Below are 57,671 nucleotides of genomic sequence, written 5' to 3'. Positions count from 1 at the left end.
TTTTGGTGCATTTCCAGGAGCCGATGGAGGCGTAGAAGGAGGCGTCGGGCCCGAGCCAGAGGTCGTCGACTGTGACCCCTGTGGGGAAGGTGTGGTCGGCGGGCTGGGCGGCGGAAAGGTCTGTCGCGCGGGTGGTTCCGTCGAGATGTGCTATCGAGATCCTGGGTGAGGAGGCGCAGCCGCTTCCGTCGTGGGCGATCAGAAACTGTTCCTCGCCGTGTGTGCCTAGGTCGGAGGCGACATGGATTGCGCCGTTGACGAAGTCCCCGTTGACAAGGCTGTCGGAATTGCCGCTTGTGGAGATGATCCGCAGCGCGGTGTGGTTGGTGTTGTGGGTCATGTAGTCGTTTTGCAGCACGAGATCGGTCCTGCTTCCGAATATCGGCTGTTCATCGTCGGGGTTGGCGGGCAGGGATACGGGTCGGCCGTCGGTTGCAGGGCCTGGGTCGTACCGGAGGAATTGGCGCCCGGTGCCGGGGTCGCCGATGACGAGGAACGAGTGCTCGGCGAAAGCGGTCAGGTTGCCGCATTTAAGGCACGAGGTTTTGGTGACTTGGCCGGAGACGGTATTGACGAGGAGGAGTTTGTCGGCGTCGTCGCCGGCTTCGGGTAGTGCGGCGATGTACGCCCCGTCGTTGCTCCACGCGACGGTGCTGCTGAGAGACAGGATCACGGGCACTTTCGCGACGACAATGTTGCCGCGGACCACGGTGAGGTCGTCAATGGTGGTGTAGGCGTAGGCAACATCGCGGCTGGCCGGTGGTGTGAAAGGCGGCGCGGACGCTGGCCGGGGCACGACCAGGGCTACGACCGCGGCGACGGCCGTCACTGCGATGGCGGACAGGATGAGGAGCAGCGTGCGAATTCTCATGTGCCGTGCCTTATCTGTGCTCGGCGGCTGTCAATTCTCGGTTTTGGGGTCGGCGCGGGTCCATGTCTTTCGGTCGTTGGTTTGTGTGTAGAGCGCCTGGTAGGCCGAGAAGCGATGCGCCGAGTCCGGAGGTTGCGCTCGTGCGGTGATGGCGAACGGTTTGTCGCCGGCTCCGATGTCCTGGTAGACCGATCCGAGGCGGGTCGTCACGACGATCCGGACGCGGAAGGTGCAGCTGTAGATGTTGGTGACTGCGCCCAGAGTGAAGGTTTGGGTCTGGCCCGGTGTCAAGGGGATCGTCTTGGCGGTGAAGTAGTTGGGGCCGGCGAGGCGGTAGCCACCGTCCTGGGTCCAGACCATCTCCTGGGCCACAGGGGCGGGGTTGTCCAGGTTGAAACCCACTTTGATGTTCTCTTCAGGTCCGCCTTGGGTGTATTGCTGGAACATGGTTCCGGTGTAGGGGTCGCCGCATTGCTTGACCGCGGACATCCCTGTGATCGTGATCGGTTCGGTGGTGTTGGCGCGGACGGTCAATGTGGCTACGCCCTTCTCGAACGGCACGACCTCGTGCGCGGCGGACCAGTCGGCGAACGCATGCGAGTCCGACATAACGTGTGTGTTGAACGCGGCCAGTTCGGCGTCGGTCATGTCGAGTTTGTTCGCCATGACGAAATGAAAATCGCCGTCTTCGTTGCCCAGACGGGTTGCATTCAGGACTTGCAAGGGCGGCGTCGTGGTCGAGGCCGGTGTGACAACAGGGGGCGCCGTGGTGGTCATGCTTTCCACGATCGGCAGATCCTGTGAAGTCGAACGAGTATGGCCGCCGACGCTCTCGGCCACCAGCACGGCGGCTATCGCTACGACGATGACCGCCAGGATCGCGCCGATCGCCAGCCGGATGGGAATTGTTCGTGGGCCGGGCGGTCGATGGTCGCTCGAAGTGGCCTGGCTGAGCGTGTCGGGCGGCGCGGCGGCTGTGTCACTGTGTACCCGTGCGGCAGTTTCGAGCCAAGCGCTTCGATCTTCGTACGGCACGCCGCACAGCGCGAGGTAGAACTCGAGCCGGTCGTCCTTGGTGGCGCCGTTTTTGACATCGTTCTCGGACAGGACGATTCGGCGTCCCTGCTCCATGTCCGATATCAGGTTCCGTTTCAGAGGCGCAGCGGCGAGCCCGCTGGGTGGGTTCGTCAGTGGCCGCCTCTTATCGGCTTTGTCGGCGAGCTCGCGCAGCCCGATCTTGGCGTGCGTGCGTGTGGCGCGAAGCGCCGCGCCCAGTTGCGCGGGGGTCTGGATATCTGCTAGGTCGCCGCGGCTGACCGGCCCGTTGCCATCAAGTCCCACTGCGCCTCCAGCCTTTCCCGATATCAGCCCCCGGTTGGGTCAGCTTTTGTGTGGTTGTCGATTGTCCACCAAAAGTTCCGACCTGTCCGGCGTGTCCGACGGACAACCTCGGACAGCTTTGTCTGCCTGTGGAAATCGGTTGCAGTGTCCGGGTGCTGTCGGGCGGTGGATCGGCCACCAAACGTGCGGATCGCAGCGGCGATCGACGCCGCCGAGGTTGATGCATGGAGGCAAGATGCACAGCTGGATCAGGGCCCAGGCGGTCGAGTTCGGTGCTCGTATCGCGCGGCGTGGCAGGATCGTCCATGTCGGGCTCACGACAACCGCGGACCTGTTGGGTTTGGTGGCGTTGACGCTCGGCGTGTTCGGCTACCACGGGGTGGCGTTCGTCATCGAGCTCGTTTCGGAACTACTGCGTGTGGCGGCGGCTGAGGCGGTTCGCAACCACATCGCCAGGGGCAGCGTCGGTGCCGTTCGCGCAGGGCGCAAGGCGGGTGTATCAGTGCGCCAGGCGATTCGGACGGCCAGCCGCTGGCTCGGCGGCCACCTTCATCGATAGGCATTGCCAGACAGGGTGCCTCCGGCCACTCGGCCGGGGTACTCCCTTTTCTGTTCCCTTCGACGCCGTGTCCGAGGTCGATCCTGTGCGGCGCCGCCTTTTTCATACTGCGCCGCAACACCACCGAGGCTCCGAAGTCTTGACCTCGGCGGAATCGCTTACCTCGGTGGCCAGCGCGGATTTCGGTTCGCCGGCCGCGGCGCGGGCGCGGAGTTGCTGTGCTTGTTCGGTCGTGAGGGCGGGTTTGCGGCCGGTGTAGACGCCGCGGGACTTGGCGGCGGCGATCCCTTCGCGCTGGCGCTCGAGGATGAGTGCGCCTTCGAACTCGGCGAAGGCCCCATCACGCTCAGCAGCAGGTTCGCCATGGGCGAGTCCTCGCCGGTGAAAGTCAGTTCTCCTTGACGAATTCGACCCGCACCCCCTTGCCGGTGAGCAGGCGCACCAGCCGGCGAGGCGGGTTTTCGTCGAGCTGAACGAGATCTACCACGCCGAGCTGAGCAAGCTGCAGGACTGCATCAACGCCACCGATTACGAATTCAGCGAGGATTGCGTGCGTGAGCGTATCGAGGCCATCCACGCCCGCATCCCGGCCCACATCGACCCGGCCGCGGTCTTGGTCATGGACGCGCACCTCGCGCTGATGGTCGAGACCTGGGCGGCGATCATCGACTCCTGCCTGGACTCACCGAACGAGCCCTGACGGCCAGCCAGGTCCGCTACGGCGCCCGCACCCGGGTGCGGGCCAGCTCGACGCCTGAACACCCAGCGGGACAGGCGGTTTCGGCCCGCGACGGCGGTGGCTGCTGGGATACTGCGTGCATGGGGATCGAGGCTGTGCGGGGGACCGGCCGCAGGGGAAACAGACTGGCCGTGCATGATGTCGACGGGTCGGGCTGGTGAGCGGCCGCCGGGGTCGCGCCTGGGCGGGCCGCTACCGCAACCCACACTTCCACGGCTACCACAGCACCTCTCCCACACCGATCCTGGCCGTCCTCGGCGCACTCGTCGGCGGTGTGGTCCTGCTGCTGGTGGTGCTGACCCTCACCCACGCCCACACCACCCGCACCGGCGACCAACGGGGGTGATCGTGCGGTTTCGGTACGGTGGAATACGAGCACCTATTTCTGCGGTAGGGTCGCCGATTGCGACGTCCGGGACATGGAGGTTCAGCGATTCCGGATCTACGACACGAGCAGGTCGAGCCAGGCGATCTACGATCGAAGACCCTGTCGTTGCCAGATCACGGACGGTGGCTGCTTGAAAGTTCTTGGCCGGTAGGAGAACCGAACGTTCTGCCGGAGCGCTGCGGGGCCACCCGCCTGCACGTCATTTGGATTGGGCTGTGGGCATATTGTGTGGGCGGCTCAACCCGCCGCATAACTGCGAGAGGACATTCTCCAGCAGGTGGGTTGCCTCCGCCTGGAGGAGCATATCGATGACCGGCGGCGAGTATGGCGACGAACGCCAGCCACACGGTGACTCCGCAGCCTCCCGTGAAGGCCGTTCCCCACAGCATGATGAAGGGCCCGTAGTACGCCACGCGAGCGAAGTATCCGCAGGGGCCCACATCCTCCGCAATGATCGCGCATTCAGGGTGGCCGATGGCCGCGAAGGCGAGGGTCGCGAGCATCGGAATCGCAACCGCCACATCGAGTACGACAGCCAGGTTCACGATTGCCAGGCGTACGACGGGGTGGGCCAGGACTGCCATGCGATCAGCCCATGGGCGGCCGGAGGCATTTTCACGCGAACCCGCAGCCATTCGGATCCGGCCGGTTCCCCACGTCAATAAACCGAGTCGGTCAGCAGCGCGTCGCGGCATGCCGCTCGCCGACGGCCGGAGAGGGACGATTCAGAACCTGCTTGTGCACCGTTCCGGCGGCCTGCCCGCAGTGGTGGCCTCCGTCACCCGCCGCGGCATTATCGGTCATGCTGGCGCGGCATCGCAGCTTTGCGGAGTCCGAGGCGCCTGGCGATGGCTGATTGCCCTAGATCTCGATCTGCACGGGATGACTGTGGACCGCGGCAGCGATGTCGAGTATCTGAGCGATGAGTTGCACGGGGTGGTAATCCCTAGCGACCTGACACCCGGGGCCGCGCCGGTCTGGCTCGGGATCGGCTGGGCCCGGAATGTGCCCCGGGGACGGCCACGGCAAGCCAGCACATGCTCGCCCTGCGGGGGTCGCGTCCTCATGACGTCGCGAGACGCTTGTCTTCGACGTATTTCGGTGCCAGTACCTCCATTTGGTCGATGACCTGGCGAATGGCCGCGGGCTGCTTGTCCGGTGGGTATCCGTACTTGCGGAGTAGGCGTTTGATTGTCGATCGGAGTTTGGCGCGGACGTCGTCGCGGACGGTCCAGTCGGTCTTCACGTCGCGCTTCATCACGGCGACCAGTTCGCGAGCGATATCGCCGAGGATGTCGTCGCCCAGTTCGATCACTGCGGATTCGTTTTCGTGGACGGCGTCGTAGAAGGCCAGTTCGTCTTCGTTCAGGCGTGGGGTGAAGGTCGCGCCTCGGTCGCGTTCTTTCGCCGCTTCGCGGGCGAGTTCGATCAGCGCGGAGATGACCTGGGCGGAGGTGAGTTGCTGGTTGGTGTACTTGTTCATCAGTTCGCGCAGGCGTTCGGAGAACGCCTTCTGCCGGACGAGGTTGTTTCGGGTGCTGTAGTTGACCTCGGCGGTCAGGGCGTCGCGGAGTGCTTCGATGGCCAGGTGGGGGTGTTCGGCTTCGCGTGCCTGCTGTTCGAAGTCGACGGTGAGGTCGGTGAGTGACGGTTTGGGCATGCCCGCCGCGGCGTAGATGTCGATGATCTGGCCGGAGGCGGTGGAGTCGGCGAGGAGCTTGTCGAGGGCGCGTTTGATGTCGGCGGGTAGTGGTCGGCCTTCGGCTTTGCGTTGTTCGGCGTCGTATTTGGCCATCCAGACCCGGACCTGTTCGTAGAACTGGATTTTGGGTCGCAGGTCCGTCAGGGTTTCTGAGCCTCGGCTCACGGCCCAGGCGCGGCTGAGCTGGTTGGCGAGGTCGCGGAACCGGTCGGCGAGGGTCGGGTCACCGTCGGGGACTTGGTTGCCGGGTGTGGTGGGGGAGCGGAGGTACTCGAGCGTGCCGGTGACTACGCGCATGAATTGTCCCGGCTTCTCGACGAGTTTCGTCCACCACGGGTAGCCGGCGCACAGGGCATCGAGTTGGGCGACCAGTTGGCGGGTGAGTTCGACGACTTGTTCGGGTGTCGTCTGAACGGGCTGTTCGCGGCCGGCGGTGCGGGTGTACTCCTTGAGCGCGGCTTCCAGGTTGTCGGCGATCGGTGCGTAGGCGACGACCAGGCCGTCCTGCTTCCCGGCGAAGGTTCGATTCACTCGGGCCAGGGTCTGCATGAGCAGCGCGCCCTGGATCGGCCGGTCGAGGTAGAGGGTATGCAGGGGTGGGGCGTCGAAACCGGTGAGCAGCATGTTCTGCACGATCACCAGTTCGAGGGGGTCGTCCTCGTCTTTGAGCCGGTTGGTGATCGCCTTGTTCTGCGATTCGCGCCGCACGTGCCGCTGGATCGGTTGCGGGTCCTTGGCGCTGCCCGAGTAGACGACCTTGATCACGCCCTGGTCGAGAGCGTCGGATTCCCAGTCGGGTTCGAGCGCGACGATCTCGGCGTAGAGGTTCGCCGCGATCTCGCGGGTAGCGCACACGATCAGCGCTTTGCCGTTGCCGCCGATGTATTCGTTCATGATCGCGCGGCGGTTCTTCCAGTGCTCGACAAGGTCTTTGGCGACCTTCTTCAACCGCTCGGGTGCCCCGTAGAGGGCGTTGAGGACGGTCACCTCTTGCTCGATGCGTCGGCGTTCGATGTCGTCCAAGCCGACCACTGCGGCGTCGGCCGCACCGTCGATTTCGGCATCGGTGACCTCGGCGGCGACCTTGACCTCGGGCAGTCGCGGTTCGAAGATGACCCGCACGGTCGCGCCGTCGTCGACGGCGCGGACGAGGTCGTAGATGTCGATGTATTCGCCGAAGACGTGGCGGGTGTTGCGGTCCTCGAACGAGATCGGGGTGCCGGTGAACGCGATCAGGGTCGCGTTGGGCAGCGCCGACTTCAGGTGTGCGGCGTACCCGTCGAGGTCGTCGTAATGGCTGCGGTGAGCCTCGTCGACGATCACGATGACATTGCGCCGGTCCGACAGCAGCGGGTGGTCGAGCCCGGACTCCTTCTCCTGCTTGGTCAACCCGAACTTCTGCAATGTGGTGAACAGGATTCCGCCGGTCTGCCGGTCCGCCAGCGCGGTCCGCAGTTCCGCTCGGCTACTGATCTGCTTCGGTTCCTCTTGCAGCAGAGCCGATTTCGAGAAGGCCGCGAAGAGCTGTCCGTCGAGTTCGGTGCGGTCGGTGACCAGCACGATGGTCGGATTCTTCAACTGCGGCTTGGTGCCGACGAGATGGGTGTAGAGCTCCATCTCCATCGACTTGCCCGACCCCTGCGTGTGCCAGACGACGCCGGCCTTGCCGTTGCTGCGCATCGCCTCGATGGTGCAACCGACAGCCTTGGACACCGCGAAGTATTGATGCGGCTTGGCAATTCGCTTCTGCAAACCCTGCGGTGTCTTGTCGAAGGCAACGTAATCACGCTGCAACTGCAGGAACCGCTCGGTCTGCAGCACCCCGTCGACCAGGTACTCCAACTGGATACCCGCGTCCTCGTCCTCGATACGGGCGCCGAACGCCAGCGGTTCCCCGTTCTCGTCGACATTCCACGGCGAATAATGGTTCAACGGGGTGAACGGGGTGCCATAGCGGGCGGTGACACCGTCGCTGATCACGGTGAGCACGGTGAACCGGAATGCCATCGGGAACTCGTCGAGATAGGTCACGAGCTGGGCGTGCGCGGACGCCAGGTCCGCTGCCTGCGCTCCGGGGTTCTTGAGCTCGACGATCACCACCGGCAAACCGTTGAGGTAGAGCACCACATCGAAGCGCCGCCGGTGCTCACGCGACCGGATATCGACCTGCCGCACCGCGAGGAACTCGTTGTCCTCGACCTGGCCACCGATGAAGTGGATGGTCGGATTCTGTTCCACCCCACGATGATCGACATAGCTGAGCCCGGTGTACCCGTTGACCAGGATCTGATGCAGCCGGAAATTCTCCTCGATAGCCCCCTGCGACTTCGGCGCCAACACCTCAGCTCGCACCTGCTCGAGGAACTCCACCGGCACACCAGGATTCAGATGCCGCATCCGTTCCAGGAGGCGTCCGTGCAGCACCAGGTCCTGCCAGGACTCCCGACCGAGATCCTTCCCCGGGGCAATGTCGGTGCCAGTCAACGGCTCCCACCCGTGCAAATCCCCCAACCGCTCGACCATCATCTGCTCGAGTTGGTTCTCACTGACACCGACATTCTCGTTCATTGCGCTATCGCTTCCACTTTCTTTTCCGCATCCTTGACGCGAAGTTTTCCGGACATAAGGAGAGGGAGGAGTTCGTCGCGCGTATCGGCGAGGACTTCATTTTCTCGTGCAATAACGTGACCCAGGCGCTGTAGAGAGCGCAACTGTTCGATCACTGGCTCCTGTGAACCCGTGGCCGGTATTGGAACTTGTAGAGAACCGATGTCATGAAGATTGACGTACGGGGCCATGTCGCTCTTGTGCATCGCGATATCGGTCTGACGGATCCTGTCAGCGCTGCGAAACCACTCCGCAAGCCACGGCTGTAGCCAGCCATGATCTTCTGCAACTCGGAAGTAGCAGAGCTGGGGGCTGTACACGCTGAGGCTAATACCGTCCTGGACGGTAGCGACGCGTCCAACTGTCCCTTTGGTTGTCAGCACAATATCGCCGGGATGGCATGTCTTTGGCCCGACCTTGTCCGAATAGTCGCTACGGACGAAGTCGTCGCCACCAGGAATTAAACGGCCGTCACGGATGTCTCCGGCCCGAACAATCTGCATTCCCGGCTGACCGTGTTCGGCTCGTTTCGTGCGGTAGCCGTCGCCGTAGGTCAGCATTCCCTCAGTGGAAAGCGCGCGGATGCTGGACCGAACGGTGGTAGCCGGAGCTTCGACTGCCGATTGGAACAGAGCAGCAGCTAAGTCGGCGGCAATACTGGCGGTGTCGTTGTTAGCGGCGATCTTGTCATCAAGCGTCCCCAACACCTCCGCAATCGCCCGCTGCGTAGGTAGGGTTGGCAGTGTAAGTCGCAGCGAGCGAATGTCCCGGAGATTGATATACGGTGCCATGTCTGTGTTATTTGCCCGATGGAGAGCCTGGCGTCGAAACTCAGAGGATTGGAACCAGTAACTCAGATAACGAGCGTCAATCACGTCACCGTGCTTTACTCGAAAATAGCAGAGTTGTGGACTATAAACCATCTGCTCGAGGTCTGGCGGCACTATCGCAACTCGACCGACAGTCCCCTTTGTAGTTAAGAGAACATCGCCCGGACGGCTCAACTTTTCGCCGATTGCGTCGATATACTTTGATCCAACGAAATCATCACCCTCCGCGATGATTTGCCCACTCTTGATGTCTCCGACACGTAGTATTCGGTATCCCGGTTTGCCATGTTCGGATCTTTTCGTGCGATAACCGTCACCAACCCGGATCGCACCTTGGTCTTGGAGTTCCCCTATGGTCGTCGAGAGAGTCACCGAATCCTCGCCAACGTTGCGCGGACCTTCGATTCGAGCATGGATGATTCTTCGAATGCTTGCTCCAATTCTTGCGCGAGCCGTGCGACCTTTTCCTCGATTGGCTCCTCGTCGGCGTCCCTCTCGAGCGCTCCAACGTATCGCCCCGGAGTCAGGGCATATTCTGCCGCCTTGATTTCGTTTATCGTAGTCGACTTGCAGAACCCCGGCACATCGTCGTACCTCAGCCCCTCAGCCCTAGCCGACTGGGTTCCCCGCCAAGCGTGATACGTATCCGCGATCTTCGCGACGTCCTCGTCCGACAACGCCCGCTCGGCCCGGTCCACCATGTACCCGAGCTCCCGAGCATCGATGAACAACACTTGCCCGGTCCGATCGTTAGACCCACCACGCCCAGCCTTCTTGTCCTTGGTGAAGAACCACACGCACACCGGGATCCCGGTCGATCGGAACAGTTGGGTGGGCATGGCGACCATGCACGACACCAGGTCGGCTTCGACGATGCGTGCGCGAATGTCGCCTTCTCCGTTGGAGTTCGACGACATCGATCCGTTCGCCATGACCACGCCGGCGGACCCGTTCGGGGCGAGCTTGTAGAGCACGTGCTGGATCCAGGCGTAGTTGGCGTTGTTGGCCGGTGGGACGCCGAAGACCCAGCGGGGGTCTTCGATGTTGCGGGTCCAGTCCTTGATGTTGAAGGGTGGGTTGGTCATGACGTAGTCCATTGCTACGCCGGGGTGTTGGTCGCGGGCGAAGGTGTCGCCCCAGCGGGCGCCGAGGCCCTTGTTGTCCATGCCATGGATGGCGAGGTTCATTTTCGCCAGTCGCCAGGTTTCTTCGATGGCTTCCTGGCCGTAGACGGCGAGGTCTTGGGCGTCACCCTCGTGGTATTCGACGAATTTCTCCGATTGGACGAACATTCCGCCCGAGCCGCAGCAGGGGTCGTAGATGCGGCCGCTGCTCGGTTCGAGGACTTCGACGATGGTGCGGACCACGCTGGGTGGTGTGAAGAACTCGCCGCCGCGTTTGCCTTCGGCGCGTGCGAAGTTGCCGAGGAAGTACTCATACACTTCGCCCATCAGGTCGCGGGCTTTCTGGTTGCCGTGGCGGCTGAACTTGGCGCTGTTGAACAGGTCGACCAGTTCGCCGAGGCGGCGTTGGTCGATGTTGTCGCGGTTGTAGATGCGGGGGAGGGTGCCGAGCAGGGATTCGTTGGCTCCCATGATCGCGTCCATCGCCTCGTCGATGAGCAAGCCGATCGATTTCGGTGACTCGCCGGCTTCGTTGCGGCCCTTCGAGTACTTCGACAGGTAGTCCCAGTGGGCGTTGTCGGGGACCAGGAATACCCCGTAGCCCTGGTATTCGTCGGGGTCGTCGAGGTCCATTTCGAGTTGCACCGGATCGGCGTGGTCGCCGCCGAGTTCGGTGCGCAGCACTTCACGGCGTTCGTCGTAGGCGTCGGAGACGTATTTGAGGAAGACGAGGCCGAGGATCACGTCCTTGTACTGGGCCGCCGAGAGCGATCCGCGGAGTTTGTCGGCTGCTTTCCACAGCGTGTCCTTCAGTTCCTTCATGGTCGATGGTGCTTGCGCCACTTCGGTTTTCCTCGTCCTCGGGGGCACCGGGGACTCCTCTCCTCGTTGTCGGACTCTGTCTTTCATGCCGGGACCCCGGCCGCTGCCGCCGGGACGTCCAGGCTTACCGTGCCTGCGCTGATCCCGCTGATCAGGGCGCGGCACAGATCCTGCATCGCATCCTGCCGCGCGCGCAGGCGTCTGGTGTAATCGGCGGCCTCGGCGAGCACGGACTCCAGGTGTTGGGATTCGGTGTCGGGTAGGCGTGGCACGGTCCAGGCACGCCAGTCGGTGTGGTGGGCGGGTGCGTCGTTGATCAGGGCGGCCAAGGTGTGTGGCCCGATCCCGGCGCCCGGTGCCAGTCGCAGGATCCGTGACGGTGACAGCACCCGGGCGCCGCCGATCGGGTCGACGATGGCGCGTGGCGGGTGGTCGTGGAAGACGACATCGCCGGGTTCGGTGCGGTTCGCTCGCGGGTAGAGCCGTTGGGCGTCCAACGGGTCGAGCTGGAACGCCTCGGTGCCGTGCGCTGACAGCACGGGTACGGTGCCGTCCGGGTTGCCGTGTGCGGGGTTGATCCGATTGCCGGTGCGAAGGTGTATCAGGCCGAGTCGTGACAGTTCAGCAAGGGGGCGTTGGACGATCTCATGTGAGCTCGCCGCGGCCCCGGCCTGTACGTCGAAACCCGGGTCGGGTTCGGATGTGACCAAGGTGGCGGTGTACACACGGTTCAGGTCGTCGATCGTCTCCGGCGCGCGCAGCCGGACTGCCAATGCGCCCGGTGCTACCACGGCGTGTCCGGCTCGGATGTCGCTGAGTGGGACTTCCTTGCCGTACCGGTAGGCCCGGGCTTGCCGGTCGGTGCGGTTGCCGAATGCGGCGGCCAAGTCGGCGGCGAGCGCGTCGTGGTCGAGTTCGGTCGGCGCGATGGTGCTGAGGTCGGCGACGGTCGGCAGGCTGTTCTTGGCGCCGCCGTGGAACACCCAGGCACCCAGCGCCTGCCGGTGCGCTTCCTTCCATAGTCCGCGCGGCAGCTTGAACGCGGCGATCAGACCACCGGAACCCAGAGTCTGCGCGCGCTTGCCTTCCAGGGTGTCCTGCCGTTTCCCGACCCGCGGAATCGCGTCGCACAGGACCGCTGCCGAGCCGATGATCACCGCGATCTCGTCGGGCTCGAGGCCGAGAAGTGTGTAGTCGACGTCGTCGATGGCCTGCGCCGGCTCGACACCGACCACCGACAGCAGCCGGACGCGGGGACCGACCTCGATGGTGGGTTCCTGTTCGCGAATCACCATGCGGCGCCGCAAAGCACGTGCTTGATGACCTTCGCCGATCGCATGGATCTCGAGTGTGGGGTCCGCGTCGGACAGAGCCAGGACCACCGTCGGTGCGTCACCGCCGGAGACCAGATGCACACCGTCGGAACCGAGTTCGGTTCGACACGCGCCGACAATGGTGCCGAGCAGTGCGATCGCCTCCGAGGACAGATCGCGCAGCGCGAGTTCGCGTCCGGCACGGGAGGATTCGAGCTTGGCGAGGGCATCCGCCCCGCCGTAACTGGCGGCCATCAAGCCGTCGATGAACCCCCGTGCGGAGCCGGTGTCGGTGAGGGCAGCGATGTCGCCGGCGAACGATTCGTCGGTCGGGTCCAGTTCCTGTGCGAGGTAGATACATTCCTCGTCGGTCAGGTGGGCCAGGTCGCCCGCGAGGTGTCGCAGGCACAGCAACGTCACCAGGTCTTCGAGGCCCCATCCCTCGGGAGCACCGACGGTCGCGGCGTCCAAGCGGGCTTCGGCGTTGTTGCCTCGGCCGGTGCGTTCGAGATAGTCGACCACGTCGGACCGGCTGAAGCGAGCGATGCCACCTACTTCGGCGACCGGCTGGGGAAACGGGATGAGTTGCCCGCGAACCGACTCCCGGTTACGCCACATCGACACCACTGCCCGCTCGACTTTCGCCAGGTCGGCAATGTCTTGCAGCGTGAGCGTCGGTTCGTTCGGCTGCTCCATAGGTACCCCTCATCCTCCGCGTGGATCGGCACTGACTCTACGTCTCCACGGCGACATACTTCGATCGATAGCGCTGATAAACGGGCTTATCGGTGAAATGTATCGACTTATTTTGGCGGTGAGCACATGGTGATCTCGCACCGCACACCGAGCGAGGAGGTCACCATGAGCGGACATCGCACACACCGTCCCTGTCGGCAGTACCCGCCCCGGTTGGCGGCGGTGCGCCGCAAGCTCGACTTGCACACGGGCGCAGATCTGGCGCAGCTGCCGCCGCTGATCAGGGTCGCGCGATGTGTGTCGGGGAAGCTGACGTACTTCACCTTCGCCGACGCCGATCTCGCCCTCGCCGGAATCGACACGTCGAACCCGGGCCGGCGCGAACAGCGGGTGTATCCGTGCCCGCAGTGTCAGGGCTGGCACCTCACCAGCCAGGAACGCCGCGCCCGGGCTTCGGCAACGGAATAGCCAGCCTAGGAACAAGATCCGCTCTCGTCCGGTCCCGGAGCGAGAAGCCTGCTTATCACTCAGCGGTGCAACAACCGGTTGCCCCGCTACCTACTGTGCCCTTTTCGAGGAGAGCCATGAATCCCAACGCGCACTTCACCGACAACAACACCGCCGTGGCAGTCGAGCAGGTCGTCCTTCGTGATCGCGACGTCCTGCGCGAGGCCCAGCGCTGGACGAGCGGGCATCGCGGTCCGATCGTCGACGATCCCGAGACCCTCGCCACCGCCGACCTGTCCGCGTTCATCACCGAGGTCGTCAAATGCGGAGCCGTCGCCCTCGCAGCCACCGGCCAGGCCAGCGATGCCAAAGAGCTGGAACGGATGGTCGCCGAGGTCGGCGAGAAGGCCGCCGCGTCGGCGGCCCGGGCGGCGGAACTGACCGGCCAGGCCGCGAAGGACGCGTCGGCGGTGATGACCAAGACCGTCGACTCGGCGAAGAAGGCCCTGGCCGAGGCCGACGCGAACTACCGTAAGGAGATGGCGACCACCGTCAACGCGGCCACCGCCAACATCACCGACCAGATCAATCGGCTCTTCGGCGGTTCGGACCCCGAACTCGTCGCCCGGCTGAAGCCGGTGCTCGAGCAGTTCAGCGCCGAACTGTCGATGAAGGCCGCCGCAGGCACTCAGGAATTGATCGCGACGGCCACCAAACAGTTCGACCTCAACGACCCGGCCTCGCCGATCGCCAAGCACACGGCTGCGCTAGACGCTCGCCAGCTCCAGATGAGCGACATGCTGATGGCCAATCACGCCGACCTGGCCAAGCGGTTCGAGGAGATGACGGCCGCGCTGAAGGTACGGGAGGCCAAGGCTGCCCTCGTCTCGATGACCCCGCGTAAGGGCGAGTCGTTCGCCGCGGGAATTCACCGGTTCATGGAACCCATCGCGGCCGGCCTCGGCGACGAGTACTACGACACCGGCGCGATGGTCGGGACACTGCCACGCTGCAAGAAGGGCGATGGGCTGTTGACCACTGCCGACGGTGCGCGCGTGGTGATCGAGATGACCGACTCCCAGCGGCCGGGCTGGAGTGAGTACCTCGACGAAGCCGAACGCAACCGCCAGGCAGCCGCCTCTCTCGGCATCGTCCGTGCACCGGAACAGAACGGCGGCGAGACGTTGCGTGTGCTCGGCCCGCGCCGGGTGGTCCTGGCCTTCGATCCCGACACCGACGAGCCGGACTTGTTGCGCGCGTGCGTTTTGCTGATGCGCGCGGCCAGCGCCACGGTAGTCGCCCGCGGTGGCGGCGAGCAGTTGGCGACGGCCACCGAGAAGGTTCAGGGCGCGCTGACCAAGCTTGAAAAGCTCGCTACCGCAAAGAAATCGGCCGACGTGATCCGGCGTGAGGCCACCAAGATCGACAAGACTGTGACCGACTTCGCCACCGAGGTCGAATTGATACTCGCCGAGGCGGTCACCGCCCTCACCATCAGCGCCGAGCCGACGGCCCTGGCCGTCGTCGGCACCGACGTCGCCTGAGTTCACCCGACTCGCAGATCCGTTGTCAGGAGTAGTCATGACCGAGCCGTACGAGTCCGAAAAGCTGCCCGCCCATCGCGAACCACCGGCTGCACCCCGAACCGATGCCACAGGTGCCCCCGCCCAGCGCGACCGGCTTCGCGCCCTCGAAGCCACCCCAGCGCCCGACCCAGCCCTGCTCCCCGCATACGCGGGGATGAGCCCATCTACGACCCCCGCAGCAACATAGCGGCCGGGTGCTCCCCACGCATGCGGGGATAATTCCGTGACGACCGGCGGACCCTGCTGCTTCGATCGGCGACATGTGACCTAATCGAGCAGCAGGCCCGGGCGAGTTCGGCCAGCGCTGTGGTATCAAGCGGCCGTAACGTTGCACGCCAATCGCGGGCACATGCATGTAAGGCTGCGGTTCAGACGAGGGACCGGAGCAGGTGGTTGAATCCAGCGCGCCATCCACGCGTTACATGAGTGCTCAGTCCGTTTCAAGGGAGATCCAAGCCGTATGAGCTCGGTCGATCTCTGCGGAAAGAGTCGCAAGTTTGGGGAACTCGTCCTCCAGCATCTCCCAGTCGCAAGTCAATCCACAGTCGATGACTGTCGTCCACACCTGAACGAAGTGCTCAAGCGATTCGACTATGTGGTTCACATAAACGAAGGGATCACGGATCGGTTCCGTGGAGTCAGGTATACGTCGCACGAAGGAAGACCGCTCCGGTGCGGGACCGTAGTCCGGGTCGAGTACGCCCATGTTCCGGTGATGAAGGTCGCTGGTGTGTAGGACCAAACTGTCAAAGCTGGCACGATCGTTGGCATCAACGATCTTCTTGAACTCGTCGACTAGGTATCCCAGGTAGGACACCTCTAGGTTGCGGTGGCGAGGTCGTAACCGGTCAGCGAGCCAACGTATTCGATCGCCCATCTCCCGTAGTTGCGCAACCTCACGCTCCCACTCCGTGAGCAGCTCTCTCGATTCTTCTTCTCGGGCAGCATCTTCGAGCACGAGGCCCCCCTTCTCTATGAAATGGCCTTGGACACAAGATAGTCCCCATCGAATGAGCGCAGAAGTGTGCCAGGCCATCAGGCCGAATCGCCCGCAACGATCCGCTCACAGTTTCGATATCGAAAAACGTTGCTGCACAGAACTATTGATGCTGCTACAGTCCAACCAAGGCGCCCTGTTGGGGCGACTGTTCGACTGGTAGCGACGTCGGATGGTGGCGTCGAGGTCGGGGGTCTCATTCATTGATCAGATCCGCGAACTCGGCACGGATTTCGGGCTTGTTGCGGGTTTCGGCGATGAAGTGGAGAGGGCTTTTGAGCCCGAAATAGGTTTCGATGGTTTCGCGTGTGGGATCGGCGCCGTGGGCGCGCAGCACGCGGATGGTTTCTACGGGGTTGCCGCGTTTGGCGACGGCTGCCCAGTAGATCGCGGGCATTCCTTTGTCGGTCAGCGCGTCGATATCGGCGCCGACGGAGAGGAGGCGAGCCACGACGTTGGGGGCGCCAGCGTTGGCGGCGAAGTGCAGTGGGGTCCAGCCTTTGCTGTCGCCGAGGTTGACGTCTTCGGTGTCGAGGAGGCGTTCGATCTCGGGCAGGTTCGCGTCGCGGGCGGCATAATGCATTGGGGTGCGGCCGAATTCATCGAGTTGGGTCATCTATTTCTGCTCCCGTCGGTGGCTGCGGTTGCCGGTTTGGTCCTCGATGTGGAAGTAGTCGGGGTCCCCATTGTCCTTTTGACCAGATCGTGCTGTTCGAGTGCCTGCTGCGTTTCCGGGCTCTGGTGGGCTTCGATGTGGGATCGCGCGCCGGGCAGGGCGATGGTGGCCATCCGTAGTTCGGCCGCCATCAGCCGCCACGCGCCCGCGGCGCTGCGAAGCTTGTCGGGGTGCCCGTTCGGCCACACTGAAAACGCTCGAACGGATCCGCCGATGGTCGGACAGTCGACTGGTCGACCTCGGCGGTCGGCCCCTGTCAGACCGGTGTTGTGTGGTGGATCTCAGAGTGCGGGAAAGGGTTTGGATACGATGGCCGGGCGCCGTCGTTCGAGCGTTGCCCGGCGCGCAGCCTTCGTGGAATCCCTCGAGACGTTGAGCGATCATTGGGTGAGCGACGAACAGATGGGTTTGGACTTCGGCGATGTCGCGCTGACACCGATCGAGCGGCGTGTGCCACCCGGGCGGAGTGGCGGCAGTGGTTCCAGCAGATGCCGGCGCAACTGCAGAAATTCGGGTCTGTCACGATTCCCGGTTTGCCGCAGCCGGTCTGGTCGGCCGAACCTGCGGACGGTTCACGGATGTTCCTTCGGCGTGATCACGATTCAGGGCGGGGCGATTGCGATGACGATAACGGACAAGCATCCATCCAAGGTCGCGATGTCGCGGGCCCGCCATCCTGAAACGGCGCAAGTCCTTCTAGCCCAGCGAGATCACCGAACTTGGGCGATCGTGGCCAAAACCGTTGAACTGCTATACGAGAGAATGCACAGCACTGGTCCACCCGGTCGCCGAGGTTCCCGGACCGAAAACACGCACGGCCGCTCCTCGTACTTCGCTCGCAATCCGTCACGTGCGGGTCGGCCCAACGACCACAGTTACCCCTCCGGCTTCTGCAGCACCTGGTGGACTTCTCGCCAGTCGATTCCGGCTGGAGCTTTCGCCAAGATCGTGGCCAGCAGCCCCAGCCGTGCCGATCGGTCGGCGGGGTCGTCGGCCATGACCAGGACGTTGTCAAAGAACGTCGTGAGCGGTTCGATCAGGCTGTGGCCATGTCGGATCCACTCGGTCAGCGGCCTGCCGTCGGCGGCAGGTACTGATCCCGTTGTGGTCAGGAGTTGCCGTTCGGCGGGGCCGGTGAGCCTGTCGGGGTTGTAGGTGGCGGGCGCGGTGCGAGGCAGGATCCGCATGATCCGTTGCAGTCCTTCCACGAGATCGGCGAATCGATCGTCTGTGGTGGCTTTGCTGATCTGGTCAATCAAGATGTCCGCCCGATGCGGAGCCGTGGAGGAGGGGCGGACGGCGGCGATGAGTCGCGGAGCGACTGCTTCGTCGCGGAGCCGCTGCTCGTACCGGGTGGTAATGAGTTCCTCGGCGGTAGACAGCACCGAGGGGTCGACGGTGACGCCTTGGCCTCGGAGCTGGTCGGCAGCGGTGTTGAGGCCGACGGGGATAGTGATGTCGGCGAGTTCGGGCTGGTTGCGCAGGATGGCCAGGATTCCGGTTGCCGCTCGGCGCAGTCCGTAGGGGTCGGCGCTGCCGGTGAGTTTGGCGCCGACGGCCAGCATCGTGACCAGTAGGTCGAAGCGGTCCGCCAGTGCGAGCAGCGCACCGGGTGTGGTGGTGGGGAGGGCGTCTCCGGAGGAGCGGGGGAGTTCCATTTCCCACAGGGCCGTGGCCACGTGTGCGGGTTCGCCGGCTTTGGTTGCGTATTCGCGTGCCATGGTGCCTGCGAGGGAGGTCATTTCGATCACCATCTGGGTGGCGAGGTCGAATTTCGCGAGGGTGCCGGCGCGAGTCAGGGTGGCCGAGTCTGTGCCGGAGAGATTGATGCGGGTGGCGAGCCTGGTGGCGGCTGCGGCTATGCGGTCGGCGCGGTCGGCCATGGTGCCGGCTTTGTCGTGGAACATCAGTGACGCGAGCCGGGCCCGGAACTCATCGGGGGTGATGGCCAGGTCGGCGCTCCAGAAAAATGCGGCGTCCTCGAAGCGTGCGCGGAGCACCTTTTCGTTGCCGCTTCGGACGACGTCGGGGTTGCAGTCGCCGTTGGCCATCGTCACGAATACCGGCAGCAGGCCACCGGTGTCGGAGCGGACTGGGAGGTAACGCTGATGCTTGCGCATCACGGTGATCAGGATCTGTTCTGGCAGGTCAAGGTATTCCGGATCGAAATGACCGAGGACGCCGGTCGGGGATTCGACGAGATTGGAGATCTCATCGATCAGGTCGGCGTCACCGTCGAGATCGATCCGGCCGTTCTCAGCCTCGGCGAGAGAAGTGGCCGAAGATACGACACGGGCGCGGCGCTCATCCTGATCGACGACGATTCCCTCGGCCTCGAGCACTGAGCGATAACGGGCGGCGGTGGCGATGTCGAATGTCGGTGCGGCGCAGTGACGCTGGCCTCGGGTGCTACGCCCGGCTGCCACCGCGCCGGCAGTGACTGGGAGCACCTTGTCGCCGAGTAGCGCGACCAGCCAGCGGATCGGGCGTGAAAAACTCAATTCCGGGTCACTCCAGCGCATGTTCTTGTCCGCCCGCAACGACACCGTGAGTTGGGACAGGACGTCGGTGAGCACCACCGCCGCCGACCGGCCGACGCGAGTGGTCTCGACCGCGACGTGCTCGGCGCCGTCGACTTCTATGCGCCGCAGATCGTCAGCCGAGACATCCTGCGAGCGCAGGAAACCGGCGAGCGCCGGGGTGGGGTTGCCGTCGGCGTCGTAGGCGGAGGCAACCTTCGGGCCGCGGCGCAGGTTCACGCTGTCGGGCTCACGATCGGCGATGTCTTCGACTATCACGGCGATCCGGCGTGGGGTTGCCTGCACGGTGATCTCGCCGTAGGGCAGTGCGGTGGAATCCAGCCGTTCGGTGAGTGTGGCGCGCACGCTGGAGATGCTGGCGGTCACGACATGTGGGGGCAGTTCTTCGGTACCGATCTCGAACAGCAGCACCGATCCCAGGCTCGACGTGATCATGGCCGGGTCGATGGAAGGTGTGGCCAGCGGCGGCGGGGCCTGCACTCCGCGCGGGTGCCCGGCCTGCTCACGCAACTCCGTCCACAGAGTGGCGATTTCGCGGGATTGCTTGCGCATCACCGCAAACCACTTCGCCCGTTCGGCGGTGCTCACCGCACCACGCGAGTCGAGGATGTTGAACGCATGGCTGGATTTGAGGACATGCACGTGGGCGGGCACCGGCAGCCGGGCTGTGATCATCCGGTCGGCCTCGGCGGAGTATGCGTCGAGCAAGCCGCGGGTGGTGTCGATGTCAGCGTCGTCGAGGTAGTAGCGCGACATCTCGTATTCGGACTGGCCGAACACGTCGCCGTAGCTGACGCCGGGCGCGTAGATGATGTCCCTGAAATGCGTCACGCCCTGGATCGCCATCAGGATCCGCTCGAGGCCGTAGGTGATCTCGACCGGGATCGGGTCCAGGTTATGTCCCGCGACCTGCTGGAAGTAGGTGAACTGGGTGATCTCCATCCCGTCGAGCCAGACTTCCCAGCCCAGACCCCACGCCCCGATCGCCGGCTGGGCCCAGTTGTCCTCCACGAACCGCACATCGTGGGCGTCGAGATCGATGCCGAGCGCGGCCAGCGAACCCAAGTACAGCTCCTGTGGGTCGCCCGGTTCGGGCTTGAGGATCACCTGGAACTGGGTGTGAGTTTGCAGGCGGTTCGGGTTCTTGCCGTACCGGGAATCATCCGGGCGGACCGACGGCTCGACGTAGGCGACGTTCCAGGTTTCCGGCCCCAGCACGCTCAGTAGCGTCGCCGGGTTCATCGTGCCGGCGCCGACCTCGGTGTTGAACGGCTGACCCAGCAGGCAACCTCGCTGCGACCAATACGCTTGCAGACGAAGAATCGCTTCCTGCATCGATACGGGCGCCGAAAGGTTGTCGTTGCGGGCAGTTGCCGTGGTCATTCCGAGATCCTATCGGTGGTGAGGGCGGGCATTCCGAGCGCTACTCCGGTCGCCGGTGCGAAGAAGCTGGGCAGGTGGCAGCCGCCGCGGCAGGCGTCGGCGACGGCGCAACCAGCGCAGGAGGGCCTGGTGGCGACCGCTGCGTGCACGGCGTCGGTCAACGCGGGCCATACCCCGGCAAGGGGTTCGTTGTGTAGGGAGCCGAAGTAGACGTTGGAGTGCGGGCAGTTCCGCAATCGGCCGTCGTAGGAGACGCTGCCCCACACCATGCCCGACTCGCAATGCCCGGATATCTGCGACAGCCGCAATCCCAAGGTGGGGTCGTCGGACCGCAACGGAGTGTCGGTGTCACTGGTGCACACCTTCTGCGCGCACGGCCACGCGACGGTCATACCCGGGCATTCGGCGGCAAGGAGTTCGTCGATGCGGGTGATCAGCGGCATGGTGACTGACATGGGGATGCCGTAGCGGTCGTCGTGGCGGCCGGTCGGGACGTACCGCATCACACCGAACTCGCGCACCCCGAGCGCATACACATCACGGACGACGTCCAACGCACCGTCGATGTTGCCTTTGACCAGTGTCATTTCCGCGACCACCGTGATACCGGCATCGATCAGCAGCCGCATCGCGTCGATCGCGCGGTCGTACGCGCGGGGATGACCGGTCAGTTCATTGTGGGTGTCGCGGTCGCCGTGGATCGAGACGAGCACACACCGCACGTTCGCTGCTGCCAGGCGCTTCGCCCGTTCTGCGGTAAGGAAGTGACCGTTGGTGAACACCACCTGATACAGGCCGCGGCGTCCACCGTGTTCGAAGATCTCCATGGCATCGGGGTGCAGTAGTGTCTCCCCGCCGCTGTAGCGGATAACGAAACAGCCCCGGTCGGCGCATTCGTCGAGGATCGAGCATGCCAGGTCGGTCGGAATGTGCTTTTCTGGCAATGCTTTTACCGCGCGCCGGACCTCGGCGTCGCTCATGTCCGGGTCGATCTTCCATACGTTGTAGCAGAAGCCGCACGCCCAGTTGCATACAGCGGTGAGCTCGATTTCGAGTCGCAACGGGAAGTCGAGCTTCGCCCCGAACCGCTTGTCGATGCCCAGCAGCGATCGGTGACGGTCGACCTGATCGGGTGTGGGCGGGGAGGTCAGGGCGGTGACCAGGTCGGCTGCGTCGGCCGCGACGCGTGAGGGGGCGGCGTTGTAGCGCTGCGCGATATCGCCGATGACGGTGTCGTCATCGGCGCCGGAGAACATCATCGACACCATCGACTCCGCAACCGCGTTGCCAAGTCGATGGAAAGTGCCGGTGCGTGGGTCGAACAGTAGGCCGAGGTCGGCACGGTATCTCAGCTGCTCGGTCAAAGCACGGGACAGGGTGGCGGGCATCGCGATACTCCTTGAATGGGGGCGGTCAGACGGGTGAGAGGCGCGCGAACAATGTGGCGACGTCGTCGGCAACGCGCTCCGGCGACACCTTGTAGGTGTGGGCGAGCGACTGCGTGATCTGATCCAGGTCGAGACCCTGGTAGGCAAGTCGTACCGCTTGCACGGCAGTGGCGTTGACCAGCTTCTGGCAATGGTCGCGTTGCCAGTCATGCAGGAGCTGCTTTCCCGGGTGATAGCGGTAGTGGCGCAGGATCCACTGCGGCGACCCGGTCGGCGCCTCGTCGATGGCCCGGTAGATCGCGCGGGCCTTGTCGATGTGGTCAGCGACCGACGGGCGTTCCAGCAGTCGCCGCGCATAGTCGCGCACAGCAGGGTCGTCGATGCCGATATGCCAGCCACGCAGTTGCTGGAAGTAGGTCGACACCATCACATCCGCGAGTCCGAAGTCCCCGACAAGGAACGGGCCGCTCGAACGACGCAACAACCCGGACACGACGTCGCACAGCCACCGTGCCTGTTCAACCGCGCCGGGCGCAGCGGTGCCCGGAGTGACACGGAGCGAACGTGCGTAGGACGCGCCCTCGCGCAGGAAAGGCAGGTCGTGACTCGCCCAGGCGCAGATAGAGCGAACCATGGCCCGGTGGCGTCGCGTGGCGCCCATGAGCCTGACGCCGGATTGTGGTGCGATCTCGTCGAGGTATTCGGCGATCGAGACTACGTCTGCGGCAACGGCTTTGGTCTCGGTGTCGGTCAGGATCGGGACACGAGGTAGCAGCGACATCGCGGAGTCATCCAGAATGCCTTCGATGTCTGCTCCGGCGAGATCGTCGGCATCGCACGCACAGCCGATACCGGCCTCACGTTCGCCGGTGCCGTCGCCGGCGACAAGCACCCCGTCCGAGCGTTCCTGGATCGGCCAATCCAGCTCAATGATCCTTTCCGTCACCGCAAGGCCCTTCTCGGCCACCGCGACACGAGCGCGCATCGACCACCCCGAAAAGTGGAGATCACCCACGTACAAGGCCAGCATTCGACCATCCCTCGTTGCTGTTTCACCGCCGGCCCTGGCCGGCCGAGCCGAGGCCGACCAGGGGATTGTCATCTCAGTCGCACTGGCGGCTGATCATCGTCTTCGTCTCCACCTTCGGGGCCTCGTACTCCCCGCCCTCGGCCGTGGTGCTGGCTTGCTCCGACATATCTCTTCCCTTCGGTCGGTCTCCTGGAATGGCGGCTGAAATGCACGAATCCTGTTGATTCCGAACAGATTTTCGATCAGCCACGATTCGAGTGTCTGTCTACTGAGCCTTGGGTGCTATCCCTGCTGCCTCCCGAGTTTCTGGACACCCTCGGCTGGAGTGGACATTTTCTGGACACAGGCAGTACGACCGACCGGAAAACCCACTGTCGCATTCGCTTTCGCTGGACATAAGGTGGACAGATGCTGGCGCCGCCCTCTATCGACCAGGTGAAGGACAGCTTGAGACGGGTGCGCCGCGGACTCGGCTTGGCGCGGCCTACAGCACTGCTCACCGTCATCGACGAACCCGTGCAAGCACATCTGTGCCGCGAGTCCCACATCGAGCCGGGCTCGGCCGAACAGGTCGAACGTCTCGCCGCCGTCCTTCGTCAGGCAATCGGGCAGCTCGTCGATGTCGAGCGCATCCATGCCGAAGTGGATTTCAATGTTCGTCCCGAACACAGCTACCCAACGCTCACCGAGCGCCAAGAATCCCTTGCCCAGCACCTCAAATGCGCGGTCAAGACCGTGCGCCGCCGTTCCGACCACGCGCTCGACACACTGGCCTATCTCCTGGTGACGCTCCCGTCGGCACCCGACGACGCGCAGGCGATAAACCGCAGCCAGAATCACCCCGGCCAGACCGACAAACAGGACTCTGCCGATGCGGTGCGCCGGTTCTGGGGCCTGCGTCCCAGTGGTGGCGTCGACATCGTCTGCTCCGAAATCCCCCTGGATGAACGTCCCGAGTACGCGTCGCCCCAGGATCGGAACTACCTGCGGTACGCCAAGTTCGCTGACCTGGACACATTGATCTTCGTCCGCACACAACTCGCCCAACTCGCTCCCGCAACGGTTGTGCGCGACTTCGCACCCTCGGAATACTTCGACACCCAGGTCGAGGTTCTCGTGGTGATCGGCGGCCCACCGTGGAACGCCAAGTACCGGGAGTTCCTCCCGCAGTTACCCTTCCACTTCGAGGCGCATCCGCTCGGCGAGGACGATCCGCTCGTCGTACCGGAATTGGACAATCTCTCTATGGCTCCACGGTGGACACCGCGTGGCGAACTGATCGAAGATCTCGCCGTCCTTACCCGGCTCACCGTGCAGGGAACCACCGCATTCCTGCTGGGAGGTTGCCTCACCCTCGGGGTACTCGGCGCAGCCCGCGCTCTACTCGATCCACGACGAGGACCTACCAATGTCGAATACCTCGCCGACCACGTCGGTCAGGATGACTTCGTCGTCGTCACCGAAGCACGCCGCGTCGGCGGCATCACCGACGTCGCCGACCTGACTGTCATGGAGCCCCTGCTGCTCATGTCCCGCCCTCACGGTGCGAACTGGGGAGTCGTGATCGACAACACCAAGCGTTTCACCTGCCATCACCGCTTCTCCCAAGGGAATTCGGTGTGACGGACCTGGACGACCTCGCAACCTACGTCGTGAATCTGCCACGCCGGAAGGACCGCCGAGCGTGGATCGAAGCGCGCCTACCGGCCACAATGCCGGTCACCTACACCTCGGACCTCGACGTGGTCATCGACGGCCGGCAACTCGCCATCAGCAACCTTCAGGCCCTCGGAATCAAGCTGTTCGAATGGCAGATCGAAACCGACAACCCGTGGTGGAATCGACCTCTCAAATACGGTGAAATAGGCTGCGCCCTCGCTCATCTTGCATGCTGGAACCACGCCGAGGAAAACACCACGGCACCGTACATCCTGATCCTCGAAGACGACGCAACACTCACACCCGAATTCACACCACGCCTTCTCCGGACCCTGAACCTGATCACCGAACTCGATGTCGAGTTCGACCTGCTGTACCTCGGGCGCGACCAGCTCCGGCCGGACACACCAACTCTGGCTCCCGGGATCGTCCAGCCCGGATACAGCCACTGCAGCTACGCCTATCTGCTCACCCGCAGGGGCCTGCGCGCCGCGCTGTCCGCCGAACTCACCGACGCGATCGTGCCGGTCGACGAGTTCCTACCCGCCCTCTACACCCCGCACCCACGACCTGACCTGCGGGCACGATTCACACCGCGGATCACCGCACTCGCCTTCGATCCGCCGCTGGTCACACAGCGCCCGAAGGACGACGGCGGGAGCGACACCGAGGATTCCGACTTCATCCAGTGCTGACTCGCAGCTCGATCACCGAATGGGTCGCGACATTGTCCAGTGTTCGATCAGAGACCGCAGCCGCTTGCCGGGCCACTCGCCGACCGGCGTGTGGACATTGACACCGGTGACGACGTGCTCACTCGGCACGTTCTTGGTCACGACCGCGCCGGCCGCAACGTAGCTGCGAGACCCGATCCGAACACCACCGACCACCCGCGCACCGAATCCGACCACCGAATCCGGCTCGACCACGGGCGGCTCTTCATCCACCCCCCACCAGCCCAGATGCGGACTCGTGTATTCGTGGACCAACTCCCCCATGACGGTTGCTCGGTCGCCGATCACCGTCGCATCGCACACGAACCCAGCGACACACGCGTCGGCGCCGATCGTGACGCGATCACAGATATAGGCGCCGTGGACAATACGAGTCCGGTCGCCGATGACACACCCGTACCCGATCCGTGCCCGGTCTTCCACCACGCAATCGGTGCCCAGGACGGTGCCCTCCTGGACGATGACCTGATTGAACAGCAAACTGCGATCTCCGAGCACCACAGGAGCACCCGGCGAACGCTGCCCACGGCGGGCTTCGTGGAGCCGCGCTTCCTTCGGGTAGCCCAGAACGCAGTGCTCGCCGATGATCACGCCATCACCGAGCCGCGTCGGCCCATACAGATCCTCGGGTGTCACGAGGCGGGTACGGCCTGCTTGACCAGCCAGTCAACCGTCTCCGAAATCGCCTGATCTTCGCGTTCGCGCGAATCGAAACCGTGATCCGAGCCAGCGATAGTGTGCAGCGTCGTGTTCGGCCGGGCCGTTGCGGCCCTTGCGGACACCTGATAGGAGACCGCGGTGTCACGGTCTCCGTGCACGATCAACGAAGGCACCGTGCTGTCGAGGAATTGCGCCAAGGGGTCGTAGTGGGCGAACTCGCAGAACAACACACGGCCGAGCTCGAATGCCCCGTCGACGACCAAAACCCCGGTGTCATGCAACAGCCTGCGCTGCGCCGCACCGAAATTCTCTTTGCCCCACGCCAACTCCGGCTCCAAGAACGTATGCCGCAGGTCAAGAACCGGATTCCACAGCACGAGCCGATCGAGCTCTTCACCCAGCCACGGCAGCGACAACACCGTAGACACGGCGCCGAAACTGGCCGCCACGACCGAAAACCGACCCGGGAACCGATCCCGGAGAAATCGCACTACGGCCTCCAGATCCAGGCACTCCCCGGCAATGGTCACTCCGCGTTGCGTCCCACCGCTGTCTCCATGACCTCGGAACGAAAACCGCACGACATCGAACCCTGCAGCGGTCAACCGCTCGGCCAGGCGGACGAACATGTCGCCGCCCTCGTCCATATCCACGGTGATCCCGTGTACCAGTAGCACTGTCCCCTGGGATGAGCCGTTTGCCCTGTGGACTGCCGCGGCGAGTGGGACACCGTCCACTGATTCCAACGTGGTTCTCTCCACCGGTACGCTTCCTCCGCTCAATCCCCAGGCCCGGACCACAGTGCGTCCATCGTCTCGTGCGACACCGGCCGACACAATTCATCCTCCGTCGCGAACGCCATGTTCACAATCGTCCTGCGGCCCCGCCGAATCGGGTGCACTCCATGCAATGTCGTACTCGCCCGCATGAGATAGACCTGACCCGTACCTGCCTCTAGCTGGTGCACCGTGCGATCACGAAGTACCTGCTCGATTGCTGGCCGCCGCTTATCCCACACCGTGTCCGGGACGCACTCGACGAATCCGCCATCGACGGTGTTCGGGCATTCGGCTACCCAAACCAGCGCGAAACTGTAATCGTCCCAGTGCCAGCCATGCGTATCACCAGGCCGATCCAGCTGGGTGACTACGAACTGTTCCGGCTCGTAGGGGCATGCATACACTGGCTGACCTGCCACCGCAGCCACAGCCTCGGCGACCTCGGGTGACTCATAAGCCTGCTGGATGGCAATTCCGTTCTCAGCGATCTGTGCTCGCGTCACGTTCCTCATCCGGCGCGGCGTGAAATCTGTCTCGGCGAACGCCAGATCCCGGCGCACACTCAACCGCTCCGCCAACTCGATCGCCTCAGATGCAACCGCATACCGAACTGACGCAGGAAACAGCCACGACACCAACGCGGCACCGTGCCGCTCGAAGTCTTTCTGCGCGGCGGCAATCCGCTGCGCATACCTGGCTTCATGATCCAGTTCGAATCCATCGGCCGTAGCGGAACACGCTGCTGCTGTCACTTCCCACCGACCCGCCGCTGTAACCACGCACCCGTCGCACGCCCTGACTCGAGGCGGTGCCGGCGCAGGGCCGCCGACTGCGAAACCTCCAGACCGACAGCTCTCACGGATCCAGCACCCCGGCAACACACACCACCGCAGAGACCGCATCAGGATCGACGTCCCGAGTGAGGGCGTGCGAGCCCAGGATCGGTTCGGGATCGCCCCCATGCCGGGCCAAGACGGCCGTCAGGAACACCAGATCCACCCCCGCACCCATGCACGGCCACGACAGTCCACCACCATCACCGTGCCGACTGAACGCACCGGAATATTGTCCCGCATGAAGATCCGTATGCAGCAATGTCGTAGTCACTTTCACCGGGCCGTAGATGTTTCCGTACTCGACGGTCCGCCTGATCGTGACGAAACCCTTCGATTCCACCTCGCCAGCTTGCGACGGACCGCCTTGACCTGTTGGGCATCAATTCGTAGTCGTCGGGGTATCCGAGGACCTCGGATGCGTTAGCTTCGCAGCATCAGTGCTTGTCATCACGGTCCTCGCGCATCCCTTCTACCCCACCGAGCTCGCCGCCGGTCGGAAGCGCGCGGTAGTGCCTCTGATCGAGAACGATGCAGATTGTCGCGGTAGCCGTGGAGGGGAGGCACCTCCAGTCGTTTCACGGAGTCTCACTTGCACGGGATTAGGGACACCTGCAAGTGGTTTGCTGGTGCCCGCCATGGGGTCGAGGCGGTGAGGGTCATCGTTCTGATTTGAGAGGGTTGGTTCGGATCGGCGATGGCCACGCGGAGCGGGAACAGCGCGCCTTCGATGCGCGCGGCCCACATTCGCGCAAACTCTGGTGCTTTGGACAGCTCGGCAATCAGGTTGGCTCGTGCTGGCTCGGGCACGATGCCGCGTGAAAGGTAGTGCAGGGCGTAGCTGCATACTGTCGCCACCAGGTGCCATGTGTCGCCCCCGAACACCGTCCGCGCTATCGGATCGCAGAAGAGCCACCGGAGCAGGTTGCCTGCTTCATCGAGTCGCGGAAGCATCTGTGTCGCAGCCTCGTTGAGCATGTGGACGTCGAATAGTCCGGGTGCCAGCAACATTGCAGGGTACTGGAGGGCAGCCAAAACTTCCCGCATATGGGTGGGAGGCGGGCCCGAGTCGGGCACAGTCTGTACAGGGTCCTCGTTGCGTAGGATCAGCTCACGGAGATGGTCGTACACCTCGGTGGGCAGCCCGAGTGGCGCGGCGAGGGCCCCCAGCGTTCGCACGTACACCGGTCGCTGCCCGCGCAGCATTTTGCCGATGTGGTCTTTGGACATTGACGTGTGTTCCGCCAGTTCCGATTGTGTGATCTGGCGTCCCAATGTCGCGAAGCCGTGATAGACCCTGTGTTCCTCGAGTTCCGCGGCGACGACGCGATCCAACGCGGCCTCGCCGAGCCGGCCGCTCGCAACGTCGAGCCGGTCGTCCTGCGTTACCGGGCGACGGGGTGCGGAGGGCTCGAGTCCTGGGTTCTCCGGTGACAATTGCAGGCCGCTGCTGGTGAGATATGGCGTTATGCCCTCCCGGGTCGGTGGCTGGCCTCTGCCTCGCCATGGCCCATCCTCCGCCCACGGTGCCCGGTTCCGATCTCCCGTTCCAACCCGACGCACGTCACGGCCTGCCCGGAGCGGTTCGCTGCAAGCCTTCCTGCCCCCGCCTGGACCGATCGCCTCTGCCATTGCTCTGGACATGTGCCAGGCTCTCCTCTTGTTGCTGAATCGGCTCCAACGGCGGTGAATGACGGTGGCGAGCTGGAGCACACCCCGGGGTTCCGCTCCGTGACAACGGTGGGAGTCCTTCTTCGTACCTGTCTGATCTCGTTGTGAATCTCGTTGGCCCGCAGTAGTTCCAGGGCACCCACGGTGCGAGCCTCATAGCAACGCCTTGCGGGCCGGCCGGACCTTGCCGGCCGCCACCAGTACGTGGTAGGCGGCTGCTTTGCAGAAGCAGTCGTCGCAACTGCAGGATCGGTGCAGGCGGACTGCGGACCCCGCCTCTGCCGTCGTAAGTCTGTGATTCGGGGCGGCATGGCTCAGAATGTGCGGCAAACTGGATTGGTATGCAGTCGCTTTCGGCTCGATAGGTGCTCGGGACAGTGTTTCGGTTTTCGTGGTCGATGCCCAAGCGAGGCCGAGGAACACCGGGCTGATCGTCGCGAGAATCGCGGCGACCGCCGACACCACCTGCCACCCTGACATCGCGATCACCACAGTTCCACTGACCACGTGCAGGCTCTGTGCCGTGGAGCTGAGGAGCTGGACGCCGTCCCGGTGGCATCGGCTGTGCCGAAGACGGGGGCGAAACCGGTGGTGCAGGGCCACACTTGCGCAGGGGACAAGGTGACGACTGCACACTCGCGGCGCACCGCCTCCAAGCCGTCGCGCTCCCGAAGATCACCGGCTTGGAGGTGGAGACGGCATGGAACGATCACCGCGTCGGCGCCCCGGCTGCGTACCCGGCCCAGCAGGCACTCGACGGGATCGGTGCTGTCGGTGTCGCCTCCCGGTTGGAGACGCAGCATGTCGGCTACCCGCCACTGGTACTGGTCCGCGGTCGCTTGGATGGCGTGAAGGTCGGCCGAGGTAACCGCGCTCGCGATCGCCTGGTTCCTGCATGCATGCAGATCCGGCCGAATCAGCCCGATCACGACTGGGTGCGACCGTCGGGCTCTGAGGGCCCGCAGCGGCTGCGGGTGCGGCGGGGCGCACGACCGGATCAGGTCGGCCGTTTGCGCATCGGAGTAACCGTGTTCGATTGGCGTGGCAGGTGCGTCGATGTTGCGCGAGCCTCCGGGCGCGGGGGTGCAAGGCTCGACATGTGTGATCATGTCAGCATCGCCTCTTTGAGGGCGGTGGCGAGCAGGTCCTGGCGAGCGGGGAATCGCAGCGCGATATGGCCGTCCGGTCGGATCAGGCACAGTGTGTCGTCGGCGGGGTGGCCGTATCGGTCGTGTACTCGGGCATCGTGCGCGACCAGGGCGCCGGCGGCAGCGTCAGGCCGTAGTTCGGGTGCGGTGATCACTGTGGTTCGCAGCAGATGGCGATAGGGCGAGGTGGCCTCGGCGACATCGGTGGCGACTGTCGAGTCCCGGCGTCGATGCAGCACCAGGAGGGTGTAGTCGGGATGAGAAAGCAGCTCGTGCACGCCGGTCGCCGGCGTCACGAGAATGTCCGGGGCGCGGTCGCCAGCGGTGAGACCGTCGAGTCGCGGCAGCCCCGGCGGCGGGGTGATCACGTCGCGGTAGTGGTGGGTCAACCCTGCGATTCGTTGAGCAGCTCGGTGGTGGAAGCCGGGCTGCTGCCGGATTACTTCGAGGCGTTCGGCGATCGAATTGCCGTGCGCCATCATGATTTGATGCAACATGCTGCTGGCCTCGCCCACCTGCTCGGCGATCGGAAGCCGCTCGGCTTCGTAGGTGTCGAGCAGCGTTTCCGGTGCGCGCCCGCTGGCGACTGCCGCTAGTTTCCAGCCGAGGTTCTGTGCATCTTGAATGCAGTTGTTCATTCCCAGTCCGGCGGCGGGTGAGCCGATGTGTACCGCGTCGCCGGCGAGGATGAGACGCCCGCGCCGGTACTCCCGTGCTTGGCGTCGCCAGATGGGATATTCGGTGTTCCATGTCGGGATGCCGAGATGTGCGCCGGGGAGCCAGTCGTCGACGACGGGCTGAAACCCGTGTTGTGCGGCAACAGGATCGGGTGCCGGGTTGGCCACGGGAGTGGCGCGCATGTCGCTGATCAACGCGCGGTAGCCGGTGGGGAGCTTCGTGGTGAGCAGCATGTGGTCCGCGTCGACGAAGTAGTGGATCTCGTCGTCGCTGACCGGGTAGCGATCGATCTGCACGTCCATCATCCGGAACTGCAAGCCGACGTACTCATCGCCTTCGAACTCGATTCCCATGAGGGATCGGACGGTGCTGCGCAGCCCGTCGCATCCGACCAGCCAATCCGGATGCATCTCCCTGCGGCAACGACCACTGCCAGTACGGTCGAAGACGGCGGTAATGCGGCCATCCCCGCTGGTGGTGACAGATTCCAGCTTGGTGTTCCACTCGATTGTGCCGCCGAGCGCTTGGAATTCTTCTCGCAGCGCGGCTTCGGTGTCCTGCTGCTCGATGATGAGGATCATCGGATACGGGGTTTCCAGCGCCGTGAAGTCCAGGTGCTCGACATCGGGCACGCCGCGAAAGTGGAAAGCCATCCCTCGGTGTCGGATGCCGCGCTCGAGGAAGCGCTCGACGCATCGTGCCCGCGCGAAACCCTCCAACGTCCTCGCATGAAGGGTGAACGCTCGGGAGGTATCGGAGGAACGGGGCCGCTTCTCGAAGACCTTGCACTCGACCCCCCGAGACAATAATTCGATCCCGACTGTCAGACCGGTGGGACCGGCGCCCACAATGGCGATCGGATCACGCGAAACAGGTTTGGACATGGGGAACCCTTCGTGCTGTGCCGAAAATCCGGCAGCATGGCGAATAGGCAGGACCGGACACCGCGCGGTGGCGATCCGAACATCTGGATACAGCAGTGCTCGCACGGCTCTCTCCGCCGGAGAAAGCGTTGGAACGGGACAACACGACTGTCACATATTCGCGCTGCATCCGAATCGGTACATACCCATATGCCGACCTGAACAGTACTTACCCACGACCCTCTCGGTGGAGATAAAACTGGCCCTCAACCTGGTAGTTGTTCTGCCGGTTGCCCGGTTCCTTCTATGTGAATATAAATGGAGAAGCCCATGCATTCTGTCGGCGGCGAGCCGTGCGAATGGTTCGCGTGGGTACATACTTGTGGATAGACATGCAAGTCATCCGCATAACCAGGACAAAGGCGCAGCTGCATACGGCACTGCGCCCTGTGCAACGCGAGCGAGGCTCTGCTGTTACCGGAGTCTGCGTTGCTGTGGCCGGAGATGATCCGGCACGAATTCGGCGATGCGATGGCGGCTCCGGATGCCGAGTTTGTCGAGAACTGAAGATATTTGTCGGTCGACGGTCCTGACAGACGTTTGGCGGTGCCTGGCTATCTTGGCATTCGAATTCCCCGCTGCTGCCAGAACGGCGACCTCTTGCTCGGTGGTGCTGAGCTTCTCCCAGGGCGTCGCCACGTATTTGAGCGGGCTGTTGGGTGCTGTTCGTCCGCCGTGGCGGGCGACCTCGCTAGGCGACGGGTCGACGGTGAGGACAGGTTCTCCGAGCGCAAGCCGGTGTACGTCATTGGTGTGGGGGTCGAGTTCGGCGCCGCGGGCCATCTCGGCAGCGAACTTCTCGTCGCCGAGTACTGCGTGCGCTGATGTCTCGGCCTGAAGAGACATCTTGGCGAAGCATCCCATGCTTGTGATGTCGACGCCGAGGTGGCGGCGCAGGGTTTCGGTGCCGCCCAGAATTTGCGCGATCTCGTTGGCTAGCTTCCAATCTCGATCGGGATCGTCGCCGACGATCATGCGTTCCAGCGCCCAGGTCCGCAGGACAGCGCTCCACATCGCGCCCCACTGGTCGCCGAACGCCAGCTGATAGGACAGTGTGTCGCGCAGCACCGCAGCTGCTTCGTGCGGGTCGCCGTGTTTGGTCAACGTGACGGCCCAGGCCAGCTTCACCCACGACGTTGCCCCGGTCGCTCCCGATGCTTCTGCGTGGTCGACAGCGCAGCGGGCGATCTGGTGAGCCTCCGCGGCCGATCCGAGCAGCGCGGCGGCCAGAGCGCCGAACATCCCTGCGAACACCTCTGCGGGGTCGCCGACGTCGTGGAACTTCACACGCGCCCGCCGTATAACGAGGATGGCTCGTTCGTCTTCGTCGGAGAGGAAGAGCCTGGTGCCCTCCGCGAGTTCGATGATGGGCGGCAGGCCGCGATCCAGTTCGGGGTGGTTCAACCAGTCGGTACTGTCCGAGAGATGGTGTGGGATCACCTCATTGATCAGGCTTGTAGCTTCCGGCCCCTGGCCTGACCGTATGGCCAGCCATGCCAGCGCGGCTTTCAGTTCGATCTGTAGGTCGATGGGTTGCGGTGTCAGTGCACGACTGGCGTCCAGACACCTTTCGGACAGGCTGCGGATGTCGCGGATCGACCCTCGCACGAAGGGGACGCGCAGGGTGATCAGGCCCCGGCACATCTCCAGACCGGCTGCGGCTTCGCCCTCGACGGTGATACTGGCCTCGATCGCCGCCACGATATTGCCCCACGCCGACCGTGCCCACTGCACAAGTTCACGTTCGTGCGCGCTGAACCAATTGTGTGCGGCCTGTGCCACTCGGTCTCGGTAGTAGGCGAGGTGTCGTCGAGCCAACCGCGTGGGTTCGCAGGGGCCGTTGTCGCGCAGCCGGTCCCATGCGTACACCCGCAACGTCTCGGGCATCGAGTACCGCTGGCCGCTCGCGGTGATATGGATCGTGACCAGCGATTTGTCGGCGAGGCTTTCCAGCAACCCAGCGATCTCCCGTGTGGACAGCTTCACCTGTTCCTCGTCACCGCTGTCCTCGTTCGGGTGCTCGTCGTCGCTGCACACCGCGATGACCGCGTCGAGGCCGGCACCCGCATCCGCGGCATCATCGGTGTCGTCGAGGTTGATGTCACCTGCTGGCGCGAACGCTGACAGCCGTGTGAACAGCAGTTTTTCCTTCTCGCTGCACAGCTGGTAGCTCCAGGCGATGACGTTGGTGATTCCGAGGTGCCGGGCATCGGCGCCTGCACGCGCTCCGGTCGTCCACTCCAGCCGCTTGTCGTCCGCGCGGCCGGTGAGCTCATTGCAGAGATCGGTCAAAGCCTGATACCGCAGCCGTCCGACCGCCAGTTGGATGTACAACGGGTGGTATTGGATGTGTTTGCAGATCTCGGCCGCAGTCGCGGTGTCTTTCGCGCTCCACTCCACAGCCCGGCCGATCAGTTCGGTGCGTTGGCGAAACATCATCAGAGCATCGGAGGCCGACAACTGCCGAACCACGTGCAGATACTCGTCGCGCCAGGCCACCGGGCTGCGACTGGTGGCCATGATGACCAGGTTCGGCAGCCGGTCGAGTAGCCGCTCGATCATAGTGCGGAGAGCATCGAGGACGTGCTCAGCGTTGTCGAGCACGAGCAGCACACGGTCACTGCGCGCCGCCCCGTCGACTCCGCGCAGGGATGCTTCCAGCGCGTCGAAGGTCGGGCGATTGGAGAAATCGGCCGAGATCACCGCAGAGGCGGTGGCCCGTTCCACCTGGACGTACTCCGCGTCCACAGGGAGTCGTGCGAGCGGTACCCAGTGCACCCGAAGCCCCTGAGCCTTGACTCGACGAACCGTCTCGTCGGCGAGCCGCGTCTTCCCGATTCCCCCGGGCCCCGCCAAGGTGATCAGCCGATGCGGCCCCGATGTCAGCAAAGTGCTGACGAACTCGAGTTCATCTTCGCGGCCGACGAAGCCATGCGTCGGCGCCGGTACCGTACCGAGTGCTTTCCCCCCTGGTTTGATCATGTCGGCAACTATATCGCGAAAAAGGGGCGCACGGTCTCCCCGGCAGGCTCCGCACGCCGTGGGTAGGTAGGTTTTTGAGTATATACCCATCACGTCGCAAGGTCTAATGGGTATAGCGAAAAGTCGCCCCGCATTCGACGTTTCATTCCGCTTCCCGTGGATTGGTGCGGACGGCTCGAAAATCCCTGACACGCTGCGACTTCAGCGTCTCCTATCCGTTGGTCCGTCCCTTCGCGGCGCGCATCTATGGCGCATCCACAGCATTGATTTCCGCCGTGGGTAGGTGGGTTTTTGGGTATGTACAACCGGTTCCGGTGACGCCGTCGAATCTGGCACTCTTTTGACTGAATTCCAGGTAATTCCAATTTTGCGCAGGCGACGCTACTGATGCCAGGCCCCCAGTCGTGCATTTTGGGGCTCCGATAAATGGAGTGACGTTACATTGACATGCCCTATTGTCCATGGCTCGCCCGTCGAAACCGACGACGACCGCCGCGTCCCGATCCACGACGAACAGTTTCGACGAGATCCGCACGCGGTCTACCGAGCACTGCGGCAGCAGTACGGCACGCTGGCGCCAGTCGAGCTGGCGCCCGGCGTCCCGGCGACCCTCGTTCTCGGCTACCACACAGCCGTGCGGATCCTCCACGATCCCGAGCACTTTCCGGCCGACCCCAGATACTGGCAGCAGACCATTCCCGAGGACTGTTCGCTGCGGCCGATGATGGAGTGGCATCCGGCCGCGCGATACACCACCGGGCCCGAGCACACTCGTTATCGCCAACCATCCGTCGCAGCCATCGAACGTCTCGATCTGCATGCCATGCACGCACGAATCGAGCGCCTCGCCGGCCCACTGATCGCGGCTTTCCGGCCGGTAGGCAGTGCCGACTTGGTCTCTCAATACGCCTACCCCCTGGTTTTCTCCGTGCTGACCGAACTCATTGCGGGCGCCGACGAGAGCCACTCGGGGAATATCGACCATCAGGTCGCCGCGGGCACGGCAGCGCGGTTCGACAGCGACGCGACTGCGCGGGCCGGCGTGAACGCGCTCACCGAAGCACTGGCCGAGCTTGTCGCACTCAAGCATGACCAACTCGGCGACGACATCACCTCGTGGCTCATACAACATCCGGCCCGGCTCGACGACCACGAGGTGATCGCCCAGCTGATGAGCTTCTACGGCGCCGGCCTGGAAGCGGTGCCGGATCTCATCTGCAACGCCCTGCGGCTGATGTGCACCGACGACCGATTCGGTGGCAGCTTGCTCGGTGGCAGCCTGCACACCCGCGACGCTCTCGACGAGGTCCTGTTCAAGGACCCGCCGATGGCCAACTTCTCCATCACCTACCCACGGCAGCCGATCTTCGTGGACTCCACATGGCTGCCCGCACACCAGCCGGTCGTCATCAGCATCGCCGCCTGCAACAACGACCCCGCAATCAGCACCAACGACGCCGACCTGTCGGGTAATCGCTCGCACCTGGCTTTCGGCACCGGCCCACACGCCTGCCCCGCCAGAAATACGGCATACCTGATCGCGCAGGACGCAATCGACTACCTGCTCGATCTCATACCAGATATCCAGCTGGCGGTACCGAACGAGGAGCTGCAGTACCGGCCGGGCCCGTTCCATCGATCCCTCGCCGCGCTACCAGTCGTGTTTCCACCCGACAACCGCTCCGCTCCACCGCCCCCGCAGCGAGCTGAATTCCCGACTTTCCCATGGACGAGAGGCTGATCATGCAGACCGGACGACCCAGCAAAACCGCCGCAGCCATGGCGCACATCAGAGCCAAGTACTCGAAGCTGCACCCAGAGATCCTCGCCGACCCGCTCGCCGAGCGAATACTCTGCGCCCCTGTCCTCGACGAAACCGTGCTCGACCGCGGACTTGCCACCGACGTAGCCGAGCGCCGGGGCCTGTATGTGCTCGCACGCTCCCGATTCGCCGACGACGGCATCACCGCCGCCATCGCCAAGGGAGCCGATCAGGTAGTGATCCTCGGCGCCGGCCTCGACACCACTGCCTACCGCGGAACCCACGACGCACGATTCTTCGAGGTCGACCACCCCGATACCCAGCACTGGAAACGACAACTACTCGCCGAAGCCGCAATCACCATCCCGGACAGTCTCACCTTCGTACCGATCGACTTCGAACAGGCCACGCTGGCAAGCGAATTGGCCAAAGCAGGCTTGGACCGGACCCGCCCCGCTGTTTACATCGCGCTCGGCGTGACGCCGTACCTGTCCAGACCAGCGCTCGACGACATGCTCCGCTACATCACCGCCCACGACGGCGGCGAAGCGGTTCTCGACTACTTCTACCCACCCGACGAGGCCACGGCCGACCAGCTCCAGACGCGTGCGGAAAGCGCTGCGCGACTGGGGGAGCCGTGGCTGTCATGTTTTGTAGCCGACGAATTCCACGACATTCTCCGGTCTTACGGCTGCCACATCGAAGACCACTCCGCATCAGACCTCGTCGCAACCTATGGTGCACGCAGAAAGGGTCGCGCAACCGCTGCGGGACCACACGTGGTCCATCTTCGGAAACGGACGGATCTACTGCAGAACTAGCAGCATGGCAGTGTCAACTTGTTGCCTGCTCTGCTGCGGGTACGGTGGTTCGCATGATTTCGGCTGTCGTGTTCGACGTTGGTGAAACGCTTGTCGATGAGACCCGTGAATACGGCACGTGGGCGGATTGGCTCGGGGTGCCTCGCCATACTTTCGCGGCGGTCTTCGGGGCGACGATCGCGAGTGGCCAGGACTATCTTCAGACCTTCCAGGTTTTCAAGCCAGGTTTCGACCTTACCGCCGAGCGTCAGGCGCGTGCGGACGCTGGACAGCCGGAGCACTACGGGGAGGACGACCTCTACCCAGATGTCCGGCCCGCGCTCTCGAAGCTACGGGACTTGGGTGTCTGGGTAGGGATCGTCGGCAACCAGACGGTCCGGTCGGGGCAGATTCTGCGAAACCTCGACCTTCCGACGGACTTCATCGCCACGTCCGATGACTGGGGTGTCCACAAGCCGGCGCCGGAGTTCTTCGACAAGGTTGTTCAAGCCGCGCCCTGTGTGGCTGACCAGATCGTTTACGTCGGTGACAGGATCGACAACGATGTGGCGCCAGCCAAGCGCGCCGGGATGCGGACCGCCTATATACAGCGCGGCCCTTGGGGGTGGATCCTTCGCGATAGTGAAGAGGTCGCGAATCTTTCCGATTGGCGAATCCGCGACCTCAACGAGCTGTCTGAAATTGTTGCGGCAGAGAACGTCTCACTTTAGCCGAGCGACGAGTTGACCGTAGTATGCCACTCGTAGAGGCGATCATCCAACGCTCGGACGGCAGGCAGTGAATCCCATTCACGTAGCGACTGCCGCACGGACTTGACTCGGTCCATCGCGGTCGCGTACCAGTTCTTGCCCAGAAGATCCAGGGCCTCCTTGAGGTACTCACATGCCGCCTCAGGCGTGCGCTCGAGAACGGCTGCGGCTGCGATGTCCGCGAGGTAGATGGTCCGCTGCTTTATCGACTCTTCAGGAAGCTCGTTAAGTGCCTGTTCGAGCGCTTGCCGCGCCTCGTGTCCACGTCCCGCGATCAACAACGTATTGCCCCGGAAACCTGCGAGGCGCGCGGAGGAGAACCAGTCGAGCCAAGCAGGGGATGGGTTCGAATCAGGCGCATAGTCGCTCAGAGTCTGCTCCGCGTGGTGGATGAGATTCAGCGCGCGGCGCGGATCGGCGAAGCGAGCTTCGACTTCAGCTTCGACAGCATCGAGCCAGGCGAGCATCTCGGCGCTCGCATCGCCTCGACGTGCAAAAGCGCGGGCCGCCCGCACCTTATCTCGCGCTTCATCGGCTCTGGTTGCGTCGCCGGAAAAGGCCGGAGCGAACGCCATATGCGCCAAGGCGGCTGCTCCGAGCAGTGAATCATCCCCTTGATGGGCGGCTTGGAGAGCCAGAACGAAGCTTCGTTGAGCTAGGTCTGGTTGCTGAAGATCGAAGAACTCCAGTCGGCCGGCGAGCAGTGCCGACTCTGCCACCGCCCGCGCCAGGAATTCCTTCGCCGTCCCGTGTATCTGGCCCAGAAGGTCGGTACCAAGTACGGCATGTTCGGCAACCGAGCGGTGCAGCCGAGCCGCCGGAACCGACCAATAGAGGTGTCTGTGAGCGACGGTGACCGACATGAAGTCGTTCGACACAGAGGGCGGGAGAGCCGCGTCAGGGCCCCCGAGGTGACGGCTGGCCCAGGTTGACGGTCTTTTGGTGCCCCATGCGTCTGGTCGCTCACTCTCGGACGAGCCGGTCCATGGTGGTGTAAAGCCCAGTTCAGAGATTTGCCGCTTGAACAGAGCTTCTAATGCGGTTGCGTGCTCCGGATGAGGCCAGGGAGGCTCGGCGGACTCCCATCGGCGCACAGTCCGTGCGTTGATCGAGACGCGTAAGCCTATGGTTCGCGCTGTCTCGTTCAACGCCTCTGCGAGCGCCGCTTGGGAACGGAACCCGAGCGCCTGGCGGGCTGCGCGAAGTGCGGCGTTTCCGGGTGCTGTCATGCGTCCAATTTAGCCCTTAAGAAGGGCGTGAACCACGCCATCGGGAGAAAATGACCTATCAGTGTCCTCTTGTATGGCCTTTTTTGAGACGAGGTTCAAGGTGAACCTCAGTGTGGCTCGTTTCCCGAAGACGCGCCCCACCGTGCGGTTCGAATACGCCTGCCCTGGCGCGGAGTACTCGACCGCGAGGTGTGAAGGCAATCGAGGTTCGGTTCCGAGTGGAAGGAATGCCGAACTTGTCGTAGTCCCGGCAGCGCGCTGGCGCGATCACGAGAGAGTGCGGAAAGGAGACGCGGTGTACGGGGTGATGAATCACGATCCTGTGCCAGTGATGACAGTGGGCTTTGCGCACGTCATTATGCAGGTCCACAGCGACTGTGCGGTGTCTATTTGTCCGGTGAAGCAGCAGGCGAAGCAACGGCTGATCGAGTCCAAACATGTTGTGCCGGACAGCAGCCGGGCGTGACAAGTTATGGCCGACAATCCGCTCGATCTCGAACTGCCGATGGTGCGTGGACTGGCATCGTCGACGCTGCATGCCCGGAAGGGCCGCCCGCGACCGAGTGTCTCCGAGAATGCCGCGACCCGTGAAGGCGATTGGGGAGGCTGGCTTGATCATTCACCGCAGGCCGCCAAAGAACAGCGTGTTCCTGGTCCGGCGATGCGTCTCCACTCGATGTGGTATGCGGATGCCGGGGCGAACGACGGACCGCCGGTTCCAAGTGTTGTGGACCGCGATGGCGGCGATCACCACACCCGCACACCCGCACCCCCCGCCACCGCGCCAGCGACCCCGGTGGCGGTTCCTCACGTGGCGGATGGGTGCCGCCAGTCCGGCGCGGGTCTGGCAGTGTCGGGCACCGGTCCCGGGGACACTCGCAGTGGGCCGGGAGTGATCCTCGGCTTCAACCACGCGTACTACGCCGAGCGGTCGAACGCGCACGCGCTGGAGTTCCTGGCGCCGGGTGCCGAGGGCGTGAATACGCAGCGGGGTGAGCGGTACCCGCTGACCGGCGAGTTCATCGGGTCCGGAATCAGCAAGGTCGCTGCGAATACCCGCTACTGCGTGCGGATCGAGCCGGACTCGGTCGATCGGTGGCAGGTGGAGATCACCGAGCAGGTCGGATCCGAAACCACCGCTGTCACCAAGCAACTCATCACCACCACGACGGTCGAAGGTCGGACACTGATCGCCACGATCGTCGCCCCATAAATGTGAAGTGTGACTCGAAACTGTTTATTGGCAACATATTTGGAGAAGAACATGGCTGTCGATTTGGCATCGCCGCGCCCGGAATTCGTGGCATGGCGGGGGAATCCGTCGAGCGAATTGCAGCAGCAGACCGGGCAACTAGAGACCGATTCGGTCGTGGTGCGATGGTTCGACCCGAGCGTCGTACCGGGGTTGTTGCAAACCCGCGACTACGCCCGCGCGGTCCTCGACGTCTGCGTCGGTAAGGATGACGTTCGGGCTGCGTTGGAGCAGCGGCTGGCGCGGCAGCGACGCTGGCGCGTGTCCGAGGTTCGCACGCATTTCGTGCTCGGTGAGCAGGCGCTGCACACGATCGTCGGTGACGCGGAGACCACGCGCACGCAACTGGAGATGCTGCTGCGCCCGTTGCCGTCGAACTCGACTCTGGGCATCCTGCCCCGGAATACGCAATTTCACACCGCGTCAACAAATTTCGTCATCTATGACCACGATCAGACCGTTGTGGAGACAGTGACCGGCAGTTTGCAAGTCAATGATCCTGCCGATATCGGGGATTACCTGGCGGTGTTCGACATCCTGACCGAGCGCGCGGTCCAGGGCACAGATGCCCATGCGCTCATCCGCCACGCCATCACCGCCCACGAATGATCGGCCCGGCTCCGACGCCGGTCGAAGTCCGTGCCTGCCTACTTTCCGATCGAGGAATCTCAACATGTCCACCGTTCTCACCGGCCCGAGCACTCTGCCGGAGCAGCCTTCTCCCAGTGGTTTTCGAACGACGCGGGAATACGAGAGATGCCTGTACGACGAGTTGTTCGGCACTTGCTTCTATGAGGCGCGAACTCGCGCCCTGACGATCCGTACCCACAGGGTGCGGGCGATCATGGCCCCAGAAGACCTCGCGGAGGCTGCGGTCGGGCGGCTGCACGGGTATCTGCCGATCGTTACCCTGGTCCACCGCTCCGGCCCCGGCGTGTGGGTGCTGCTCACGCGCCCGCCGGCTTCCGGAGACGACCTGCTTGCGTTGGCCAGGCGTGCCAAGACCAGGTCGATCGTCACGGTCGGCCCGGGAGCCGAGCTCGCGTTGCCGACCGCTGGAGTATCGCGGCGCCGGTGGCGCGGGCCCGTACCGACCGCCGTCACCACGGTCGATGAGTTCCCTGCCTACGCCGAGGTGATCGGAGCGCTCACCCATGACGTGTAACCCGCCCCGGCCACGCCTGCAGCCCCTACGGGCGTCCCTGGACACGCCGAGTGTGGTGTTCACCGATATCGGTGGCGATGTCGACGACGCCGCAGCGCTGGTGTTGATGGCGATCACCGACCCGCAGTTGGCGCTGGTGGTCACCGTCGACGAGTACCCGGACGGTCGGCGAGCCAAGCTGGCTCGCCATCTGCTGGACTTGCTGGGCCGCAGTGATGTTCGTGTGGTCGCGGGGCTTTCGCTCGGTGCATCGGGGTATTGGGCCGCCGATGGCCTGTTCCCCGCCGACATCGACCTCCCGCACGTCGACCTTCACGACGTCATGAGCGAACTGTGCGAGGCAGGCGCGAAATCGGTGCGCTGCCTGAGCCTGGGGCCGCTGACCGATCTCGCGCGGCTGCTGATCGCCGACACCCATCGGACCGCGCCGCTGGGCCTCCAACGTCTACTGCGGGTCACCGCGATGGGCGGCGCGCTCCAGTACCGCAAACCCGAGCGGGCCGAGCACAACTGGCGAATGAACCCAGCGGCGGTGCAAACGGTTCTGGCCGAAGTCGAGCATGTCGCGCTGGTGCTGTCGGACCATACTTTCGTCGACGAGATCGCGGTATCTGTGTCCTCGCCGATTTATCGGCTCCTGAACTCGTGGCCCGAGAGGTGGGCGCAGTTGCTGCGCGCGCACTACGACCAGTTCTTCGCCCGCTTCTACCCCGCCAGCAAGCTCCACGACGCGGTCGCCGCCAGTCTCATCCTGGGCGAGTCATTCGTCCAAGGCGAACAATTCGAGTTCTGCGTGGCTCGCGACGCACGTATGCAACCCGGCGCCGGCACACAGGCGTGGCTGTCCACCAGTGTGGACTGCCCCGCATTCATGGCCTGGGTCAGCGAAACGCTGCGGTCCGCGCTTGCACGACAGGCTGATGCGCAGGTCATCCGACAGCATCCGTCCGATCATGTTGGAAGCCTGTCGTGACTGCGCCCAGCTCCAAGCCGGGCGGGGTGCGGCTGCCTGTTTGCTCGTCTGCCGAGCAATTCGTCAACCAGCCGCCGGCCCCTTCGTACTTCACCGCCGTCCACGGTGGAGCTGGCGCGCCCGGTGTCGAGACGACTCTGGTGCAGGGCCCACCTCATCGATACACCGTCAGTAGTAATGAACAGGAGCGGAGATGGCCGGTTGGGACCAGCTGTTCATCGCGCAGCGCGAACTGCGACGAGGGTCCGGGTCGCCGATCGTGGTTTCGATCGGCCTGCCGTACAAGGTTGATTCATCCACCTGGCGCGCTCCGGTTCGGATCGACGGCATACAAGACGACGATCCGTTCGATGAGGCCGCGTCGGGCAGTGATTCAGTCGAAGCTCTGATCAACTGCCTGAAATTGATTGCAGCAGTTACGGATTCATGGAACGTCGACAACTCGATCACGTGGAACGACAAGACCGACCTGGGATTCTCGCCGTCGTAACCGAACACCGTGACAACCACGCCCTCGCCCGCGTCGATCGCCCGTCGAAGGGTTCATCGGACGCCGCTGAACCCGCTCGCTTGCAAGTTGATTGGAGAGTCATGACTGTCAGTGCCACGTTGCCCAAGCGATCGCGTCGTACCGGCAATGTCCGATTCGCGCGCCTGATCGTCTCGTTGGGAGCCGTTGATGGATAACGTGCTGGATCGTTTGTGCAACGAGTCCGCGAGTTGATGCCGCATGGACGGCATCGACCCGGACAGTGTTCACCACACCATTGTCGACGGAATCGAAGTGACATGGTACGTGCTCGACCATGCCGCACGGGTCGAGTCGATCCGCGAAGTGGACGGCCGGGTCCTGATGTCCTATCGAGGCCCCGGATACCCGGATGTGGCGCAAGCAGAAGAGCTTTGGCCGCGGTTCTCCGGGGTGTGGGCGGCGGTGCGAGACGAACAGCAGCAAGTGATTGCGGAAAGCCGCGACCGTTCCCGCGCTGACCGTTCGATCTGACCGACAGCCACTCAGGACTGCGAGTCCTCCAATCCAACGATCACCGGAGGCAATGCCATATGAAACATGCCGCGCGCGTGAACGGCTGTCGGTTCGCTCCGATTGCGGTGTGGTTGGTGGCCCGTGACGTAGCGGGTCGGTGGCCGGGTTGCGCATTCGATGTGGGGCTGCAGTGTCGGCCGGGAATTCGACGCTGGTCTGTGGTCGTGAAATGGTCCGACGGGCCGACCGAGGCAATGGTGGGCAGTTATCTGGGCCGCTACGTGGCCGAACGACGTCGCTGCGGAGTCGCGGAGAGGTCGCGACCTGGTGAGTGGATGCCAGCGCTGTTCGCAGTCTCCGAAATCGACACACGACGAACGATCACAGCGGCCGGGTTCGATCCGATCGCGGCAACCATTGAACGTGATTGCGGGGTGGAGGTGCCGCGCATCGACGGTGGCGTCGATTGGGAGCGAGCCGCCGAGGTGTGGATCATGGGCCCGATTCGGCTCAGCGGCGCCATGTTCGAGCGGCTGACAGGCACGCATATGGCGACGATGCAGGGCCCCGTGCCTGTCGCGCTCGCGCTGCACATGGTGTCCGAAGCCGTCGACTTGACCGGAATCGCGCAGCCCGCATCGAAGGAGAACCCGCGACGTGTCAGCATGCAATGGCCGCGGCCTCGGCCATGCCGTAGACGGCGAGTAAATCGGTGCGGTCGCCGAACTCGGTGACTTGCAGGCCGATCGCGACGGGGGTCGAGGCGCAGGGTATATGCAGACGGATCGGTGTGGCGGCGCGGCGTCCGTAGGCCACCTGGAGGTGGTTGCTCTCCCATAGTCGCTGGAAGTCGTTGGAGGCTCGTAACTTTCGTAACAGCTGTTGTGCTTGCGGGGTGTCGCGGTATCGGCCCAGCATCGCACGGATGACGGCGACCCAGCCGTGGGCCTCGTGGTCCCAATGGTCGATGACGCGGCGGGCGGTGGGGGTGAAGAACCAGAGCGCGAGATTGTGGTCGCAGTCCGCCAAGCCGGGCACAGCTTGTCCGAAGGTTCGATTGTTTTGCAGCACAGTGGACAACGGGGTGAGGTAGGCGCTAGCGATGTATCGGGTATCGAGGTGGTCGAGGTGGGCCTGGACGGCGGGGCTGTCGACATGGCAGCGCAGGTCGGCGGTGGGCGGCAGTGTCGCGGAAGGCTCCCACAGATCGAAAGTGTGGCACTTCTGCCACGGATTCAGCTGATAGGCCCGTGCCAGTCGTTCTACCACCTCGCGGGCCGGGTGAGCGTGGTCTCGCTCGATGCGGTTGACGTAGGAGGTGCTGATGCCGGCGCGCTTGGCGGCATCTTCGCGGGAGAGCCCGAGGTGCAGGCGCGCGCGTTGGAGCCAGTCGTAGAAGTCCGGCATGCGCGGCCCGGGAGCGGAGCCACCGTGGTGTTTCATGAGCCCCTCCGTAACTGGCGTCGATCACAATCCGCGCTGTCGGAACGCGGTTCGGTGACGGCGATGGAATTTCGGGTGAAATAAGGGCGGGCTCTCCCACGGCACTGTGAAGTCAGATCGATCCTCGTGAGCTACCTGCGATCAATCCCGCCCGGGTCGCTGTCGTTGTCTTTTCACCTTCGCCCGGTGGTGAGTCGGGTGTCAACGGGGAACGGGTGCCCAATTAGGGCATCTATGGGGCGAGTAAATGCCCTGCGAGGGCACTTTCTCGTGTATTCGGTCCGCACTGAACAACTCATGACCGGTTCGGGTGAGAACGGAAAGAGGTCAGTCGATGGCCCACAAGCGGTAAGGTCATTGGGTGCACCAGGGTCGGTAATTGCCCAGTGTGAACGATTAATCTCTGGCTTGTGCCCAAATTGGGCAATTTCTGGTTATTGACTGGGTAGGTATTCGGGCTGAATCCTCGTTTTCACGAGGCAGGGTTTCGTGTCGTGGTGGTATCGGCGGACTGCTCAGATCTGCTGACCGGTGAAACTCGGCCATTCATCACTGCGTGCGCGCAGTGGATTCGCATACAGGCAAGTCATTCCCCGACGGCTTTGAAGGCCGCCGCTCTTTGATTCGAGGTTTCCGATGGCCGACACCACAGCCGACAATTACCGACGACGCACAGCGCCCCCTACAGAGGCTGGGCAGAACCCGCCGCCTGGAGCGAGGCCCGGGAACGAATCTGGTCGGACGGCCGGCCTCCGAGGCCGGCCTGTTGCCTCGGGCGCTGGGCGTGTGACAGAGGTCGTCATCGTCGGCGCCGGGTTCGGTGGTCTGACCATGGCCGCGGAACTCCGGTCGGCCGGCATCGATGATTTCCTCGTGCTGGAGAGCGGCGCCGATGTCGGCGGGGTCTGGCGTGAGAACACCTACCCTGGCTGCGCCTGCGACGTGCCCTCGCACCTGTACTCCTTCGAGTTCGCGCCCTACCGAGACACCGACATCCGGTTCCCAGGTCAAGCCGAAATCCTTCAGTACATGCGCCAGGTCGTCGAGCGCCACGGCCTGCGCGCGCATCTGCGCTACGCCACGCCGGTTATCGGCGCGGACTTCGACGCCGCGACCGGCATATGGACCCTGACCACCACCGCCGGCCAGGCGATCAGGGCGAGGACGGTGGTGTGGGCGGTCGGGCAGCTGCACCGCCCCGCATATCCGGTATTTCCCGGCGCGCACGCCTTTGGTGGCCGTGCCTTCCACTCCGCGCGCTGGAACCACGACGCGGACCTGACCGGCCACATCGCGGTCATCGGCACCGGATCCTCAGCGGTGCAGATAGTTCCGGAGCTGGCGCGCACTGCCGCCTCGGTGACGGTGTACCAGCGCACCCCGGCGTGGATTCTGCCCAAGCCGCGGCAGCGATTCGGTCTGGTCTCGCGGTGGCTGCTCGGCCATGTCCCGGGCGCCCACCAGCTCTATCGGGCGGGTGTTTCTCGCGGGGCCGACGCGGTCCTGGCGCCGATCATGCGCGGCGGCTGGTCGGCTGGGCCCGCGACGTGGATCGCGCGGGCGCATCTGAGGCGACAGGTCCCCGACCCGGTCCTGCGCGACGCGCTCACCCCGCGATACCGGATCGGGGAGAAGCGGATCCTGCTGTCGAGCAGCTACTATCCCGCGCTGATGCGCCCCACCGTCGAGGTGGTGACCGACCCGATCGAGCAAGTCACCGCCGACGGCATTTGCACGGCAGACGGCACTCACCGGCGCGCCGACGTGATCGTCTATGCCACCGGTTTCCGCGCGTCGGACTTGCTGGGAGGCGTGCACATCCGGGGTCGCGGCGGTATGGACCTGCACGACCGATGGATCGCCGGACGCCCCGAGGCGTTTCTCGGGCTGGCGGTGCCGGGCTTCCCCAACATGTTCCTCATCGCCGGACCTCACAGCTTCACCCCGGCCAACTCCAATCCGTCTCTGAAGGCGGATCAGGCACGCTACATCGCCGCCTGTATCGCCCTCGCCGACCGGTGGGGCACACCGATCGAAGTCGCCACGACCGCGATGTCGGCCTACCGTGCCTGGCTCGACGCCCAGCTGGCCCGCACCGTGTGGCCCACCGGCGTGCCCTCTTGGTTCAAACGCGCTGATGGTGAGGTCACCAACGCATGGCCGGCCACCGCGCGGGCCTTTCACCGCATGACCAGCACGGACCCTGCGCGAGCCTTCCGGCCGATGCCCGATCAGGACAGCGCCGGTCCGGTATAGGGCAACCGGTAGGCCAGACAAAGCCGCATGTCGCGGGAGCCGGCCACAGCGCCGAGCTGCACGCTCATCGAATAGGGCTCACCGGTGCCCGCGTCGCGCAGATGAATGTGCTCGTCGGGACTGCGGCCGTAGGCGACGGCCAGGCTGCTGGTCCAGACGGAGGTGAACGTGGCACTGGTGCGCAGGCGCCGCAGGAGGGCCAGGGCCTGCGGAGCGTCACGATGACGACCGAGCGCACCACGCAGCGTGGCGGTGAAGAACGCGGATGCCCGGTCTGCGAAGACGAAGATCGATGCTGAGGTGGCCGTGGAGGTGTCGCGGCGGAAATGCCACAGCGCCAGGTTGCCATCGAAGTCGTCCACGCCGGGGAATGCCTCGCTGAACGGTTCATTGGCGGCGACCACATTCCACAAAGGATCGATGAACGCGCAGGCCAGGCCCTCGCGCCCCAAGCGCGACAGACGAGCCCGCTGTTCAGGTACGGCAAGCAGCTCACGCAACGCACCGACCGGCCGCAGCGGTACAGCGGGCTGGGCAAGTTCGCGCGTGAAGCGTTGCTGCGCGGGCCCCAGGTCGTAACCGGCGATGATCCGGTCCAGCGTCACCGCCGACGGGGCGGCGGCCGAGTTGCGCTCGATCGATTTGAGAGTGTCCACGCTGAGGTGGAGGCGGGCAGCCGCCGCAGGGCGGGAAAGCCCATGATGGGCTCTCAGCTGCCGCGCCCAACGCCCGAGGTCCGGCATTTCCACAGCGAGCTGACTGCCGCCGCGAACGCGCCGCCCCCGGCGCTGCGAGCCTGCCGTCGCGTCCGTAATCCCAGCCACGTCCTCCCCTTCGCTCAAGAATCGGCAGAATCCACTCACGGTGGTTGAACCTTTTATCTCCCCCGAGATAATTCTTTCTACCAAAGGTCGCCAGCAACCGCAAAGGCAATATATTGTGTCGCGGGAAGATAGCTGACCCGTTCGCTCCCGGGTGCCGTGTGGCGTGCGCCACGCGCCCCGACCGAAGGGCCTCGAAAAATTCTTCGATGCACACAACTGCTACCCGTTTCACGATATCGGCGCTGGTCGCTGTGGTGACCCTATGAGGGCGGCGTTTGTGGTAACAATATTTTTCCCTGTCGAGAGGCTGGCGTGGGAGGCATTCTCGGGGTTGTGATGGGTGGGCACCTTCACTTCCACGGAAAGGGAAAATTATGGATCCATACGAGGTTGTTACGTGGCTCAATGCCGGCGCTGCTCTCGTGTCGAATGTGCTAGCAGTCGCCTCGCAGGTATTGAACCTGGCTCTGTTTTTCCTCTGACCCTCGGGATATCGCGGCGGGCCTCCCGGCCTCGTCGAAGCCGCCGAGAGGCCCGCGTTAATTCTGCGTTGTTCGAACGCATTACCTGATTCGGTATTTCCTTCCTTCGAAGGGGTTATTCGCATGCCCAGAAACAGACGCAATTCCTTCGAGCCGACACTGGCCTCGAAACACGAGGTACGACCCGGCAGCTTCGGGCGCCACGGTGTGAGCCGCCCGAAATTCGCGCGGGGCGGTCACGTCCTGGTGGTCGGTGCGGTGCAGGCGTTGGTGATGCTGGCCGCAGCTACCGACGTCAACGCTGAGACGATCGCCCCGATTGTCAATCAGCCGGGCGTGACGACCCCGGCGCAACCGGGCACAACCACGCCTGCGCCTCCACCGCCGCCCGCAGCTGCCGTCTACCCCGAGCAGCCGCCGTCGGTGCGCAACGGGCCCGCGCCCCGGCCTGCGCCGTCTCCGGACCCTGTTCCTCCGGTGCAGGTAGAAGATCTGCATCTGCCCGAACCCGTGGACGCGGTCGCGCCGATCGCCGCGCCTCCCGACGAGATCCGCGTGGGCCAATTCTCGGTGCCCTCGCCACCATGGGTGCCCGGTGAGGTCCGCGACGCGATCAACAACACTGCCGCCGGGGCCGAGGCGCAGGTCGCTACCGCGCTGGACTCGATCGGGATCCCGCCGGGGCGTTCGGACCGGGTCAGCGGTGCCACCCTGGCCGGTGCGGGGATCGGCGGCGCGATCGGTGCCACGATCACCGCCGCCCCGGCCGCTGCGGCCGGAGCGGTGGTCGGCGGCCTGATCGGCGGAACGATCGGCGGGATCGCCGGAGCCGCTGTCGGCACGGTCGTCGAGGTCCCCGTGATCGGCACCATCACCTCCGGTGTGGCCGGTACTGCGATCGGCGTGGCAGCCGGAGCGGCAGCAGGTGCGCTGATCGCCGGAGCCCCCGCCGCCGTCGCCGGAGCGCTGGTCGGCGGTGCCGTGGGGATGGGGTTCGGTGCCGCAGTCGGAGTTGACCAACGATGACCCGAACCTGCGTACGCGCACGCACGGCCGCCGCCGCGCTGCTGGTCTTCCTCGCCGCGATCGCCCTCGCGATGCCGGTGCCGGCCGTGGCCTCACCCGACCCGGATCCTGGGTGCCCGCCGGTGTGGGTGCTCGGGGTGCAGGGCACCGGTCAGTCTTCCCCGGATGCGAGCCGCACCGACGACACGGGCATGCTCGGCGCACTGATCGGGCCGGTCACGGCGGCGGCTCCCGGGTTGGTGGCCCACACCTACGTGCCGTACGCGGCGGGATTCGGTGGTGTCGTCGGCGCCGGGGGAGGCGACGAGCCCTACGTCCGCTCGGTCACCGACGTGATCGCAGATCTCGGCGCCGAGGCCCAGCGCGTCGTGAACCAGTGCCCGCGGACCGAGCTGGCGCTGGTCGGGTATTCACAAGGCGCGCAAGCGGTCTCGCAGCTCGCACGAGCCGTCGGTGCCGGGAACGGCCCGGTCCCGGCCGACAAGGTCGCGGCGGTCGCGCTCTACGCGAACCCGGAACGCCGTGCGGGCGGGCCGGTGTTGCCGGGACGGCCCGGCCAGATCACGCCGGATCCAGCCCCGGGCACCAGCGGCGCGGCGGTATCCACGGTGCAGCTCAGCGCGCCACCGGCGTCCGGCAGCGGCATAGCCGACGACGACGCCGAGTATGGGGCGTTGTCCGGGCGGGTCCTCGATATCTGTGCCGAGGGCGATCTGGCGTGCTCGGCACCCGAGCACGCGGCACTGCTGCGGATCGGCGCCCTGATCGCCGCGCAAGCCGACCTGTCCAACCCGATCGGCGCTGTCGCCAGCCTGCAGCAATTGCTGTCGCGGGCGTTGGGTTCCGCATGGACCACGATCGTGCTCGACGACGTCGCCGTCAGTCCCGCCACTGTCGATTACATGCCTCGAAAGACGTTGGCGCAGAGGATGATAGAAGCGTCCGATCCGCGCGTTGCTGCGCCGTCGCCCGAGCGGGCGGCTGAGGCGGGGCAGCGCTGGACCGAGATCACCGCGACCGTGGCCGCCCATCCTGCTGAACTGTTGAAGCTGGCGGGACAGCTGGCCGGTGCGTGGGGGCAGCTGCTGGCCGACAACGGCGATCTGGCGAATCCGTCGGTGTGGGCGCGTCTGGCAGGAACGGTCGCCGCTCACGACGGCTACGCCGCCGCCGGTCAGCTCGGCCCCGGGATCGCGTGGCTGGTCGCCGTTGCCCACGACCTCGCCGGAGGCCACCAATGACCGAGGCCACGAGTACCGATACCGATTTCTACACCCCGCCCGCCGTGGTGGAGCAGCAGCCCGGGGCCATCCTGCGCCTGCGTCCGGCCCCGCAACTGACCGGAGCTGGCCAAGCGTGGCAGATCCTGTACGCCTCGCGTGATTCCTACGACCGGCCGATCCCGGTGTCTGGCACGGTGATCACTCCCGAGAGCGCCGGCGAGCTCGGCGGTGCGGTGCTGGTGTACCAGCCCACCTTCCACGGCCTGGGAGGAGCGTGCGCGCCCTCCCAGCTGCTGGCCGCGGGCACTGAACCCGACAGCGCTCAAATCCGGGCCGCGCTGGCACGCGGATTCACTGTCGCCGTGGCCGACGGAGAAGGGCTCGGCGTGCTCGGCCACGGCCCACACACTCTCCTCGCCGGCCGCGCCGCCGGGCAGGTGATTCTCGACCTGGCCCGTGCCGCCACCCATATCCCCGCCCTGCATGCCGCGGGGGCTCCAGTCGTGTGGTGGGGCTACGGCGACGCAGGCCGCGCCGCTGTGTGGGCGGGCAGCCTGCAACCCAGCTGCGCGCCGGAACTGGATGTGCGCGGGATCGCCGCCGGGGCGGTCGTCACCGATCCAGGACAGATCCTGCGGGTGGTCAATCAGGGCATGTGGGCGGGTCTCGGGCTCGCGGCGCTGATCGGGTTGTCGCACGCGCACCGGCATCTGCCCCTGCGTCACATCTTCACCGAGGACTCGCGCCGGAGCCTGCTGGCCGAGGCGGAGGCGTCGAACCGAGTGCGGTTCTGTGACACGTGGCGGCACCCGGTCGGGGTGTGGTGCGAGCGGCCCGACGTCTGGAACGACCCGGTCTGGCAGCACGTGTTCGCCCATGAACTCATCGGCGCGAGCATGGTCCCGACCACACCGCTGCACCTGTATCACGGGGCGACCGACGCGATCGTGCCGGTCGAGTTCGGCCGCCGCCTCGCTCGCGACTTCCGTTCCGGCGGCGGAAGGGTCGGGTGGCGCGAGTACGACGCCGATCACTTCCGAACCGCTCGCGCCGCGATCGGCGACGTGCTCGACCACCTCACCGAAGACCTCACCCGCCCTCACCCCCAACCAGCCTGAGATGCCCGCCCCAAGGGCTTCCCGACAACCCCTGTGCCACACAACAATCCACTCATCGATAGAGGTTCTGATGTCCGATTTCTACACTGCACCGGTTCTCGAGCAGAACCATGTTCCCGGAGAACTTGTCCGGATGCGGCCGGCGTTCGTCCCGCAGTTGCCCGGCGCGGTGGCGGCCTGGCAGATCGTGTACGTCTCGCGTGATTCCCAGGGCGCGCTGACCCCCGCCTCGGGAATCGTGATCATTCCCGATACCGACACCGGTCCGGAGGCAATGCTGGTGTATTACCCAGCATTTCGCGGCTTGGGTGGCCCGTGCGCACCGTCGCGGTCGCTGGTCGTCGGGGCCGACCCGGACACCGCCGATATCGCGGTGCTCGCCGAGGCGCTCACCCGGGGATGGGTGGTCGCGGTGCCCGACGGCGAATGTCTCGGCCTCACCGGTATGGGACCGCACACCTTCCTCGCCGCTCGTGCCGGCGGACAGATCGTGCTCGACCTGGCTCGCGCCGCGCGCCTGGTACCCGACCTCGCCGGCGACGGTGAGACGGCCCGGATGCCGTTGCTGGCGTGGGGATATGCCGATGGCGGCCGTGCAGTCGCAGCAGCGGGCGAATTGCACGCCGAGTACGCGCCGGAGCTGGACTTGCGGGGACTGTGCGCGGGAGCGGTGGTCTCCGATCTCGCCGCGGTCGCCCACACGGTCGACGCGGGCGCGTACTCGGCGCTGGGAGTAGCCGGGTTGATCGGTTTGGCGCGCGCCTATCCGCACCTGCCGTTGCTGGATGTGCTCACCGAGGAGGGACGGGAGCTGGCCGCCCGCGCCGACGCGTTGACCGTCGAGCATCTGCTGGACTGGTACCGCCAGCCGTTGGCGCACTGGTGCCGCCGACCGGACCCGTGGAACGACGCGGTGTGGCGGTGGGTGCTGGCCGGAGAAACCCTCGCCCACACCGCCCCCATGGTGCCGATGCGGTTGTACCACGGCGTCGAGGATCAGATCGTTCCCGTGACAGCTGGACGGCGCACGATGATCGCCTACCTTCAGCGCGGCGCGGATGTGAGCTGGCGCGAATACAACCGCGGCCACCTCACCACCGCGACCGAGGCCCGCGACGACGCCTTCGCCCACCTCGGCCACACCCTCTCCGCCCCCACCGACGACGGCCACCAACCCATGCCCGGCGCAGACACTGCGCGCGCGTGACCCCTCCGGGGAACACCTGCCCGCGCCCGGCGACCGCCCTGCAACCGGACGCGGGCAGGCCCCGAAGACGAACCGACGAACGGGGTGAAATGCATTGCCTCGCAACGACAACAGCTCCGAGGAAGAGTGGGGCAAGCCGATCCTCAAACCGGACGACGACCTCGACCTGGACACCGCCCTGGCGGCAAACCTCACTGCCGAGGCGACTGTCTCGGCGCAGGCCGACTGGTTCACCCCACCCTCACCTAATCCCGGACCCGACAAACCGGCAGCTGGTCGACGCGGGCGCAGACTTCCGCCACGGGGATGGGCAGCGCTGGCCGCCCTCGCCGCGGTGACCGCCGGCGTGCTCGCCATCACCCATACCGGCGACGAGGACAGCCCGCACGCCGCTCGTGTCTCGGCGACCGCAGGTCCTCCGGCGACCACCACGGCAGCGAGCGGCCCCTGCACGGGTTTGTCGGGAGCGGTGGTGACCACTCGTGGCGGCAAAACCGACACCATCGCGGGCATCATCGCCACCTTCGAAGCCGACTACTACACCGAGCGCTCCGCCGCCAAGGCAATACAACTCGTCACCCCCGAGACCGGAATCACCGAGCAGGGACTGGCCGACGGCATCGCCTCGATCCCGACAGGCACCACCCACTGTGTCGCCATCACCCCGCTCACCACGAACACCGCGACCGCGCACCTGGTGGAACTACATCCCGACGGCCGCCGTGTCGACTACCTCCAGGTGATCAACACCGTCCCCGGTCCCGGCGGCGGTCTGCTGATCAGCCACATCCAGGAGCAGGGATGACCTCCACCCAGACCACCGGTCCCGCGAGTCACCTGTCCACCGCAGCCCCAGACCCCGACATTGTTTGCGTGTGGCTGTAATGGATTCGCGCGCAACATATTCCGCCCATAACGAGAGTCCCGGGTTGTTGATCGCGGTGGCGGGAACCGCACCGGGCTCAGGCGTCACGACCACCACGGTCGCGCTCGCACGAACCTGGCCCGGACCCGAGCCCGCGGTGATCGTCGAAGCCGACCCGGCGGGCGGGCACCTCGCGACCTCGATCGGAGCCGACCCGTACCGGGGCCTGGCGAGCATGGCCCGTGCCGCTGCTGCCGGCGCCCCGGCGAGGGCACTGGAGTGGACCGCGCACGTGCAACAGCTGCCCGGTGGCGTGGCCTTCCTCGCCTCGCCCCCCGGACCCGATAGAGGCGCCCGTTCCGGCTGGATTGCCGCGCTACTCACCGGCGACCAGCACGGCCCGCACGCCGGACATCCACCACCGAGCTGGAATCGCGCCGGTGCGACAGTGATTGCGGACTGCGGCGCCCCCGAGCCGGGCTCTGCAATCGCTTCAATCCTCGCCCGAGCCGATGCTCGGCTGCTCGTCGTGCACGCCGACCGGGACCACCCGGCCCACGCCCGGCGCCGGATCCTCGAACTCACCGCCACCGGTGGTCGCCGCGCGGTCCTGCTCATCGACCCCGACTCCGGCAGGGACTACGCGACCGAGCTCGGGCTTCCGATCATGGCCTGCCTGCCCGCCGACCCCGGCTCCGCCGCCACGCTCCTTCGCCGCTCCCCGCTCTGGACTCGCCGCAACCAGCTCCTGCCCGTCACCCGCCCCATCGCCACCGCAATCGACATCCAGCTCCGCCCGACCGCGTCAGCCGTGGAGCCCCGCGACGGCCGCCCAGCGGCACGACGTCACGGCTTCGGCCGTCGCCGGGGGGCGCGGCCGACGGTCTACCGGATCGACCTGCCCGCCAGCTCCCCTCGTGCACCGGGCCCTGCCCTGTATAGGGAGGCGAGCCCGGCGCCCCACCGGGCAGCACCGGACCTCCCTACCCACATCGAGACCGGCCGCGCGGGCATCGGTCACCAGAATGAACGCGGCACGGATATCGCCACAACCGCTGCGGCGCAGCCCGCCACCTCCTCAGAGCCCTCGCAGTCGCCCCCGACCGATCACGGACCCGACTCCGCCCCCGCCGCCCCACGCCGAACTCGATGGGCACCACTGCTGCCCGGCCAGCAGACAGACATCACGCGCCACGAGCCTGACACCGACGCCGACCTCGGTGCCGGCGTCGGCGACACGGAGGCTGCCGCGGGGCCCACGCCTCGCTCCGCCGTAGTGGCGCCGGACCCCATGCTCGCATCGCCTGCAACCGTTGGCGGGCACCTTCTCGTGGTGCAGTTGTTCGGGCCGACACAATTGTGGCTGGACGTGGCGGGCACGCAGCGCACTGAAATCACCGGCCGGCTGCAACCCCAGAGCCTCGAGTTGCTCGCTGTGCTGGGTCTGCATCCCGGCGGAATGACCCGCGACGAACTGCTCGAAGCGCTGTGGTCGGGGCATCTGCCCGCCAAACCCAACAACGCGCTCAACAACGCGATCAGCCGCCTGCGCATCGCTCTCGGCGCGGCCACCGGCACCGACGGCCACGCCACCGTGCAGGCCACCCAGGGCCGCGCTCGTTACCGCCTCGAACCCGCCCATGTGCGGGTGGACTATTGGGACTTCACCGAGGCCGTCACCGCGCGCCGCCGCGCTACCACCAACGAGGAGCGGGCCGCGGCATGCCAGCGGATTATCGACATCGCCACCGCGCCACTAGCCCCGGATCTGAGCCAACCCTGGATCGAGCCGATGCGCGAAGCCACGCGCCGCGACGCACTCAACGCCCTGGGGTGGCTGGCCTCGCACACCGTGACCACCGACCCCCGCACCACCCTGGACATGCTCGAAACAGCCGCAGAGACCGACCCCTACAACGAAGCCCTCTGGCAAGACATCCTGCGACTGCACGCCAAACTCGGCGAATACGACGCCCTCACTCGCACCTACACACTCCTGAGCAGAAAACTCACCGAAATCGACGCCACCCCCAGCCGCGAAACACAACAACTCCTCCACCACCTCCAACACGCAACGAGATGAACCAACCCGCCACCCAATCGACACCGCGACACCGCCCGACGCGGCCATTCGAGAATGCGGAACCGAACGAGTCGAATACTTCACGGCAACCCCGCGAGAGCACGGCGTCGAATGAAGCAAATAACGACAGCCGCAAGAATTACGCCTATAATATCAATGGGCCGATTGTTTCGGATTGCGATGCCCGCTTTTGCGCTTGCGTCGATGTGTGCGTAACCGCGTTCGGAACAAGTGTCGTACGCTTCGGGAATGGCATCGTAGCCCTGCTGGGATATCCATAGCTCCGCATTGCTTGCTTCCCGTAAACCGTGAAGTTGATCCGGGGGCTATACCGGGGGCTATACGGGGGGCTGTTCGGGGGGTTGCTCAAGTCAGCCCACCCAGCCAGCGTAAACATGCTGGTAGATGCGCATTTCCGGACATCCATGCGACCCGGGATCATATACCCCAGAAACGTAGGTACATGATCGTCGCTGCCTCGGCGGCCGACGTATCGCCTCCCCTCCGCAGCGCCCCATCCGTTTTATCCAGCTCATCTCATATTCTTTTTTCAGCTACAGATTGCTTTTTATCATTTATGGTCCCGCTCTTTGTTTGTGTCATCGGCAGGCTCCGGCGTAACGCATTTCTTTTCGGAATTGCGCCGCCAATTCGGGGCGAGGACGGAAAATCTTCGGAAATTAGGTGATTTTGGGGTTGTGCCTGCATGGCGAGTCGAGTTAGCGTCGTTTCGTTCCCGGGAAATGCCGGGGAATTCCGAGAATTCCGAATGACGTTCTCGCCACCGCTGTGCCTGTTTCGCGGGATGGTGTGCGTCGGAATACGGCCCGAAATAGGAGACGAAATGACTTCCCCCACCGCTGCCGCACCCGCGACGAGCACCCGTTTGGGTAATGGTGAATTGCGCCGCATGGTGGCCCGCGTGCTGGCCGATCACCCCGCCATCGAATACAGCCCCCGCGAGATCGCGAAACTGATCTCCCGCTCGTCCGGGGCGGTCGGTAACGCACTGAAAACCCTCACCGCCGCCGGGCAGGCCGAGCAAACCAACGCCAAACCGCTGCGCTACCGCGCCACCGCCGACACCGCCGCCGCTACGCCG

The 57,671-nt window shown here is 64.8% G+C and carries 45 protein-coding genes and 1 pseudogene (1 of these 46 running past the window's edge); 25 read left to right on the top strand and 21 right to left on the bottom strand.

Translation table 11 applies throughout. The annotated features are described in order from the left end of the window. Positions 1 to 871, bottom strand: partial view of a hypothetical protein gene (locus NN2_RS22920; protein ID WP_063015921.1) — the 5' portion only. It extends 311 nt beyond the left edge of the window; only the first 871 of its 1,182 coding nucleotides appear in the window; its start codon is at positions 869 to 871; the stop codon falls past the left edge of the window. 30 nt (positions 872 to 901) lie between these two features. Further along, positions 902 to 2,212, bottom strand: a complete 1,311-nt coding sequence (locus NN2_RS22915) for a helix-turn-helix domain-containing protein (protein ID WP_156511416.1) — start codon at positions 2,210 to 2,212, stop codon at positions 902 to 904. 235 nt (positions 2,213 to 2,447) lie between these two features. Between NN2_RS22915 and NN2_RS22910 the strand changes: the two genes are divergently transcribed. The 3 genes from NN2_RS22910 to NN2_RS22900 all read left to right on the top strand — a co-directional run bounded on the left by NN2_RS22910 (position 2,448) and on the right by NN2_RS22900 (position 3,856). Further along, the gene (locus NN2_RS22910) at positions 2,448 to 2,771 is read left to right on the top strand and encodes a hypothetical protein (RefSeq protein WP_063015919.1); all 324 of its coding nucleotides are present in this window, start codon (positions 2,448 to 2,450) and stop codon (positions 2,769 to 2,771) included. A 550-nt stretch (positions 2,772 to 3,321) separates the two neighbouring features. Beyond that, the gene (locus tag NN2_RS37355) at positions 3,322 to 3,471 is read left to right on the top strand and encodes a hypothetical protein (protein ID WP_156511415.1); all 150 of its coding nucleotides are present in this window, start codon (positions 3,322 to 3,324) and stop codon (positions 3,469 to 3,471) included. Between the two features lie 196 nt (positions 3,472 to 3,667). Next, positions 3,668 to 3,856, top strand: coding sequence for a hypothetical protein (locus NN2_RS22900; protein WP_063015917.1), 189 nt, complete (start codon positions 3,668 to 3,670; stop codon positions 3,854 to 3,856). A gap of 1,105 nt (positions 3,857 to 4,961) precedes the next feature. Here the strand turns inward: NN2_RS22900 and NN2_RS22895 are convergent. The 4 genes from NN2_RS22895 to NN2_RS22880 are packed head-to-tail and all read right to left on the bottom strand — an operon-like array spanning position 4,962 to position 12,992. After that, on the bottom strand, positions 4,962 to 8,168 hold the full coding sequence (locus NN2_RS22895) for a type I restriction endonuclease subunit R (RefSeq protein WP_063015916.1): 3,207 nt from the start codon (positions 8,166 to 8,168) through the stop codon (positions 4,962 to 4,964). After that, positions 8,165 to 9,409 carry a restriction endonuclease subunit S gene (locus NN2_RS36510; RefSeq protein WP_169812437.1) on the bottom strand — a complete coding sequence of 415 codons (1,245 nt, stop codon included), beginning with the start codon at positions 9,407 to 9,409 and terminating at the stop codon, positions 8,165 to 8,167. Before NN2_RS36510 ends, NN2_RS22895 begins: the two co-directional genes overlap by 4 nt. Beyond that, complete coding sequence (locus NN2_RS22885) at positions 9,406 to 11,031, bottom strand: class I SAM-dependent DNA methyltransferase (protein WP_063015914.1); 1,626 nt, start codon at positions 11,029 to 11,031, stop codon at positions 9,406 to 9,408. The genes NN2_RS36510 and NN2_RS22885 overlap by 4 nt, the downstream gene beginning before the upstream one ends. Before the next feature lie 35 nt (positions 11,032 to 11,066). Next, a complete protein-coding gene (locus tag NN2_RS22880) occupies positions 11,067 to 12,992 on the bottom strand; it encodes a helix-turn-helix transcriptional regulator (protein WP_063015913.1) in 1,926 nt (641 codons plus the stop codon). Between the two features lie 165 nt (positions 12,993 to 13,157). Here NN2_RS22880 and NN2_RS22875 point away from each other — a divergent pair, with 165 nt between their 5' ends. Next, positions 13,158 to 13,460, top strand: a complete 303-nt coding sequence (locus tag NN2_RS22875) for a hypothetical protein (RefSeq protein WP_156511414.1) — start codon at positions 13,158 to 13,160, stop codon at positions 13,458 to 13,460. Between the two features lie 116 nt (positions 13,461 to 13,576). Further along, complete coding sequence (locus NN2_RS22870; RefSeq protein ID WP_063015911.1) at positions 13,577 to 14,983, top strand: hypothetical protein; 1,407 nt, start codon at positions 13,577 to 13,579, stop codon at positions 14,981 to 14,983. Between the two features lie 472 nt (positions 14,984 to 15,455). Here NN2_RS22870 and NN2_RS22865 read toward each other — a convergent pair whose 3' ends face one another. The 5 genes from NN2_RS22865 to NN2_RS22845 form a co-directional block, all read right to left on the bottom strand. Beyond that, on the bottom strand, positions 15,456 to 15,983 hold the full coding sequence (locus NN2_RS22865; protein ID WP_156511413.1) for a hypothetical protein: 528 nt from the start codon (positions 15,981 to 15,983) through the stop codon (positions 15,456 to 15,458). Between the two features lie 235 nt (positions 15,984 to 16,218). Next, positions 16,219 to 16,638, bottom strand: a complete 420-nt coding sequence (locus tag NN2_RS22860) for an ankyrin repeat domain-containing protein (protein ID WP_063015909.1) — start codon at positions 16,636 to 16,638, stop codon at positions 16,219 to 16,221. Positions 16,639 to 17,573: 935 nt separating this feature from the next. After that, positions 17,574 to 20,621 carry a glycine--tRNA ligase gene (locus NN2_RS22855; RefSeq protein ID WP_063015908.1) on the bottom strand — a complete coding sequence of 1,016 codons (3,048 nt, stop codon included), beginning with the start codon at positions 20,619 to 20,621 and terminating at the stop codon, positions 17,574 to 17,576. Further along, positions 20,618 to 22,009: a radical SAM protein gene (locus NN2_RS22850; RefSeq protein WP_063015907.1), complete on the bottom strand. Its 1,392-nt coding sequence runs from the start codon at positions 22,007 to 22,009 to the stop codon at positions 20,618 to 20,620. Before NN2_RS22850 ends, NN2_RS22855 begins: the two co-directional genes overlap by 4 nt. Positions 22,010 to 22,034: 25 nt before the next feature. Beyond that, positions 22,035 to 23,039 carry a hypothetical protein gene (locus tag NN2_RS22845; RefSeq protein WP_063015906.1) on the bottom strand — a complete coding sequence of 335 codons (1,005 nt, stop codon included), beginning with the start codon at positions 23,037 to 23,039 and terminating at the stop codon, positions 22,035 to 22,037. Between the two features lie 408 nt (positions 23,040 to 23,447). Here NN2_RS22845 and NN2_RS22840 point away from each other — a divergent pair, with 408 nt between their 5' ends. Next, complete coding sequence (locus tag NN2_RS22840) at positions 23,448 to 24,662, top strand: hypothetical protein (protein WP_082857195.1); 1,215 nt, start codon at positions 23,448 to 23,450, stop codon at positions 24,660 to 24,662. Further along, complete coding sequence (locus NN2_RS22835) at positions 24,659 to 25,393, top strand: glycosyltransferase family 25 protein (RefSeq protein WP_063015905.1); 735 nt, start codon at positions 24,659 to 24,661, stop codon at positions 25,391 to 25,393. The genes NN2_RS22840 and NN2_RS22835 overlap by 4 nt, the downstream gene beginning before the upstream one ends. 12 nt (positions 25,394 to 25,405) lie before the next feature. On the opposite strand, the gene NN2_RS22830 is transcribed toward NN2_RS22835, so the two are convergent. The 7 genes from NN2_RS22830 to NN2_RS22795 all read right to left on the bottom strand — a co-directional run bounded on the left by NN2_RS22830 (position 25,406) and on the right by NN2_RS22795 (position 35,106). Then, positions 25,406 to 26,068, bottom strand: a complete 663-nt coding sequence (locus NN2_RS22830; protein ID WP_063015904.1) for an acyltransferase — start codon at positions 26,066 to 26,068, stop codon at positions 25,406 to 25,408. Beyond that, on the bottom strand, positions 26,065 to 26,829 hold the full coding sequence (locus tag NN2_RS22825; RefSeq protein ID WP_281209395.1) for an alpha/beta hydrolase: 765 nt from the start codon (positions 26,827 to 26,829) through the stop codon (positions 26,065 to 26,067). Before NN2_RS22825 ends, NN2_RS22830 begins: the two co-directional genes overlap by 4 nt. A gap of 41 nt (positions 26,830 to 26,870) precedes the next feature. Next, positions 26,871 to 27,623 carry a HalD/BesD family halogenase gene (locus tag NN2_RS22820; RefSeq protein ID WP_063015902.1) on the bottom strand — a complete coding sequence of 251 codons (753 nt, stop codon included), beginning with the start codon at positions 27,621 to 27,623 and terminating at the stop codon, positions 26,871 to 26,873. Positions 27,624 to 27,726: 103 nt separating this feature from the next. After that, positions 27,727 to 28,047: a hypothetical protein gene (locus NN2_RS22815; protein ID WP_063015901.1), complete on the bottom strand. Its 321-nt coding sequence runs from the start codon at positions 28,045 to 28,047 to the stop codon at positions 27,727 to 27,729. Between the two features lie 245 nt (positions 28,048 to 28,292). Then, positions 28,293 to 29,039, bottom strand: coding sequence for a helix-turn-helix domain-containing protein (locus NN2_RS22810; protein WP_156511411.1), 747 nt, complete (start codon positions 29,037 to 29,039; stop codon positions 28,293 to 28,295). Between the two features lie 1,441 nt (positions 29,040 to 30,480). Further along, the gene (locus NN2_RS22800) at positions 30,481 to 32,085 is read right to left on the bottom strand and encodes an FAD-dependent monooxygenase (protein ID WP_082857194.1); all 1,605 of its coding nucleotides are present in this window, start codon (positions 32,083 to 32,085) and stop codon (positions 30,481 to 30,483) included. Positions 32,086 to 32,538: 453 nt separating this feature from the next. Next, positions 32,539 to 35,106, bottom strand: a complete 2,568-nt coding sequence (locus tag NN2_RS22795) for a helix-turn-helix transcriptional regulator (protein ID WP_169812436.1) — start codon at positions 35,104 to 35,106, stop codon at positions 32,539 to 32,541. Positions 35,107 to 35,548: 442 nt separating this feature from the next. Between NN2_RS22795 and NN2_RS22790 the strand changes: the two genes are divergently transcribed. Genes NN2_RS22790 through NN2_RS22780 form a run of 3 tightly spaced genes read left to right on the top strand, consistent with a single transcriptional unit; the run spans position 35,549 to position 38,399 of the window. Next, positions 35,549 to 36,847, top strand: coding sequence for a cytochrome P450 family protein (locus NN2_RS22790; RefSeq protein ID WP_063015896.1), 1,299 nt, complete (start codon positions 35,549 to 35,551; stop codon positions 36,845 to 36,847). Next, positions 36,832 to 37,689, top strand: a complete 858-nt coding sequence (locus NN2_RS22785; protein WP_063015895.1) for a class I SAM-dependent methyltransferase — start codon at positions 36,832 to 36,834, stop codon at positions 37,687 to 37,689. The genes NN2_RS22790 and NN2_RS22785 overlap by 16 nt, the downstream gene beginning before the upstream one ends. A gap of 53 nt (positions 37,690 to 37,742) precedes the next feature. Beyond that, positions 37,743 to 38,399: an HAD family hydrolase gene (locus NN2_RS22780; protein ID WP_063015894.1), complete on the top strand. Its 657-nt coding sequence runs from the start codon at positions 37,743 to 37,745 to the stop codon at positions 38,397 to 38,399. Here the strand turns inward: NN2_RS22780 and NN2_RS22775 are convergent. Then, complete coding sequence (locus NN2_RS22775) at positions 38,396 to 39,667, bottom strand: NsdA family TPR-like regulatory protein (protein ID WP_063015893.1); 1,272 nt, start codon at positions 39,665 to 39,667, stop codon at positions 38,396 to 38,398. The two genes, NN2_RS22780 and NN2_RS22775, sit on opposite strands and share 4 nt — an antisense overlap. A 295-nt stretch (positions 39,668 to 39,962) precedes the next feature. Between NN2_RS22775 and NN2_RS37835 the strand changes: the two genes are divergently transcribed. From NN2_RS37835 to NN2_RS22745, 7 genes are all read left to right on the top strand, one after another. Next, positions 39,963 to 40,133, top strand: coding sequence for a hypothetical protein (locus tag NN2_RS37835; protein ID WP_169812435.1), 171 nt, complete (start codon positions 39,963 to 39,965; stop codon positions 40,131 to 40,133). A 345-nt stretch (positions 40,134 to 40,478) separates the two neighbouring features. Continuing rightward, entirely contained in the window at positions 40,479 to 40,880 is a 402-nt protein-coding gene (locus NN2_RS37350; RefSeq protein ID WP_156511409.1) for a DUF8176 domain-containing protein, read from the top strand. 51 nt (positions 40,881 to 40,931) lie between these two features. Beyond that, complete coding sequence (locus NN2_RS22765) at positions 40,932 to 41,528, top strand: DUF5753 domain-containing protein (RefSeq protein WP_063015891.1); 597 nt, start codon at positions 40,932 to 40,934, stop codon at positions 41,526 to 41,528. Positions 41,529 to 41,592: 64 nt separating this feature from the next. Continuing rightward, positions 41,593 to 42,084 (top strand): hypothetical protein, encoded by a 492-nt coding sequence (locus tag NN2_RS22760; protein WP_063015890.1) that lies wholly within the window; start codon positions 41,593 to 41,595, stop codon positions 42,082 to 42,084. Continuing rightward, positions 42,074 to 43,057 (top strand): nucleoside hydrolase, encoded by a 984-nt coding sequence (locus tag NN2_RS22755; protein ID WP_082857192.1) that lies wholly within the window; start codon positions 42,074 to 42,076, stop codon positions 43,055 to 43,057. Before NN2_RS22760 ends, NN2_RS22755 begins: the two co-directional genes overlap by 11 nt. 193 nt (positions 43,058 to 43,250) lie before the next feature. Next, the gene (locus tag NN2_RS22750; protein WP_063015888.1) at positions 43,251 to 43,547 is read left to right on the top strand and encodes a DUF6968 family protein; all 297 of its coding nucleotides are present in this window, start codon (positions 43,251 to 43,253) and stop codon (positions 43,545 to 43,547) included. A gap of 240 nt (positions 43,548 to 43,787) precedes the next feature. Continuing rightward, the gene (locus NN2_RS22745) at positions 43,788 to 44,060 is read left to right on the top strand and encodes a hypothetical protein (RefSeq protein ID WP_063015887.1); all 273 of its coding nucleotides are present in this window, start codon (positions 43,788 to 43,790) and stop codon (positions 44,058 to 44,060) included. 642 nt (positions 44,061 to 44,702) lie between these two features. On the opposite strand, the gene NN2_RS22740 is transcribed toward NN2_RS22745, so the two are convergent. After that, complete coding sequence (locus NN2_RS22740) at positions 44,703 to 45,485, bottom strand: helix-turn-helix domain-containing protein (RefSeq protein ID WP_063015886.1); 783 nt, start codon at positions 45,483 to 45,485, stop codon at positions 44,703 to 44,705. A gap of 786 nt (positions 45,486 to 46,271) precedes the next feature. On the opposite strand from NN2_RS22740, the gene NN2_RS22735 reads away from it, so the two are divergent. After that, on the top strand, positions 46,272 to 47,741 hold the full coding sequence (locus NN2_RS22735; RefSeq protein ID WP_245658814.1) for a flavin-containing monooxygenase: 1,470 nt from the start codon (positions 46,272 to 46,274) through the stop codon (positions 47,739 to 47,741). On the opposite strand, the gene NN2_RS22730 is transcribed toward NN2_RS22735, so the two are convergent. Continuing rightward, a complete protein-coding gene (locus NN2_RS22730) occupies positions 47,717 to 48,583 on the bottom strand; it encodes an MmyB family transcriptional regulator (RefSeq protein WP_156511408.1) in 867 nt (288 codons plus the stop codon). The two genes, NN2_RS22735 and NN2_RS22730, sit on opposite strands and share 25 nt — an antisense overlap. 587 nt (positions 48,584 to 49,170) lie before the next feature. On the opposite strand from NN2_RS22730, the gene NN2_RS22725 reads away from it, so the two are divergent. The 7 genes and pseudogenes from NN2_RS22725 to NN2_RS22695 form a co-directional block, all read left to right on the top strand. Then, positions 49,171 to 50,073, top strand: a complete 903-nt coding sequence (locus tag NN2_RS22725) for a hypothetical protein (protein ID WP_063015885.1) — start codon at positions 49,171 to 49,173, stop codon at positions 50,071 to 50,073. Beyond that, positions 50,070 to 51,314, top strand: a complete 1,245-nt coding sequence (locus NN2_RS22720) for a cutinase family protein (protein ID WP_063015884.1) — start codon at positions 50,070 to 50,072, stop codon at positions 51,312 to 51,314. Before NN2_RS22725 ends, NN2_RS22720 begins: the two co-directional genes overlap by 4 nt. Continuing rightward, positions 51,311 to 52,414, top strand: coding sequence for a lipase family protein (locus NN2_RS22715; RefSeq protein WP_063015883.1), 1,104 nt, complete (start codon positions 51,311 to 51,313; stop codon positions 52,412 to 52,414). The genes NN2_RS22720 and NN2_RS22715 overlap by 4 nt, the downstream gene beginning before the upstream one ends. A 70-nt stretch (positions 52,415 to 52,484) precedes the next feature. After that, the gene (locus NN2_RS22710; RefSeq protein WP_063015882.1) at positions 52,485 to 53,621 is read left to right on the top strand and encodes a lipase family protein; all 1,137 of its coding nucleotides are present in this window, start codon (positions 52,485 to 52,487) and stop codon (positions 53,619 to 53,621) included. A 94-nt stretch (positions 53,622 to 53,715) separates the two neighbouring features. After that, entirely contained in the window at positions 53,716 to 54,426 is a 711-nt protein-coding gene (locus NN2_RS22705) for a DUF8176 domain-containing protein (protein ID WP_063015881.1), read from the top strand. A gap of 79 nt (positions 54,427 to 54,505) precedes the next feature. After that, complete coding sequence (locus tag NN2_RS22700; protein ID WP_063015880.1) at positions 54,506 to 56,569, top strand: AfsR/SARP family transcriptional regulator; 2,064 nt, start codon at positions 54,506 to 54,508, stop codon at positions 56,567 to 56,569. A gap of 844 nt (positions 56,570 to 57,413) precedes the next feature. Next, positions 57,414 to 57,671: pseudogene (locus NN2_RS22695) on the top strand (AAA family ATPase); the annotation flags it as partial.

Origin of the sequence: Nocardia nova NBRC 15556, assembly GCF_001613005.1 — a bacterium.
GTDB lineage: Bacteria > Actinomycetota > Actinomycetes > Mycobacteriales > Mycobacteriaceae > Nocardia > Nocardia nova.
The sequence above is the reverse complement of the archived record's forward strand: the minus strand, read 5'-3'. Positions and strand labels throughout refer to the sequence as shown.

What these genes read in the sequence shown, in the direction of transcription:
- NN2_RS22755 (WP_082857192.1), top strand. Translation starts at nt 42,074, where the DNA reads ATGACGTGTAACCCGCCCCGGCCACGCCTGCAGCCCCTACGGGCGTCC.
- NN2_RS22870 (WP_063015911.1), top strand. Translation starts at nt 13,577, where the DNA reads ATGAATCCCAACGCGCACTTCACCGACAACAACACCGCCGTGGCAGTC.
- NN2_RS22800 (WP_082857194.1), bottom strand. Translation starts at nt 32,085, where the DNA reads ATGTCCAAACCTGTTTCGCGTGATCCGATCGCCATTGTGGGCGCCGGT.
- NN2_RS22760 (WP_063015890.1), top strand. Translation starts at nt 41,593, where the DNA reads ATGTCCACCGTTCTCACCGGCCCGAGCACTCTGCCGGAGCAGCCTTCT.
- NN2_RS22785 (WP_063015895.1), top strand. Translation starts at nt 36,832, where the DNA reads ATGGACGAGAGGCTGATCATGCAGACCGGACGACCCAGCAAAACCGCC.
- NN2_RS22715 (WP_063015883.1), top strand. Translation starts at nt 51,311, where the DNA reads ATGACCGAGGCCACGAGTACCGATACCGATTTCTACACCCCGCCCGCC.
- NN2_RS22725 (WP_063015885.1), top strand. Translation starts at nt 49,171, where the DNA reads ATGCCCAGAAACAGACGCAATTCCTTCGAGCCGACACTGGCCTCGAAA.
- NN2_RS22780 (WP_063015894.1), top strand. Translation starts at nt 37,743, where the DNA reads ATGATTTCGGCTGTCGTGTTCGACGTTGGTGAAACGCTTGTCGATGAG.
- NN2_RS22700 (WP_063015880.1), top strand. Translation starts at nt 54,506, where the DNA reads ATGGATTCGCGCGCAACATATTCCGCCCATAACGAGAGTCCCGGGTTG.
- NN2_RS22855 (WP_063015908.1), bottom strand. Translation starts at nt 20,621, where the DNA reads ATGACCACGGCAACTGCCCGCAACGACAACCTTTCGGCGCCCGTATCG.
- NN2_RS22850 (WP_063015907.1), bottom strand. Translation starts at nt 22,009, where the DNA reads ATGCCCGCCACCCTGTCCCGTGCTTTGACCGAGCAGCTGAGATACCGT.
- NN2_RS22910 (WP_063015919.1), top strand. Translation starts at nt 2,448, where the DNA reads ATGCACAGCTGGATCAGGGCCCAGGCGGTCGAGTTCGGTGCTCGTATC.
- NN2_RS22795 (WP_169812436.1), bottom strand. Translation starts at nt 35,106, where the DNA reads ATGATCAAACCAGGGGGGAAAGCACTCGGTACGGTACCGGCGCCGACG.
- NN2_RS22775 (WP_063015893.1), bottom strand. Translation starts at nt 39,667, where the DNA reads ATGACAGCACCCGGAAACGCCGCACTTCGCGCAGCCCGCCAGGCGCTC.
- NN2_RS22740 (WP_063015886.1), bottom strand. Translation starts at nt 45,485, where the DNA reads ATGAAACACCACGGTGGCTCCGCTCCCGGGCCGCGCATGCCGGACTTC.
- NN2_RS22845 (WP_063015906.1), bottom strand. Translation starts at nt 23,039, where the DNA reads ATGCTGGCCTTGTACGTGGGTGATCTCCACTTTTCGGGGTGGTCGATG.
- NN2_RS22875 (WP_156511414.1), top strand. Translation starts at nt 13,158, where the DNA reads ATGAGCGGACATCGCACACACCGTCCCTGTCGGCAGTACCCGCCCCGG.
- NN2_RS22895 (WP_063015916.1), bottom strand. Translation starts at nt 8,168, where the DNA reads ATGAACGAGAATGTCGGTGTCAGTGAGAACCAACTCGAGCAGATGATG.
- NN2_RS22710 (WP_063015882.1), top strand. Translation starts at nt 52,485, where the DNA reads ATGTCCGATTTCTACACTGCACCGGTTCTCGAGCAGAACCATGTTCCC.
- NN2_RS22860 (WP_063015909.1), bottom strand. Translation starts at nt 16,638, where the DNA reads ATGACCCAACTCGATGAATTCGGCCGCACCCCAATGCATTATGCCGCC.
- NN2_RS22765 (WP_063015891.1), top strand. Translation starts at nt 40,932, where the DNA reads ATGGCTGTCGATTTGGCATCGCCGCGCCCGGAATTCGTGGCATGGCGG.
- NN2_RS22840 (WP_082857195.1), top strand. Translation starts at nt 23,448, where the DNA reads ATGCTGGCGCCGCCCTCTATCGACCAGGTGAAGGACAGCTTGAGACGG.
- NN2_RS22745 (WP_063015887.1), top strand. Translation starts at nt 43,788, where the DNA reads ATGGACGGCATCGACCCGGACAGTGTTCACCACACCATTGTCGACGGA.
- NN2_RS22720 (WP_063015884.1), top strand. Translation starts at nt 50,070, where the DNA reads ATGACCCGAACCTGCGTACGCGCACGCACGGCCGCCGCCGCGCTGCTG.
- NN2_RS22750 (WP_063015888.1), top strand. Translation starts at nt 43,251, where the DNA reads ATGGCCGGTTGGGACCAGCTGTTCATCGCGCAGCGCGAACTGCGACGA.
- NN2_RS22880 (WP_063015913.1), bottom strand. Translation starts at nt 12,992, where the DNA reads ATGGAGCAGCCGAACGAACCGACGCTCACGCTGCAAGACATTGCCGAC.